The 55,376-nt window shown below is 71.6% G+C and carries 54 protein-coding genes and 1 tRNA gene (1 of these 55 cut by a window edge); 35 read left to right on the top strand and 20 right to left on the bottom strand.

Features of this window, described 5'->3' with window-relative positions; translation table 11 throughout:
• Window positions 1–114 precede the first annotated feature (114 nt).
• From ACWDR7_RS03560 to ACWDR7_RS03550, 3 genes are all read left to right on the top strand, one after another.
• Entirely contained in the window at window positions 115–639 is a 525-nt protein-coding gene (locus ACWDR7_RS03560; RefSeq protein WP_061683784.1) for a helix-turn-helix domain-containing protein, read from the top strand.
• Between the two features lie 25 nt (window positions 640–664).
• A complete protein-coding gene (locus ACWDR7_RS03555) occupies window positions 665–1,249 on the top strand; it encodes a PIN domain-containing protein (RefSeq protein ID WP_449853553.1) in 585 nt (194 codons plus the stop codon).
• A gap of 310 nt (window positions 1,250–1,559) precedes the next feature.
• Window positions 1,560–2,534 (top strand): hypothetical protein, encoded by a 975-nt coding sequence (locus tag ACWDR7_RS03550; protein WP_449853552.1) that lies wholly within the window; start codon window positions 1,560–1,562, stop codon window positions 2,532–2,534.
• Window positions 2,535–2,556: 22 nt separating this feature from the next.
• Here ACWDR7_RS03550 and ACWDR7_RS03545 read toward each other — a convergent pair whose 3' ends face one another.
• Both ACWDR7_RS03545 and ACWDR7_RS03540 read right to left on the bottom strand, forming a co-directional pair.
• Window positions 2,557–3,492 carry a methyltransferase family protein gene (locus ACWDR7_RS03545; RefSeq protein WP_449853551.1) on the bottom strand — a complete coding sequence of 312 codons (936 nt, stop codon included), beginning with the start codon at window positions 3,490–3,492 and terminating at the stop codon, window positions 2,557–2,559.
• Window positions 3,493–3,523: 31 nt separating this feature from the next.
• Complete coding sequence (locus ACWDR7_RS03540) at window positions 3,524–5,098, bottom strand: MinD/ParA family ATP-binding protein (protein ID WP_449853550.1); 1,575 nt, start codon at window positions 5,096–5,098, stop codon at window positions 3,524–3,526.
• A 258-nt stretch (window positions 5,099–5,356) separates the two neighbouring features.
• On the opposite strand from ACWDR7_RS03540, the gene ACWDR7_RS03535 reads away from it, so the two are divergent.
• The 3 genes from ACWDR7_RS03535 to ACWDR7_RS03525 all read left to right on the top strand — a co-directional run bounded on the left by ACWDR7_RS03535 (window position 5,357) and on the right by ACWDR7_RS03525 (window position 7,591).
• Window positions 5,357–6,790, top strand: a complete 1,434-nt coding sequence (locus ACWDR7_RS03535) for a glyceraldehyde-3-phosphate dehydrogenase (protein WP_449853573.1) — start codon at window positions 5,357–5,359, stop codon at window positions 6,788–6,790.
• Window positions 6,791–6,866: 76 nt separating this feature from the next.
• Entirely contained in the window at window positions 6,867–7,460 is a 594-nt protein-coding gene (locus ACWDR7_RS03530) for an asparagine synthase (protein WP_449853549.1), read from the top strand.
• 58 nt (window positions 7,461–7,518) lie between these two features.
• A tRNA-Arg gene (locus ACWDR7_RS03525) sits at window positions 7,519–7,591 on the top strand.
• 87 nt (window positions 7,592–7,678) lie between these two features.
• Here ACWDR7_RS03525 and ACWDR7_RS03520 read toward each other — a convergent pair.
• Window positions 7,679–8,110 (bottom strand): MarR family winged helix-turn-helix transcriptional regulator, encoded by a 432-nt coding sequence (locus ACWDR7_RS03520; RefSeq protein ID WP_449853548.1) that lies wholly within the window; start codon window positions 8,108–8,110, stop codon window positions 7,679–7,681.
• Between the two features lie 358 nt (window positions 8,111–8,468).
• On the opposite strand from ACWDR7_RS03520, the gene ACWDR7_RS03515 reads away from it, so the two are divergent.
• Window positions 8,469–9,434, top strand: coding sequence for a TIGR03885 family FMN-dependent LLM class oxidoreductase (locus tag ACWDR7_RS03515; RefSeq protein ID WP_449853547.1), 966 nt, complete (start codon window positions 8,469–8,471; stop codon window positions 9,432–9,434).
• Window positions 9,431–11,098, top strand: coding sequence for an alpha-amylase family protein (locus ACWDR7_RS03510; RefSeq protein WP_449853546.1), 1,668 nt, complete (start codon window positions 9,431–9,433; stop codon window positions 11,096–11,098). Before ACWDR7_RS03515 ends, ACWDR7_RS03510 begins: the two co-directional genes overlap by 4 nt.
• Before the next feature lie 16 nt (window positions 11,099–11,114).
• On the opposite strand, the gene ACWDR7_RS03505 is transcribed toward ACWDR7_RS03510, so the two are convergent.
• Window positions 11,115–11,705 (bottom strand): DnaJ family domain-containing protein, encoded by a 591-nt coding sequence (locus tag ACWDR7_RS03505; protein WP_449853545.1) that lies wholly within the window; start codon window positions 11,703–11,705, stop codon window positions 11,115–11,117.
• A gap of 34 nt (window positions 11,706–11,739) precedes the next feature.
• Between ACWDR7_RS03505 and ACWDR7_RS03500 the strand changes: the two genes are divergently transcribed.
• On the top strand, window positions 11,740–12,576 hold the full coding sequence (locus ACWDR7_RS03500) for an aldo/keto reductase (RefSeq protein WP_449853544.1): 837 nt from the start codon (window positions 11,740–11,742) through the stop codon (window positions 12,574–12,576).
• Window positions 12,577–12,588: 12 nt separating this feature from the next.
• Here the strand turns inward: ACWDR7_RS03500 and ACWDR7_RS03495 are convergent, their stop codons facing one another.
• Window positions 12,589–13,386 (bottom strand): siderophore-interacting protein, encoded by a 798-nt coding sequence (locus ACWDR7_RS03495; RefSeq protein WP_449853543.1) that lies wholly within the window; start codon window positions 13,384–13,386, stop codon window positions 12,589–12,591.
• A 120-nt stretch (window positions 13,387–13,506) separates the two neighbouring features.
• Here ACWDR7_RS03495 and ACWDR7_RS03490 point away from each other — a divergent pair, with 120 nt between their 5' ends.
• The 4 genes from ACWDR7_RS03490 to ACWDR7_RS03475 are packed head-to-tail and all read left to right on the top strand — an operon-like array spanning window position 13,507 to window position 17,341.
• The gene (locus ACWDR7_RS03490) at window positions 13,507–14,532 is read left to right on the top strand and encodes a siderophore ABC transporter substrate-binding protein (protein WP_449853542.1); all 1,026 of its coding nucleotides are present in this window, start codon (window positions 13,507–13,509) and stop codon (window positions 14,530–14,532) included.
• A 31-nt stretch (window positions 14,533–14,563) separates the two neighbouring features.
• Window positions 14,564–15,586, top strand: coding sequence for an ABC transporter permease (locus ACWDR7_RS03485; RefSeq protein WP_449853541.1), 1,023 nt, complete (start codon window positions 14,564–14,566; stop codon window positions 15,584–15,586).
• Window positions 15,576–16,589 carry an iron chelate uptake ABC transporter family permease subunit gene (locus ACWDR7_RS03480; protein WP_449853540.1) on the top strand — a complete coding sequence of 338 codons (1,014 nt, stop codon included), beginning with the start codon at window positions 15,576–15,578 and terminating at the stop codon, window positions 16,587–16,589. The genes ACWDR7_RS03485 and ACWDR7_RS03480 overlap by 11 nt, the downstream gene beginning before the upstream one ends.
• Window positions 16,586–17,341, top strand: coding sequence for an iron ABC transporter ATP-binding protein (locus ACWDR7_RS03475; RefSeq protein ID WP_449853539.1), 756 nt, complete (start codon window positions 16,586–16,588; stop codon window positions 17,339–17,341). Before ACWDR7_RS03480 ends, ACWDR7_RS03475 begins: the two co-directional genes overlap by 4 nt.
• 184 nt (window positions 17,342–17,525) lie before the next feature.
• On the opposite strand, the gene ACWDR7_RS03470 is transcribed toward ACWDR7_RS03475, so the two are convergent.
• Both ACWDR7_RS03470 and ACWDR7_RS03465 read right to left on the bottom strand, forming a co-directional pair.
• Entirely contained in the window at window positions 17,526–18,350 is an 825-nt protein-coding gene (locus ACWDR7_RS03470; RefSeq protein ID WP_449853538.1) for an aggregation-promoting factor C-terminal-like domain-containing protein, read from the bottom strand.
• A 360-nt stretch (window positions 18,351–18,710) separates the two neighbouring features.
• Window positions 18,711–18,905: a hypothetical protein gene (locus tag ACWDR7_RS03465; protein WP_449853537.1), complete on the bottom strand. Its 195-nt coding sequence runs from the start codon at window positions 18,903–18,905 to the stop codon at window positions 18,711–18,713.
• A gap of 298 nt (window positions 18,906–19,203) precedes the next feature.
• Here ACWDR7_RS03465 and ACWDR7_RS03460 point away from each other — a divergent pair, with 298 nt between their 5' ends.
• From ACWDR7_RS03460 to ACWDR7_RS03435, 6 genes are all read left to right on the top strand, one after another.
• Complete coding sequence (locus ACWDR7_RS03460; protein WP_449853536.1) at window positions 19,204–20,121, top strand: SIS domain-containing protein; 918 nt, start codon at window positions 19,204–19,206, stop codon at window positions 20,119–20,121.
• 19 nt (window positions 20,122–20,140) lie between these two features.
• Window positions 20,141–21,424, top strand: a complete 1,284-nt coding sequence (locus ACWDR7_RS03455) for an ABC transporter substrate-binding protein (RefSeq protein ID WP_449853535.1) — start codon at window positions 20,141–20,143, stop codon at window positions 21,422–21,424.
• Between the two features lie 82 nt (window positions 21,425–21,506).
• Entirely contained in the window at window positions 21,507–22,367 is an 861-nt protein-coding gene (locus tag ACWDR7_RS03450; RefSeq protein ID WP_449853534.1) for a carbohydrate ABC transporter permease, read from the top strand.
• Between the two features lie 2 nt (window positions 22,368–22,369).
• The gene (locus ACWDR7_RS03445) at window positions 22,370–23,212 is read left to right on the top strand and encodes a carbohydrate ABC transporter permease (protein ID WP_449853533.1); all 843 of its coding nucleotides are present in this window, start codon (window positions 22,370–22,372) and stop codon (window positions 23,210–23,212) included.
• A complete protein-coding gene (locus tag ACWDR7_RS03440; RefSeq protein WP_449853532.1) occupies window positions 23,209–24,126 on the top strand; it encodes a PfkB family carbohydrate kinase in 918 nt (305 codons plus the stop codon). The genes ACWDR7_RS03445 and ACWDR7_RS03440 overlap by 4 nt, the downstream gene beginning before the upstream one ends.
• 29 nt (window positions 24,127–24,155) lie before the next feature.
• On the top strand, window positions 24,156–24,881 hold the full coding sequence (locus tag ACWDR7_RS03435; protein ID WP_449853531.1) for a GntR family transcriptional regulator: 726 nt from the start codon (window positions 24,156–24,158) through the stop codon (window positions 24,879–24,881).
• Between the two features lie 87 nt (window positions 24,882–24,968).
• Here the strand turns inward: ACWDR7_RS03435 and ACWDR7_RS03430 are convergent, their stop codons facing one another.
• Both ACWDR7_RS03430 and ACWDR7_RS03425 read right to left on the bottom strand, forming a co-directional pair.
• Window positions 24,969–25,937 carry a DNA-3-methyladenine glycosylase family protein gene (locus ACWDR7_RS03430; protein ID WP_449853530.1) on the bottom strand — a complete coding sequence of 323 codons (969 nt, stop codon included), beginning with the start codon at window positions 25,935–25,937 and terminating at the stop codon, window positions 24,969–24,971.
• A 52-nt stretch (window positions 25,938–25,989) separates the two neighbouring features.
• Window positions 25,990–26,706, bottom strand: coding sequence for a winged helix-turn-helix domain-containing protein (locus ACWDR7_RS03425; RefSeq protein ID WP_449853529.1), 717 nt, complete (start codon window positions 26,704–26,706; stop codon window positions 25,990–25,992).
• A gap of 387 nt (window positions 26,707–27,093) precedes the next feature.
• On the opposite strand from ACWDR7_RS03425, the gene ACWDR7_RS03420 reads away from it, so the two are divergent.
• Window positions 27,094–27,384 (top strand): GNAT family N-acetyltransferase, encoded by a 291-nt coding sequence (locus tag ACWDR7_RS03420; protein ID WP_449853528.1) that lies wholly within the window; start codon window positions 27,094–27,096, stop codon window positions 27,382–27,384.
• A 41-nt stretch (window positions 27,385–27,425) separates the two neighbouring features.
• Window positions 27,426–28,142: an alpha/beta fold hydrolase gene (locus ACWDR7_RS03415; protein WP_449853527.1), complete on the top strand. Its 717-nt coding sequence runs from the start codon at window positions 27,426–27,428 to the stop codon at window positions 28,140–28,142.
• Window positions 28,143–28,205: 63 nt separating this feature from the next.
• On the opposite strand, the gene ACWDR7_RS03410 is transcribed toward ACWDR7_RS03415, so the two are convergent.
• Complete coding sequence (locus ACWDR7_RS03410) at window positions 28,206–28,991, bottom strand: SseB family protein (RefSeq protein ID WP_449853526.1); 786 nt, start codon at window positions 28,989–28,991, stop codon at window positions 28,206–28,208.
• Window positions 28,992–29,000: 9 nt separating this feature from the next.
• Window positions 29,001–29,780, bottom strand: a complete 780-nt coding sequence (locus ACWDR7_RS03405) for an alpha/beta fold hydrolase (protein ID WP_449853525.1) — start codon at window positions 29,778–29,780, stop codon at window positions 29,001–29,003.
• Window positions 29,781–29,831: 51 nt separating this feature from the next.
• On the opposite strand from ACWDR7_RS03405, the gene ACWDR7_RS03400 reads away from it, so the two are divergent.
• Window positions 29,832–30,221 (top strand): nitroreductase family deazaflavin-dependent oxidoreductase, encoded by a 390-nt coding sequence (locus ACWDR7_RS03400; protein WP_449853524.1) that lies wholly within the window; start codon window positions 29,832–29,834, stop codon window positions 30,219–30,221.
• Between the two features lie 118 nt (window positions 30,222–30,339).
• Here the strand turns inward: ACWDR7_RS03400 and ACWDR7_RS03395 are convergent, their stop codons facing one another.
• The 3 genes from ACWDR7_RS03395 to ACWDR7_RS03385 all read right to left on the bottom strand — a co-directional run bounded on the left by ACWDR7_RS03395 (window position 30,340) and on the right by ACWDR7_RS03385 (window position 34,171).
• Window positions 30,340–33,321 carry a DEAD/DEAH box helicase gene (locus ACWDR7_RS03395; RefSeq protein ID WP_449853523.1) on the bottom strand — a complete coding sequence of 994 codons (2,982 nt, stop codon included), beginning with the start codon at window positions 33,319–33,321 and terminating at the stop codon, window positions 30,340–30,342.
• Window positions 33,318–33,713: a (deoxy)nucleoside triphosphate pyrophosphohydrolase gene (locus ACWDR7_RS03390; RefSeq protein WP_449853522.1), complete on the bottom strand. Its 396-nt coding sequence runs from the start codon at window positions 33,711–33,713 to the stop codon at window positions 33,318–33,320. The genes ACWDR7_RS03395 and ACWDR7_RS03390 overlap by 4 nt, the downstream gene beginning before the upstream one ends.
• A 131-nt stretch (window positions 33,714–33,844) precedes the next feature.
• Complete coding sequence (locus ACWDR7_RS03385; protein ID WP_449853521.1) at window positions 33,845–34,171, bottom strand: hypothetical protein; 327 nt, start codon at window positions 34,169–34,171, stop codon at window positions 33,845–33,847.
• Between the two features lie 163 nt (window positions 34,172–34,334).
• Here ACWDR7_RS03385 and ACWDR7_RS03380 point away from each other — a divergent pair, with 163 nt between their 5' ends.
• Together ACWDR7_RS03380 and ACWDR7_RS03375 are read left to right on the top strand one after the other, a co-directional pair.
• The gene (locus ACWDR7_RS03380) at window positions 34,335–34,595 is read left to right on the top strand and encodes a type II toxin-antitoxin system prevent-host-death family antitoxin (RefSeq protein ID WP_449853520.1); all 261 of its coding nucleotides are present in this window, start codon (window positions 34,335–34,337) and stop codon (window positions 34,593–34,595) included.
• Window positions 34,596–34,600: 5 nt separating this feature from the next.
• Window positions 34,601–35,032, top strand: a complete 432-nt coding sequence (locus ACWDR7_RS03375) for a PIN domain-containing protein (protein ID WP_449853519.1) — start codon at window positions 34,601–34,603, stop codon at window positions 35,030–35,032.
• A gap of 4 nt (window positions 35,033–35,036) precedes the next feature.
• Here ACWDR7_RS03375 and ACWDR7_RS03370 read toward each other — a convergent pair whose 3' ends face one another.
• Window positions 35,037–35,339, bottom strand: coding sequence for a DUF1905 domain-containing protein (locus tag ACWDR7_RS03370; protein ID WP_449853518.1), 303 nt, complete (start codon window positions 35,337–35,339; stop codon window positions 35,037–35,039).
• Window positions 35,340–35,430: 91 nt separating this feature from the next.
• On the opposite strand from ACWDR7_RS03370, the gene ACWDR7_RS03365 reads away from it, so the two are divergent.
• From ACWDR7_RS03365 to ACWDR7_RS03350, 4 genes are read left to right on the top strand one after another with little or no spacing between them, the layout of a single operon-like run.
• The gene (locus ACWDR7_RS03365) at window positions 35,431–36,609 is read left to right on the top strand and encodes an exonuclease SbcCD subunit D (RefSeq protein WP_449853517.1); all 1,179 of its coding nucleotides are present in this window, start codon (window positions 35,431–35,433) and stop codon (window positions 36,607–36,609) included.
• Window positions 36,606–39,593 carry an AAA family ATPase gene (locus ACWDR7_RS03360; RefSeq protein ID WP_449853516.1) on the top strand — a complete coding sequence of 996 codons (2,988 nt, stop codon included), beginning with the start codon at window positions 36,606–36,608 and terminating at the stop codon, window positions 39,591–39,593. Before ACWDR7_RS03365 ends, ACWDR7_RS03360 begins: the two co-directional genes overlap by 4 nt.
• Before the next feature lie 26 nt (window positions 39,594–39,619).
• Window positions 39,620–39,799 carry a hypothetical protein gene (locus tag ACWDR7_RS03355; protein WP_449853515.1) on the top strand — a complete coding sequence of 60 codons (180 nt, stop codon included), beginning with the start codon at window positions 39,620–39,622 and terminating at the stop codon, window positions 39,797–39,799.
• 5 nt (window positions 39,800–39,804) lie between these two features.
• On the top strand, window positions 39,805–40,416 hold the full coding sequence (locus tag ACWDR7_RS03350) for a nucleoside deaminase (RefSeq protein ID WP_449853514.1): 612 nt from the start codon (window positions 39,805–39,807) through the stop codon (window positions 40,414–40,416).
• Window positions 40,417–40,463: 47 nt separating this feature from the next.
• Here the strand turns inward: ACWDR7_RS03350 and ACWDR7_RS03345 are convergent, their stop codons facing one another.
• The gene (locus ACWDR7_RS03345; protein ID WP_449853513.1) at window positions 40,464–41,138 is read right to left on the bottom strand and encodes a response regulator transcription factor; all 675 of its coding nucleotides are present in this window, start codon (window positions 41,136–41,138) and stop codon (window positions 40,464–40,466) included.
• Window positions 41,123–42,739 carry a sensor histidine kinase gene (locus tag ACWDR7_RS03340; protein WP_449853512.1) on the bottom strand — a complete coding sequence of 539 codons (1,617 nt, stop codon included), beginning with the start codon at window positions 42,737–42,739 and terminating at the stop codon, window positions 41,123–41,125. Before ACWDR7_RS03340 ends, ACWDR7_RS03345 begins: the two co-directional genes overlap by 16 nt.
• A 112-nt stretch (window positions 42,740–42,851) precedes the next feature.
• Between ACWDR7_RS03340 and ACWDR7_RS03335 the strand changes: the two genes are divergently transcribed.
• From ACWDR7_RS03335 to ACWDR7_RS03320, 4 genes are all read left to right on the top strand, one after another.
• Window positions 42,852–44,024: a phosphotransferase family protein gene (locus tag ACWDR7_RS03335; RefSeq protein ID WP_449853511.1), complete on the top strand. Its 1,173-nt coding sequence runs from the start codon at window positions 42,852–42,854 to the stop codon at window positions 44,022–44,024.
• 83 nt (window positions 44,025–44,107) lie between these two features.
• Window positions 44,108–44,536 (top strand): hypothetical protein, encoded by a 429-nt coding sequence (locus tag ACWDR7_RS03330; protein ID WP_449853510.1) that lies wholly within the window; start codon window positions 44,108–44,110, stop codon window positions 44,534–44,536.
• A gap of 412 nt (window positions 44,537–44,948) precedes the next feature.
• Window positions 44,949–45,494 carry a hypothetical protein gene (locus ACWDR7_RS03325; RefSeq protein ID WP_449853509.1) on the top strand — a complete coding sequence of 182 codons (546 nt, stop codon included), beginning with the start codon at window positions 44,949–44,951 and terminating at the stop codon, window positions 45,492–45,494.
• 122 nt (window positions 45,495–45,616) lie between these two features.
• The gene (locus ACWDR7_RS03320; RefSeq protein ID WP_449853508.1) at window positions 45,617–46,177 is read left to right on the top strand and encodes a hypothetical protein; all 561 of its coding nucleotides are present in this window, start codon (window positions 45,617–45,619) and stop codon (window positions 46,175–46,177) included.
• Between the two features lie 3 nt (window positions 46,178–46,180).
• On the opposite strand, the gene ACWDR7_RS03315 is transcribed toward ACWDR7_RS03320, so the two are convergent.
• Together ACWDR7_RS03315 and ACWDR7_RS03310 are read right to left on the bottom strand one after the other, a co-directional pair.
• A complete protein-coding gene (locus ACWDR7_RS03315) occupies window positions 46,181–47,635 on the bottom strand; it encodes a lipase maturation factor family protein (RefSeq protein WP_449853507.1) in 1,455 nt (484 codons plus the stop codon).
• Window positions 47,636–47,705: 70 nt separating this feature from the next.
• Complete coding sequence (locus ACWDR7_RS03310; protein ID WP_449853506.1) at window positions 47,706–49,769, bottom strand: NAD(+) synthase; 2,064 nt, start codon at window positions 49,767–49,769, stop codon at window positions 47,706–47,708.
• 69 nt (window positions 49,770–49,838) lie between these two features.
• Here ACWDR7_RS03310 and ACWDR7_RS03305 point away from each other — a divergent pair, with 69 nt between their 5' ends.
• Entirely contained in the window at window positions 49,839–53,357 is a 3,519-nt protein-coding gene (locus tag ACWDR7_RS03305) for a TM0106 family RecB-like putative nuclease (RefSeq protein ID WP_449853505.1), read from the top strand.
• A gap of 9 nt (window positions 53,358–53,366) precedes the next feature.
• Here ACWDR7_RS03305 and upp read toward each other — a convergent pair whose 3' ends face one another.
• Complete coding sequence (upp, locus tag ACWDR7_RS03300) at window positions 53,367–54,005, bottom strand: uracil phosphoribosyltransferase (protein ID WP_449853504.1); 639 nt, start codon at window positions 54,003–54,005, stop codon at window positions 53,367–53,369.
• A gap of 146 nt (window positions 54,006–54,151) precedes the next feature.
• Between upp and ACWDR7_RS03295 the strand changes: the two genes are divergently transcribed.
• Entirely contained in the window at window positions 54,152–55,195 is a 1,044-nt protein-coding gene (locus ACWDR7_RS03295) for an NAD(P)-dependent alcohol dehydrogenase (RefSeq protein ID WP_449853503.1), read from the top strand.
• Between the two features lie 41 nt (window positions 55,196–55,236).
• Window positions 55,237–55,376, top strand: partial view of a tRNA adenosine(34) deaminase TadA gene (gene tadA, locus ACWDR7_RS03290; RefSeq protein ID WP_449853502.1) — the 5' end (the start) only. The gene runs 322 nt beyond the window's last position; the window shows 140 of its 462 coding nt (coding positions 1–140); it begins with the start codon at window positions 55,237–55,239; its stop codon lies beyond the right edge, outside the window.

The raw sequence follows: 55,376 nt of genomic DNA, 5'->3' as shown, positions 1-55,376 counted from the left end.
TCTCGACGCAAAAGTCGAGCGATGTCGCCCTCCCTGCGACTGTGTCGACGGCGCGTGCTACTCTAATCGCAACAAACGCAATCTCCTGCGTTCACGTGTATTGGGGGGATTCCCGTGGCTCGCGCTGCCGTTATTGAAGAAACGTACCTCCCTAGTAGGGGCGACCAGCTCGCTCCTGTGCTGGACTTCCTCACCGCTCACGAGGCCGCCGGTCGAGCTCTTCCCGAACCGCGGTACTTCCTCGCGGGCGCACGCCCAGGAGACCAGGTGGAGCTTCCGGAAGAGGTCTACCTCGCGCTCCGCAAGATCGTGGACGCGATGCAGAGCGGGCTGGCGGTGTCCGTCGTGCCGCAGGCGACACGGCTCACCACCCAGCAGGCGGCGGATCTGCTGAACGTGAGCCGCCCGACAGTCGTGAAGCTGCTCGACGAAGGTGAGATCCCGTTCGAGAAGGCCGGCACGCACCGCCGCGTCATCCTCGCGGATCTCCTCGCGTACCGGGAGCGACGCCGCGCTCGCCAGTACGACATGCTCGCCGCCACGCGCGACACCCTCGACGAAGACAACATCGAGCAGACGCTCGAGGACCTCAAAGCGGCCCGGAAGGCAGTCGCAGCGAAGCGGGCCGTCCGAGCCTGAGATCGTCGCCTGACAGGATTGCGCTATGTTCACGGCCACTCTCGACACGAGCGTGCTGTGGCCGAGCCTGCAGCGCGACTTCCTTCTTTCCCTCGCCATCGAGGGCACCTACCGACCCACATGGAGTTCGGCGATTCTCGACGAACTCCAGTTCCACGAGGAAGCCAAGCTTGTGAAGCGTGGGATGCCTGTAGCGGAGGCTGCCCGCCGCGCCGCGACCCTCATTGCCGCGATGAGCCGAGAGTTCGCCGACGCAGAAGTTGATGGGTGGCAACCGCTCGAGGGTACTTTCGGGCTGCCCGATCCCGACGACGAGCATGTGCTCGCTGCGGCTGTCATCGCGGGAGCCGGCGCGATCGTCACCGAGAATCTCAAGGACTTCCCCGCCGACCGGATTCCACCGGGCATCCAGGTGCTCAGCGCCAGGGAGTTCGCGAAGAACACTGTCGCGCTCAACCCGCGGCTCGCGCTCGCCGCGGTGCACGAGATCGCGAGCCGGTCTGGCCGCTACGGCGCGACGCTCGCCGTCGGCGAGATTCTCGAGACTCTGCGAGACAGGTACGGAATGATCGAAGCCGTCGACATGATGACTGAAGCCGAGTCGGCGTAGGCTCAGATCGCGCGTTGAAGGCGGCCCGCGGCCACAGCAACGCCCGTCGATCACTGCCACGTTTCTGCCACGAATCGAACCGAACTGACCTGACCGAAGCGGATGCCGGCGAGGTCAGAACCCGCAGGATCACGCGGTTTCAGTTGACCTCGATTACCAACGGCGCGATTTCAAATCCCTCCGTCTCCGCCACGCGAGAAGGGCCCCCGGGATGGGGGCCCTTCTCGCGTTTCCGGGGGATGCTGCGGAGGTGTCGGAACGCGGGTCCGACACCGGGACATCCGTCGGGTTGTGTCATTGTGGAGGTGACATGGAACCCGACGTCGACGCCCGCCCGAGGCGCTCGCTCAGCGCGCGCCGGCGCCGGCGCCTCGCGCGCACGATCGTCATCGCCGTCGTCGCGGTCGTGCTCGGCTCGGGCGCGGTCGGGATCACGAACGCCCTGCTGGGTGACACGGGCGACGCGCCCAGCGCCGTCGCCGAGGTCGCGCCGGAGACCGCCGACGGGCTCGACCCGGCACTGATCGCCTGGCCGAAGCAGGGCACGGCGGCGGTGGCCGTGGGCGGCGGCGAGGTGCACGTCGCCGCGGATCAGCCCGTGCCGATGGCGAGCATCACGAAGCTGATCACCGCGCTCATGGTCCTGGAGGAGCGCCCCCTCGCGCCCGGCGAGCAGGGCGACGCCTACCACTTCATCTCGCGCTGGAACGCCTCGTACGAGGAGTACCTGACCAGGGGAGAGTCGGCGCTGCCCGTGCCGGCCGGCGGCACGCTCACGCAGTACCAGCTGCTGCAGGGCATGCTGATGGGATCGGCCTGCAACTACGCCGACATCCTCGTGACGGAGATCTGGGGCGACGACGCCGCGTTCGCGGCGGCCGCAGGCGCCTTCCTCGTCGAGAACGGACTGGACGGCATCGTCGTCGTCGAGCCGACCGGCATCGATCCGGCCGACACCGCGACGGCGGCCGCGCTCATCGGGCTCGGCCGGCTCGCCATGGCGGACCCCGTGATCGCCGAGATCGTCGCCACCCCTGCCGTGGAGCTGCCCGGCGCCGGGCTCGTCGAGAACACCAACGAGCTCCTCGCCGATCCCGGCGTCGTCGGCATCAAGACCGGCACCCTCGAGAAGAGCAACCTGCTCTCGGCCAAGGACATCGTCACCGCGCAGGGCACGGTGCGCGTGTACGTCGCCGCGCTCGGCCAGCCCGACGACGAGGCGCGCTTCGCGGTCTCGCGCGCGCTGTACCGCTCCGTCGAGGCGCAGCTCGGCGCTACCGGCTGACGCGCCCGCGCTCTGAGGTGTGTCACGCGATGCCCGCGCGCCCCCGGATCCGGGGCCACCAGCACCGCACCTCGGCGCGGTAGCGGCGGTATGCGTCGCCGAACCGCGCCTCGAGGTCGGCCTCCTCCCGCGGGCGCACGAGCACGTGCCAGAGCACGGCGCCGCACAGCGCGTACGCGATCGCGAGCCAAGACGACAGCAGGAGGCCCACGCTCACCCCCTGCAGGATGCCGGCGAGCGCCATGGGGTTCCGCACGAGACGATACGGGCCGGTCACGACGAGCCGGTTCGGCATCGCCGAGGGCAGCGGCGTGCCGTCGCCGCGCGTGGCGATCGCCCAGGCCGAGCACAGGCCCAGGCCGCTGGCCAGCACGAGCAGCGCGACTCCGGCCGTCGCTGTCGAGGGGGCGAACGCCGCGGGCAGGCCCCATCGGCGTTCGAGGATCGCCAGCACCGACGGGACCACGCCCAGGAAGACCGTCCAGAAGACCACCGTCTGCGCCGCCGTGGCGGCGACGTGTCTGCGCGCCCCGCGGCCCGGTGTCGCGGGGCGGAAGGCCAGGGGCCCGCGCAGCAGCAGGTCCATCGGCACGCGGCCCAGCGCGATCAGGCACAGCGCGAGCACGGAGCCGCCGGCCGCGAGCGCCATCACGAGCGTGCCCCATCCGGCCGCTGCGGTCGCGGTCGAGTACGCCGCCATGCCCGCCGCGACCAGGCACGTCCACACCGTCGCCACGACGGCGGACGCGCGCGAGCCGGCGGCCGCGCTGCCCGAGGCGATCACGAACAGGGGGATGTCGAACACGGCGAGGAGGAGCGGATCGAGGCCGCCGAGGGTCGCCTCGCGCAGCCACGGCAGCGTCGCCACACCGATCCACCAGGCCGCGCCGCCCGCCGCCTGCGCCGCGAAGTAGAGCCGCCCCAGGCGTCGGTGCTCGTGCCGCCGCGGGTGCCCCATCCCGACCGGCGGCTCCGCCGGCGCGGTCGTCTCAGCTCCCGAGGCCGTGCGCGATCGCGGCGGCGGCGCCGAGCCAGGCGCGCTGGGTCTCGGGGCGCAGCACGCGGTAGTGCAGCTGGGCGGCGCCCATGCCCGGGTCGAAGGGGATGCGCACGACCTCGCGCACGAGCTCGCGGTAGCCGTCCTCGATCCGGCGCAGCTCGGCGGCTGTGGCCTTCTCGTCCGACTGGCTCACGATCGCCACGGCGTTGCGCGAGAGGGCGGCCGAGCGCTCGTCGCGCTCCGCGAGCGCCTCGAGCAGCAGCGCGCCGGCTTCGGCGTGCTCGGCGCGCGACGACGTGGCGACGACGAGCTGATCGGTGTGGTCGATCATCCGAAGCCACATCGGGTCGGACTCGTCGTTGCCCGAGTCCATGACGATGAGGCGGTAGTACTTGGCGGCCACGGCGTGGATGCGGTCGACGTCCTCCGACGACACGCGCTGCTGGCTGGCGAGCACCATCGGCTGCGAGCGCAGCACGTCGTAGCGGTCGCGCGACTGGTGGTGCACGAAGCGCGCGAGCTCGGCGGACTGCGCGTCGGTGGACAGCAGCCGCTCGGTCTCGGGCAGCAGGTCGTGCAGCGTGGCGTCGTGCGGCCCCTGCTCGGTGCGCCAGCCCAGCGTGCCGCGCGTCTGGTTGTTGTCCCACGCCAGCACGCCGGCGCCGCCGTAGCGGGCGAAGACCGCCGAGAGCAGGATCGTGGTGGGCGTCTTGTTCGCGCCGCCCTTTCCGTTCACGACGGCGATCGTGCGCGGGCCGGGCCAGTGCTGCGAGACGGCGGCCTGGTCCTCGCGCTCGGCGCGCTCGGCCGCGCTCGGCGGCACCCGCATGCCGGCCCGCGCGAGCGCGCCGCGCAAGCCGCGCGTGGCGGGCTCCTCGAGGCGCTCGGGCGCGATGAACGACCGGCGCGTCTGCGGCGTGATCTGGCGAGCCACCGGCATGGCGGCGGGCGGGGTCGCGCCGGCCGGGGTCGGCAGCGGCAGGGGCGCGGGCGACGGCTGCGGGGCGACGACCGGGGCGTGGCCGTCGGCTGCCTGCGCCTCGTCGGCGGTGGTGGCGGCCGGCGCGGCGGCCGGGGCGGGCGCGGGGGCGGCGGGCTCGGGCGCCTGGGCCGCGGCGGAGGCCGGATCGACCGGCACGGCGGGGGCGTCGGCGTCCTGGATCGGCTCGGGCCCGAGCGGCGGCGCGGTGATCGGCGTGCCGGCCGTGTCGGCGGGCAGGTGGCTCGAGCGGCGCGGGCCGGCGAACGCCGAGCCGTCGGCCTCGCCCCGGCCCTGCTCGGGGGCGACGACGGGCGCCGGCTCGTCGGCGGGCTCCTCGGCCGCGTCGACCTTGCCGTCCGGGTGCACGATGAGGGGCCACGTCGCGTCGGGCTCCTCGACCGTGACGCGCACGGGGCGCTGGAGGCGCTGGGCGGTCTCGGCGCAGAAGCGCACGACCTCGCGGCGGGCGTTCTCGGCGGAGTCCGTGGCGATCGGGTGCTCGGTGTCGTTCATCGTGAGCACGCCGTTTCCGGTCGCGTCGATGCGCGCGGCGATGACCGGCCACGTGGGTACGTACTGCATGTGATCCCCCTCGGACGCGACCCGCGAGCGGGCCTTGCGATATTCCCCCTAAGCCTACGGCGTCGCTCCCCGGGCACCCGGATCCGATTCCCTTGCGTCCTGCGAAAGAACGTCGGTTCTTGCGCGCGCCGGCGGCGGCAAGACGGCGCCGGGCATTCCTAGGCTGGCAACGCAGATCGCCACAAGCGAAGGAGTGACGTGGGCGCGTACGAAGAACAGCAGTCGGCGTGGACCGCGCGGGAGGAGCTCGCGGAGCGGATGATCCCCGTGATCGGGCGCCTGCATCGCGACCACGGCGTCGTCCCCTCGATCCACGGCCGGCGCCTCGTCGGCGGCTCGCCCGTCGACATCCTGAAGGCGCATCGCTTCGCGCGGCAGACCGACGAGGAGGCGCTCGATCCGGCCAAGACCCTCGCGGTGCTCGAGACGCTCGAGAGCCTCGATCTCGGTGCCGCATCGATCGACATCGCGCGCCTCATCGCCCGGTTCGACGCGCAGGGCGGTTCGTACGAGCCCGCGGCCCTGGCCGACTTCCTGCGCGTCGAGCTGGCTGAGGTGGTCGGGGCCCAGGCGCCCGCGCCGACCGACGTGGTGCTCTACGGCTTCGGGCGCATCGGCCGCCTCATCGCGCGCATCCTCATCGCGCACGCCGGGCGCGCGTCCGGGCTGCGGCTGCGCGCGATCGTCGTGCGCGGGGGCGGCGACGGCGACCTGCGCAAGCGCGCGAGCCTCCTGCGCCGCGACTCGGTGCACGGCCCGTTCCAGGGGTCCATCGAGGTCGACGAGCGCAACAGCACGATCCTCGCCAACGGCACCCTCATCCAGGTGATCCACTCCGACGATCCGGCCGCCGTCGACTACGCGCGCTACGGGATCCGCGACGCGATCGTCGTCGACAACACGGGGCGCTGGCGCGACGAGGAGGGCCTGGCGCAGCACCTGCGGTCGAAGGGCGTGGCGCGCGTGCTGCTGACCGCGCCGGGCAAGGGCGCCGTCAAGAACATCGTCGCGGGCGTGAACGGCGACGACATCGAGCCCGGCGACGCGATCGTGTCGGCCGCCTCGTGCACGACGAACGCGATCACGCCCGTGCTCGCCGTGCTCGACGAGGCCTACGGCATCGAGCGCGGGCACGTCGAGACCGTGCACTCGTTCACGAACGACCAGAACCTCATCGACAACTTCCACAAGGGAGACCGGCGCGGCCGGGCCGCGACGCTCAACTTGGTCATCACCGAGACCGGGGCGGCGAAGGCCGTGGCGAAGGCGCTGCCGCAGCTGAAGGGCAGGCTCACGGGATCGGCGATCCGCGTGCCGACGCCCGACGTCTCGCTCGCGATCCTCAACCTGCGGCTGGGGCGCGCCGTCACCCGCGACGAGATCAACGCGCACCTGCGGCGCACCTCGCTCACCTCGCCGCTGCGCCCGCAGATCGACTACATCGAGTCGCCCGAGGTGGTCTCGAGCGACTTCGTGGGCAGCAGCAGGGCCGGCGTCGTCGACGGGCTCGCGACGATCGCCGACGGCGACGAGAACGTGGTGCTCTACGTCTGGTACGACAACGAGTTCGGCTACTCGTGCCAGGTGGTGCGCGTGCTCGAGCGGATGGCGGGGGCCCACCCCGTCGTGCTCCCCGAGCGCGATCCCGTGGCCGTGGAGGCCGTGCCCGACACGGTGTCGGCCGCCGTCTGAAGGGCCCGGCCCGGGGCGGTTCTCGGTGGGCGCGCGGACGCACTCCACTACCCTGGGAGGGGATAGGGGAGGGCTCGTGGGACGCAACGCCGATGCCATCGCGGAGGGTGTGGCGATCGCGCTCGCCGCGGCGCGGCTGCAGGTGAAGAACCGCATCCTCGTGAGCACGATCTCGCTCGGCGAGAGCTTCGATCCCGACCATTTCGCTCCCACCGCCCGCGAGGCGCTCGCGCAGCTGGCGAAGGAGCAGGAGGACGTCTCGGAGGCGATGACCGCGGCGCGCAAGCGCGCGTGGGGGAAGCACTCGCAGCCGCACGGCACGCACGACTACCGCGACCGCGACGTGCGCAACCTGCGGCGCCGCGCCCGGCAGGCCGCAGGCGTGGCCAAGCAGCTGCGCGAGCGGGCGGAGGCCCCCGACCAGGTGCGCGCGCTCGTCGAGGCCGCGCGCGACGCTGCGTGGCACGATGTGCAGCAGAACCTCGACAGTCGGCTGCGGATCGAGGGCATGCGCCCCGACCAGGACCCCGACTACGCCCGGATGCGCGACGCGCGCATGCAGGCGCTGCGCCTGGTCGATCTGCAGCGACTCTCGGCCGACGCCCGCGCGCGGCGGCGCGCCCGAGAGGACGCGGAGCCCGACGAGGAGGGCACGGCGGAGTCGGCCTGATTTCGCGAGGCGCCGACGCGTGATGTACTATGGACAGGTTGCTTCGGCAGCGGAAACTGCGCCCGTAGCTCAATGGATAGAGCATCTGACTACGGATCAGAAGGTTAGGGGTTCGAGTCCCTTCGGGCGCACACTGTGTTGAGACAGTAGACAAGGCCCGGTTCCCGAGGAGCCGGGCCTTCGTCGTCTCCCGGCTCGAAGCCGCACCTCCCCTGGATCTACAGGGAGTCGCGCAGCTTCTGCGTGAGGGATTTCAGCATTCTCAGCTCGTCGGTGCTGAGCGCGCTCATGCGGTCGGCGATGTGCTTGCCGTGGCGGGTCGCGATCGCGCGGAACGCCCGCTCGCCCGCCTCCGTGGCGGTGACGAGCGATCCGCGCCCGTCCTCGGGATCCGGGGTCTTCGTGACGAGGCCGCGCGTGACCATCCGGTCCACGAGGCGCGAGACGCTCGGCTGGCTGATGAGCATGTTGGCGGTCACCTCGCGCAGGCGCGCGGTGCGGTCGGGGGAGCGCACCACGGTGAGCAGCACGTCGTACTCGGGCTGGGTGAGAGCGGCGCCGTCGAAGTCGCCCTCGAGCAGCGCGAAGATCTCGTGCTGCGCGCGGAAGAGGTTCTCCCACGCCTCGACGGCGAGCCTGCGATCAGCCATGTATTCAACTGTATCCAACAAGGCCGCCTGCGGGCGGGTGCGCTCCGGCACGGGAAAGGGCCGGTCGGTGAGGATCCGACCGGCCCCTTGTCCCTTGCACCAAGAGTGTCCTGCAATCACATGCGGTCACCGCCACAGCAAACGGCTTCCGTGATGAGGACTCTATAACGGATAAGTAACGGAGGGAAGCTCCGGCGTTACTTTTCTGTGACATTCACCGGATGTTCATCGGAACCCGAAGGTCGGTGCAGCGGTTCCGATCGACGGATCGGCGTGCGTGCCGCCGCCCGTTAGCGCATCCCGACCGACGCGCGAAAGGGGGTTCCGCCACCGCTCGCGGCGCGGAATCATCGGGCCGATGGTGTTCATCGGATTCCACGCCTCGCACGAGCAGATCGCGCCCAGCGCTCTGCTCGACGACGTGGCCCGCGCCGAGGAGGTCGGGTTCGACGGCGCGATGTGCTCGGATCACCTCGCGCCCTGGAGCCCGCGGCAGGGGCAGTCCGGCTTCGCCTGGAGCTGGCTCGGCGCCGCGCTCGCGCAGACCCGGTTCCCGTTCGGCGTGGTGACGGCGCCCGGGCAGCGTTACCACCCCGTCGTGCTGGCGCACGCGATCGCGACGCTCGGCGAGATGTTCCCGGGCCGGTTCTGGGCGGCGCTCGGCAGCGGCGAGGCGATGAACGAGCACGTCACCGGCGACCCGTGGCCGCCGAAGGACGAGCGCAACGAGCGCCTGCGCGAGAGCGCCGACGTCATGCGCCGGCTGCTCGCGGGCGAGGAGGTCAGTCACGACGGCCGCGTCACCGTGCACCGCGCGCGGCTGTGGAGCCGGCCCGAGGTCGCGCCGCCGTTCCTCGTGGCCGCGACGAGCCCGGAGACCGCGGGCTGGGCGGCGCCGTGGGCCGACGGCCTGGCCACCGTCGCCCAGGCACCGGACGCCCTGCGCCGGGTCGTCGACGCGTACCGGTCGGCCGGGGGCTCCGGCCCCTGCGTGCTGCAGGTGCACGTGAGCTGGGCCGCGTCGGACGCCGACGCGCTCGCGATCGCGCGGGATCAGTGGCGAAACGGCCTCGTCTCGCCGCCGCGGTGCTGGGACATCGAGCAGCCCGAGGACTTCGACGCCGCCGTCGGCGAGGTCGACGAGCGGGCGCTGCGCGAGGCCGTGATGGTGGCGAGCGACGCGGGCGAGCTGGCCGAGCGCGTCGCCGAGCTCACGCGGATCGGATTCGACCGCGTGTATCTGCATCACGTCGGGCAGGACCAGTCGGACTTCCTCGCGGCCGCGCAGTCCGACATCCTGCCCCTGCTGAGGGAGCGGACATGAGGCTCACGGACACGAGCGACCTGTGGTGGAAGTCGGCGGTCATCTACTGCCTCGACGTGGAGAAGTTCGTCGACTCCGACGGCGACGGGGTGGGCGACCTGCAGGGGCTCGCCGCCCGCATCGACTACCTCGCCCAGATCGGCGTGACGTGCCTGTGGCTCATGCCGATCTACCCGAGCCCCCGCAAGGACGACGGCTACGACGTGACGGACTTCTACGGCATCGACCCGCGCCTGGGCAGCCACGGCGACTTCGTCGAGGTGGTGCGCACGGCGAAGGATCGCGGCATGCGGGTGATCGTCGACCTCGTGATCAACCACACGTCCGACAAGCACCCGTGGTTCGTCGCCGCGAAGCGCAGCGTGGACTCGCCGTATCGCGACTACTACGTGTGGCGCGACGATCCGCCGCCCGAGGGGCAGCAGAATCCCGTCTTCCCCGGCGAGGCCGACGGCGTCTGGACGAAGGACGAGAAGTCGGGGCAGTGGTACCTGCACAGCTTCTACGAGCACCAGCCCGACCTGAACGTGACCAACCCGCGCGTGCGCGACGAGATCGCCAAGACGGTCGGCTTCTGGCTGGAGCTGGGGGTGTCGGGCTTCCGCGTCGACGCCGTGCCGTTCCTGCTCGAGGTGCCCGAGGGCGCCGACATGGCCAATCCGCACGACTTCCTGCGCGACATCCGCCGCTTCCTGCAGCGGCGCTCGAGCGAGGCCGTGCTGCTGGGCGAGGTCAACCTGCCGTACGAGCAGCAGGTGGCGTACTTCGGCGCGAACGACGACGGCCAGGAGCTGACGATGCAGTTCGACTTCGCCGGCATGCAGAGGCTCTATCTCTCGCTCGTGCGGCAGGATCCCGCCCCGCTCGTCGAGACGCTGAGCTCCCGCCCCGAACTGCCCGTCGAGACGCAGTGGGCCAACTTCCTGCGCAACCACGACGAGCTGACGCTGGATCAGCTCGCCGAGGGCGAGCGCCAGGAGGTGTTCGAGGCGCTCGCGCCGGATGAGGGGCAGCGCGTGTACGGCCGCGGCATCGTGCGCCGGCTGCCGCCGATGCTGCAGGGCGACCCGCGCCGCATCCGGATGGCGTACAGCCTGCTGTTCACGCTGCCGGGCACGCCCGTGCTGTTCTACGGCGAGGAGATCGGCATGGGCGAGAACCCCGACCTGCCGGGCCGGCACGCGGTGCGCACGCCCATGCAGTGGTCGCCCGAGCGGGGCGGCGGGTTCTCCAGCGCGCCGCCGCGGCGGCTTGTGTCGCGCCCCCCGGAGGGCGGGTACGGGCCGCAGCACGTGAACGTGGCCGACCAGCTGGAGGATCCGGGCTCGCTGCTGCACTTCTTCCGCGACCTCGTCTCGCGCTACCGCCTGTCGCCCGAGCTCGGGTGGGGCCACTTCGAGGTGATCGAGCAGGACGCGCCCGCCGTGCTCGTGCACTCGCTGACGGCGGATCTGGGCCGCATGATCGCGGTGCACAACTTCGCCGACGAGCCCGCCGTCACGCGGTTCCGCCTCGAGGGGGAGCCCGACGGCGTCTCGCTCGTCGACCTGCTGGGCGCCGAGCGGCTCGAGGTGGGCGAGCAGGGCGAGGTCGAGCTGGAGCTGCCCGCCTACGGCTACCGCTGGCTGCGCGTCTCGCGGCCCGGCGACGGCCGGCTCACGTAGCCAGGGATCGGGCCCGTCAGCGCCGCCGCCACCAGCGGCGTCGCGGCGGCTCCTGCGCGCGCGCACGGGCGGCGGCGCGGGCGCGTTCGGCGCGCCGCTCGCGCCACGCGGTGAGCTCGGCCTCCACGTCGTGCTCGGGGGTGACCACGGGTGGGCCGCCCAGCAGCTGCAGCCGCGCCTCGCGCACCCGGTGGTTGAAGTCCTCGACGTACTCGCGCACGTCGCGCTCGTGCGTGAGCGCGTCGAGGCGCTCGGCGAACTCCGCGTGCTCCACGCGCAGCGCCAGGGCCGGCGGGCCGAGGCCCGTGAGCTGCTCGCGCTCGATCTTGCGGCGCACCCACCAGTCCGGATCGTGGCGCTCGCCGAGCCCCTCGATCGGCTTGCCCGCGCCGGGCAGGTCGTCGAACTCGCCGCGCCGGATCGCCTGCTGGATCGCCTGCTCGACGACCGCCGCGCGCTCCTCGGCCGTCGACCACTGGGGGCCGGATCGGCGCGGCTCGGGCTCGTCCTCGCGGGGAATGACGCCGTCGCGCTCGAGCCGGTAGCGCAGGGCGGCCAGACGGGGGTCCTCCGCCTCGCCCGTGGCGTCGTCGTCTCGCGCGGCCATGCCTCCACGGTACGACGAGGCGTAGGGTCGGGGCATGGCCATCGACATCCCTCGCATCGCGCTCAACGACGGACGGCCCTTCGCACAGATCGGCCTCGGCACCTACAAGCTCACCGGAGACGACGGCATCGCCGCGATCGAATCCGGCATCGCGGGCGGCTATCGCCTGCTCGACACCGCCGTGAACTACGGCAACGAGCGCGAGGTCGGCGAGGCCGTGCGACGCAGCGGCATCGACCGCGACGAGATCATCGTCACGACGAAGGTGCCCGGCCGCCACCACGGCTACGACGAGGCGATCGCCAGCGGGCGGGCCTCCAGCGAGACGCTCGGCCTCGGCCGCATCGACCTGCTGCTCATCCACTGGCCCAACCCGCGGGTGGACAAGTACGTCGACACGTTCCGCGGCATGATCGCGCTGCGTGACGAGGGCGTGGTCGCGTCGGTGGGCGTGTCGAACTTCACGATCCCGATGCTCCGGCGCCTCATCGACGAGACCGGCGTGGTGCCGGCCGTCAACCAGGTGGAGCTGCACCCCTACTTCCCGCAGGCCGAGCTGCGCGCCTTCCACGCCGAGCACGGCATCCGCACCGAGAGCTGGAGCCCCCTGGGCCGCCGCAGCGAGCTGCTCGCCGAGCCGGTGCTGCACGACATCGCCGCGGCGCACGGCGTCGGCCCCACCCAGGTGGTCGTCCGCTGGCACGTGCAGCTGGGCGCCACGCCGATCCCCAAGTCGTCCGATCCGACGCGGCAGATCGAGAACGCCGACGTGTTCGGCTTCGAGCTGACGGATGACGAGGTCGACGCCATCTCGGCGCTCGAGCGCGGGCGCATCTGGGACGGCGACCCCGACACGCACGAGGAGATGTAGCGCCGGATCGGCTCAGTGGGGCGCGTGGTAGCCGGCGTCGCCGCGCTTCCAGTAGCCCTTCACGACGATCTGCTCGGGGCCGAGGCCCCACCGGTCGCACAGCAGGGCGCGGCCGGGCTTGACGATGGACTGCTCGGCGGCGACGAAGCCGAACACCGAGCCGGCCGGGCGCTGCTCGGCCGTGACGGCATCGAGCGCGGCGGCGAGGGCCCGGCCCTCCGCCGCGCCGTCGCGGTGCACGTACTCCACGCGCACGGGGGCGTCGATCGGGATCTCGTGCGCGGCATCCGCGACCTCGACGAGGATGCGGGCGTCCGCGCCCTCGGGGATGAGGGCGGCGTAGCGGCGGATCTGCGGCACGGCCGTCTCGTCGCCCGCGAGCAGCCATCCGTCGGGCGTGCCCGCGACGCGCATCGAGCCGCGGGGGCCGCCGACGCCGGCGATCGCGCCGAGCGGGGCGGTCGCCGCCCACACGCCCGCGACGCCCTCGTCGCCGTGCACGGCGAACTCGAGGTCGAGCCAGTCGTCGCCCCAGGCCAGCGGCGTGAACTCGCGGCTGGGCAGCGCGCGCAGCTCCTCGACGGTGCCGAACGGGGCGTCGGCGGTCTCGGGGCCGCCGAAGAAGACGCGGATGTGGTCGTCGTGTCCGGCGGGGCCGAAGCCGACGAGGTCGTCGCCCTGCAGCCGGATGCGGAGGTAGTGCGGCGTGATCACCTCGCGCGAGACGAGGCGCGTCGCGCGGAACCGCAGCTCCTGCGGCTCCCGCTCGAGGGCGAAGGCGGACGCGGGGGCGGTGTTCGACAGCGGCATATGGTTAGGTTAGCCTAACCAGCAGGCGGTCGGGCCGGAGTGCCGGAATCCCGAACCGCCGATCCCCCTCACCGACGGAGCCGCGGCTGATACCGCGCACCTCCCGATAGGAGCATGCCCATGAAGACCACCCGCCCGCTCGCGACGCTCTCGATCGTCGCCGCGTCCGCCCTCGCGCTCGCCGGCTGCGCGGCCGCCGACGCCTCCGCACCCCAGGGCACGCCCGAGCCCGGCACCGCCGAGCCGCTCGTGTGGGACTTCGCGTTCAACACCGCGGGCGAGGACGAGGAGCCGGCGTACGAGGACGTGAGCGTGGAGGTGCCGCGCGACCCCGAGAAGGTCGTCATCTTCGACATGGCGTCGTTCGACACCTGGACGAGCCTGGGCGGCGAGGTCGCCGGCGCGCCGCTCGATTCCGTGCCCGACTACCTCGAGGACGGCCTGGCGGACGACGCGTTCAACGCCGGCACGCTCTTCGAGGCCGACGTGCTCGCGATCGCCGAGCGGGAGCCGGATCTCATCATCCTGGGTGGCCGCTCGGCGGCGCTCTACGACGAGCTGAAGGACATCGCCCCGACCATCGACATGTCGTCGCAGGGCTCCTTCGAGGAGACCCTCGAGCGCAACGTCACGTTCCTCGGCGAGGTGCTGGGGGCCCAGGACGAGGCCGCCGCGGCGATCGAGGAGCTCGAGGCGGGCATCGAGGAGGCCAAGGCCGTCACGGCCGAGGCCGGCACGGGCCTCGGCGTCATGGTCTCGGGCGACGGCATCTCGGCGCTCAAGCCCTCGCTGGGCGACTACTCCGGCCGCAACCTGCGCGGCGGGCTGATCTACGACGTGTTCGGCGTGCAGCCGGTGATGGACGACATCGAGGCTGCCACCCACGGCGAGCCGATCTCGTTCGAGTTCCTGCTCGAGGCCGACCCCGACTACCTCTGGGTGATCGACCGCAACACGGCCACGGGCGGCGACAGCGGATCGAGCGAGTCGGCCGCCGCGATCCTCGACAACGACATCGTGAACCAGACGACGGCCGCGCAGGAGGGCCACATCGTGTATCTCGACCCGGTGGCCTGGTACATCGTGTTCGGCGGCATCGAGACGACGAAGATCATGACCGACGACGTCATGCAGATCGCCGAGTAAGGCGCCGCCGGCAACTCATGCGGTTCCTGTGATGGCCGTCGCCCCGGCCACCTCGCTGACGAGCGCCCCCGCCCCCGCACGCCGATCCCGGCGCACGTGGGTGGGGGTGCTCATCGGCGTGCTCCTCGTCGCCCTCTCGGCGCTGAGCCTGTTCATCGGCGCCTCGAGCGACGTCTCGCTCACCGGCGGCGTGAACGCCGACGGCCACGGCGTGTTCCTGCTGCTGGCCAGCCGCGTCCCGCGCACCGTGGCCCTCGTCCTGGTCGGCGCCTCGCTCGGCATCGCGGGCCTCATCATGCAGATGCTCGTGCGCAACAAGTTCGTCGAGCCGTCGACGACGGGCGTGACGGAGTTCGGCTCGCTGGGCATGCTGCTGATCCTGCTGCTGTGGCCCGGCATGCCCGTCATGCTGCAGATGGTGGTCGTGTCGGCCTTCGCCCTCGCCGGCACGTGGGTGTTCCTGCGCGTCATCCGCCGCGTGCCCGTGCGGCACCTCGTGCTCGTGCCGCTCGTCGGGATCATGCTCGGTGGCGTCGTGGGCGCCGTCACGACCTTCTTCGCGTACAGCCAGGATCTGCTGCAGTCGCTCGGGCAGTGGGCGCAGGGCAGCTTCGCGAGCGTGATGACGGGGCGCTACGAGCTCGTCTGGTTCGCGGCGGCCATGGTGGTCGTCGCCTGGTTCGCCGCCGATCGCTTCAGCGTCATCGGCATGGGCGAGGAGTTCGCGACGAACCTCGGGCTGAACTACCGCCGCGTCGTGGCGATCGGCATGCTCGTCACGGCCGTCATCACCGCCGCGGTGCTCGTCACCGCCGGCATGCTCCCGTTCCTCGGCCTCGTCGTGCCGAATGTCGTGAGCCTCATCATCGGCGACAACGTGCGCCGCTCGATCCCGTGGGTCGCGGGCCTGGGCGCCGTCTTCATCGTCGCGTGCGACATCCTGGCCCGCACTCTGCGGCATCCGTACGAGATCCCGCTGTCGGTGATCGTGGGCGTCATCGGCGCCGCGCTGTTCCTGTGGCTGCTGCTGAGGAGGCGTTCGCGTGCTCACTGAGACCCCCGCCGCCGTCTCCGCCCCGGCGCGCGCGCCGCTGGCCGCCCTGTGGGCCCGCCCGGCCGTGCGCCTCGGCGTGCTCGCTGCCGCCGTGGCGGCCGTGATCGCGTTCTACCTGCTGTGGGATCTGCCGCCGAGCGTGCTGCTGCTGGGCCTGCAGATCCGCGGGCTGTCGGTGCTGACCATGATCGTCGTCGCGGCGGCCGTGGGCGTCTCGACGGTCGTGTTCCACACGATCACGCAGAACCGCATCCTCACGCCGTCGATCATGGGGTTCGATGCGTTCTTCGGCCTCATCGTCACGCTCACGGTGTTCCTGTTCGGGTCCGTGGGCTTCCTGCGCGCCGACACCTGGGTGATGTGGCTCATTCAGGTCGCCGTGATGGTCGGCTTCAGCGTGTTCCTGTTCACGTGGATGTTCGGCGGCAAGCGGCGCTCGATCCATCTCATGCTGCTCGTGGGGATCGTGCTCGGCACGTTCTTCCGCAGCTTCACCGAGTGGATGCAGCGCATGCTCGATCCGCTCGACTTCGACGTGGTCGCCGACGCGATGTTCGCGTCGCTCACCAAGCCCGACCCGACGCTGCTGCTGTTCACGGCGGTGCTCGTGACGGGCGGTGTCGCCGCGCTGCTGCCGATGATGCGCACGCTCGACGTGCTCACGCTCGGCGAGCAGGCCGCCGTCGGGCTGGGGGTGAATCACCGGCGCACGGTGATGATCCTCTTCCTCGTCGTGTCGGTCATGGTCGCCGCCTCGACGGCGCTCGTGGGGCCGATCCTCTTCTTCGGGCTCATCGTCGCGAACCTCGCGTACGCGTATGCGGGATCGTTCCGCCACGTGTGGACCCTGCCGGCGGCCGTGCTGCTGGGCGTGCTGTGCCTCGTGGGCGGTCAGCTGCTGCTGGAGCAGGTGCTGGACTTCGGCGCCACGCTGTCGACGATCATCGAGTTCGTCGGCGGCCTGTTCTTCCTCTTCCTCGTGCTGCGAAAGGGGGCGCGATGATCGCGCTCGACGGTGCCACCAAGCGCTACGGACACACGACCGTGCTGGATGACGTGACGGTCTCGTTCGGCGAGGCGGGCGTGACCGCGCTGATCGGGCCGAACGGCGCCGGCAAGTCGACGCTGTTCGGACTGGTCGGCCGACTGATCCGCCCCGATGCGGGCACGGTGACGGTCGACGGCCGGGACGTGACGAAGGCGGATTCGCGTGAGCTCGCCCGCACGATCGCGGTGCTGCGGCAGGACAACCACGTGTCCGCGCGGCTCACGGTGGAGGATCTCGTCGAGTTCGGGCGCTTCCCGCACTCGGGCGGGCGCCTCACGGTCGACGACCGCGCGCACATCGAGCGCGCGATCGACGACCTCGACCTGCAGCCCTACCGCCATCGCTTCCTCGACGAGCTCTCGGGCGGGCAGCGTCAGCGCGCGTTCGTGGCGATGGCCCTCGCGCAGGACACGGAGTACGTGCTGCTGGACGAGCCGCTCAACAACCTCGACCCCAAGCACGCCGTGGCGCTCATGAAGCTCATCGCCGACCTGGCCGACGACCGCGGGCTGAAGATCGTCGTCGTGATGCACGACATCAACATCGCGGCGCAGTTCGCCGACACGATCATCGCGATGCGCGACGGCCGCGTCCTGCACCACGGCCCCGTGGAGGATGTCGTGACGGTGCCGAAGCTCGTGGAGCTCTACGAGACCCCCGTGCGCGTGGAGCAGCTCAACGGGCGCCGCGTCGTCCTCTGGGACTGACGGGCGGTCAGCCGACTGACGGCCGGCCGACGAGCCCATCGGTTCCTGAACGGAGCGGCGAACCCATCGGTTCCTGAACGGAGCGGCGAAGCCGCGGAGATGAAGGGACCAGTCGAACCCGCCTGCTCGGGCAGATCCGTGGTCACCCCACCTCCGCGGCTCGACGGCCGCTCGCCGGACGGGCTCAGTACCAGTTGACCGACTGCGAGTGGCCCCAGGCGGCGCACGGGGTGCCGTAGGCGCGCGAGATGTAGTCGAGGCCCCAGCGGATCTGCGTGACGGGGTTGGTCTGCCAGTCGGCGCCGACCGTGGCCATCTTCGATCCCGGCAGCGACTGCGGGATGCCGTACGCGCCGCTGGACGGGTTCATGGCCTGGTGGTTCCAGCCCGACTCCTTCATCCAGAGGTTGTAGAGGCAGCCGAACTGGTCGGCGCCCCAACCGTACTGCGACGCGGCGATGTCGCGCGCGGCGGCCTGGGCGCCCTCGGGGGTGCTGGCGACGGCGGCGGCCTGCGCGGCGGCGGCCTCGGCCGCGGCCTGCTCCTCGGCGGCGCGCTGAGCCTCGGCGGCCTCGCGGGCGGCGTCGGCCTTGACCTGCGCGGTCTGGGCGACGACCTCCTGCGCCTCCTGCGAGGCGGCGTCGACGAGGCCGGTGACCGTGACCTGGGGCATCTGGTCGTAGTTGCTGAGCTTGTGCACGTAATCGCGCAGCTCGCCGGTGTCGACGCCGTCGACCGCGGTCTCGAGCACGGCGTTCGCCTCGGCGAGCGTCGACTCGGCCTCGTCGGCGACGCGGGCCGGGATCGACAGCTCGGGGGCGTCGGGAGCGGGCGTCGCGGCGGCGGCCTCGGCCTGCACGGCCTGCGTCTGGGCCTGCGCGGTGAGGGCGGTGCCGGTGACGAGGAGCGCGGCGCCGAGCGCGGCGGTGGCGAGGAAGCGGCCGCGGTGCGAGCGCCGGGGGTGCTTGGGGGCGGTGATGGGCGTGGCGTGGGGAAGCGTGTGAAGCATCGGGTCCGTGTCGTGTTCAGGGCACCCGCGTCGAGGGCCCTGGCGGGTTCGGGTCCCGCCAGGACGGTGGCCGCTCTTCGGTTCGGCGGCCCCGCGCATCGGGAGGCGCGGGCGATCGGGTACGACCGGACGACCCTGCCAGCCGTAACCTGAGCGCTACCCGGCGTTTACCTGGACGTGGCGTGAGAGCGTAACTCCTGGTCCGACGGCGATTCGCCCCGGCCGCGATCCGCCGAATCGCCCCCGATCCGCGTCAGCATGCGGATCGGGCCCGATCCGGTATCTTGCGTAACGAACGGATAACAGGACGCCTGACCGGTGACCTCCGAGTTCCCTGAGAGGCCCGATCAGGGGCGGATTTCAGAGCTCGATGCCCTTGTCCTCGTCGTTCACGCCGGCGTTGCGGCCGCGGCGGCTCTCGAACGCGAGGAAGATCGCGAGGGCGCCCAGGAGCCCCAGCAGCGCCCCGAGCAGCACGTTCTGCAGGATGACGCCGATGACGACGCCGAGGGCCAGCACGCCGAGCGCGAGCAGCAGGGTGCGTGAGCGGGTCATGCCCCCCAGGCTACGGGCTCGGCGCGGCGGCGGTCGATGGTCTGTCGCGGGGCCGAGGTCGCCGGCAGGCCGACGATGTCGCCAGCAGGCTGACGATGCTGGTGAGCGCTCGCGTCAAGAAAAACGTTGACACTTCGTCGAGGGTGGGGCATAGTCAGTCATCACATAACGTCATATGACGACGCATGACGTATCAAACGAAGGGTACATTTTGACTGCCTCTGCTCCGTTCATCGACTCCGCGACCATCGAGAGCCAGCTCACCGCCGCTCGAGCCGCCATCGCCTCTCGTGACTCCGTGTCTCGCGTCGTGCTCACCGCCTGCGGCGGCTCCTACGCGAACATGCTGCCCAACGAGTACGTCCTCGGCACCCTCGCCAAGAACCTCGAAGCCACTGCGCTCAACGCCGCCGAGTTCACGTCGCGCGACTCGTCTCGCGTCGACGCCGACACCGTCGTCATCCTGTGCTCCCACTCCGGCACGACTCCGGAGACCGTCGCGGCGGCGAAGCACGCCCGCGAGCGTGGCGCCCTGACCATCGCGTTCACCTTCGACCCGACCTCGCCGCTCGCCACGGAGTCGGAGATCGTCATCGCCTACCAGCACGGCGAGGGCAAGAGCGAGGCATATGTCGGGGGAGCGCTCATCCTGCGCCTCGTCGCGGCGCTGCTCGAGGAGCGCGACGGCGTGCACATCGCGGATGCCGTCGACTCCGCCGTCGCGCAACTGCCGACGCTCGTGCCTGCCGCGCGGGAGTCGTACGCGGCATCCGCGAACGAGTGGGCCTTCGCCTCCCGCCGCGAGACGTTGATCTACACCATGGGCTCCGGATCGAACTACGGCACCGCCTACTCGTTCGCGATCTGCCTCCTTCAGGAAATGCAGTGGGTGCACTCGGCTGCGATCCACGCGGGCGAGTACTTCCACGGTCCGTTCGAAGTGACAGATGTCGACGTGCCGTTCATCGCCCTCGTCGGCCTCGATGAGACCCGTCCCGTGGAGCAGCGTGCCGTGGACTTCCTCACGCAGCACTCCGACAAGGCGCTCGTCATCGATGCGAAGGATTTCGGTCTCGACGTCGTGGCACCCGAGGTGCGCGGCATCCTCGCGCACCTCCTTTTCAATGTCGTCCTGCGCGTGCACGCCGACGCGCTCGCCGACCACCGTGGACACCCCCTCTCCGTGCGCCGCTACATGTGGCGCATGGAGTACTGAGAACTCAGGGAGCACGTGAATGCGCACATCCATTCGACTCGCCACCGCCGTCGCTGTCGGCGCGCTCGTCCTGCCGCTCGCCGCCTGCGGAGGGTCGGACACCGAACCGGCCGCCGAAGGGCAGGTGACGATCGACTTCTTCCACCGATGGCCGAACGAGCCGAAGAACTCGTACTTCGCCGATCTCGTCGAGCGTTTCGAGGAGGAGAACCCCGACATCAAGGTCAACGTCGAGAGCGTTCTCAACGATGCCTACAAGGACAAGGTGAAGGTCGTAGCGGGCTCCGCGAACGCGCCGGACGTCATGTTCTCGTGGAGTGGCTCTTTCCTCGCGGAGCTCGCCAAGGGCGACGCGCTGATGGACCTCGGTCCGTGGCTCGCCGACAACCCGGAGGTGGCCGACAGCTTCTACGAGAGCCAGCTCCAGCCGTTCACGGTCGACGACGTGCAGTACGGGTTGCCGATCGGTATGCACTCGAAGCTGTTCTTCTACAACGCCGACGTCTTCGATGAGCTCGGGCTCGAGGCTCCGACGACATGGGACGAGTTCATCGACGTGCTCGACGCGCTGCAGGACGAGGGGCTCACCCCGATCGAATACGGCGCCCAGGACCAATGGACCATCGCCCACTACGTCGGCACGCTGAACCAGCGGATGCTCGATCCTGAGGTCTTCCTCGCGGACCAGGATCCGACGACCGGCGAGTTCACCGACGACGGGTACGTCGAGGCGCTCGAGCGTTTCCAGGAGCTCTCGACCTACATGAACGAGGACATGACAGCCGTCACCCACGAGGTCGCGCGCAACGCGTGGATCGCGGGCGATGCACCGATCATGTACATGCAGAGTTCCGAGGTCGGCTACTTCGGCGACGCGCAGTTCGAGTACGCGACGTTCAACATGCCGAGCGTCGCCGGGGGCAAGGGCGACCCGGAGCAGTTGACCGGCGCACCCGAGGGCTTCGTCATCTCGAAGACGACCGAGCACCCTGAGGAGGCGCAGCGGTTCGTCGAGTTCATGTTGAGCGAGTCGAACGGCGTGAAGTACTCCGAGGACACCGGCGAGCTGAGCGCGGTGCAGGGCGCTGTCGAAAAGGCGGACGTTCCCGAGATCTCGAAGGAGCTCGCGGAGGGCATCGTCGACGCCTCGGCCATGACGACTTGGCTCGACAACGCCTACGACCCCCAGATCGTGCAGACGTACCTGACGGAGACGCAGCTGATGCTCGGCGGTCAGCAGACGCCGGAGGGAGTCATGAAGGCGGTCCAGGATGCCGCATCGCGGGTGCGCGACGCGTCCTGAACCATCCACGGGGGTGCCGGGGCAGTCCGCCGGCACCCCCTTCCAGGAAAGGAGAAGCGCCATGAAATCTTGGACTCGCGCCTTGGGCAATACCCTCTACGTGCTGCCCGCGCTCGCGTTGCTCGCGATCTTCGTCTACTACCCCCTCATCGCGAACATCGTCTACGGCTTCTTCTCTTTCAGTGCCGGGGCGGGCGACATGACGGCCGTGGGCACGAACAACTTCGAGCGTCTCTTCACGGACCCGATCATCCGCACCGCGCTCACCAACAACGTCATCTACGCGCTCGTGTCAGTGGTCTTCCAGGTGGGCGGCGCGCTCGTGATCGCGGCCTGGCTCACGCGCCTGGTCGGGCCGCGGATGGGGACGTTCCTGCGGTCGGTGTACTTCCTCCCGGCCGTGATCTCGATGACCGTGATCGCCCTGCTGTTCACGTTCGTCTACAACTCGCGCGGCGGGCTGCTCAACGAGCTGCTCGCCCTCGTCGGGCTCGAGCATCTGCAGACGGCTTGGCTCGCCGACGTGGACACCGCCCTCGGTTCGGTGATTGCCGTGTCTCAGTGGCAGAGCATCGGCTACGTCTGCATGCTCTACGTCGTCGCTCTTCAGCAGATCCCGCAGGAGTACTACGAGGCGGCGTCGCTCGACGGCGCCGGCCGCATCCGCCAGTTCTTCAGCATCACGGTGCCGCAGGCGAAGGAGATGATCTTCGTCGCCATGATCCTCACAGTGTCGGGCGCATTCACCGTCTTCAATGAGCCCTACATCCTCACCAAGGGAGGGCCCGGCAACACGACCCAGGTGCTCGCCACCTACATGTACAACCAGGGGTTCTTCCAGAACCAGATGGGTTACGCCTCGGCTATCGCCAGCCTGATCTTCGTGATCACGCTGGTGCTGTCCATCATCCAGATGCTCTCGTTCCGAAGCGGAAAGGACTGACCGTGAGTGCTCCCCACCTCCGGCCGCTGGAGCGCATCCGGCAACTCCCCGTCTACGCCCTGCTGCTCATCTACGCCATCGTCATTGCATATCCGCTGCTGTGGATGGTGGTGTCGTCGTTCAAGTCGTCCACCGAGATATTCGCAGACCCGTGGGGGCTGCCTTCCACCTGGCTTGTGCAGAACTATGCGCAGGCGTGGGACAAGGGGATCTCGGACTACTTCCTGAACTCGGTGATCGTCACGCTCGCCTCGACGATCGGCACCGTCGTGATCGCCGCCCTGTGCGCGTATGGCATGGTGCGCATGTCGAGTCGCCTCGCCGACGTGGTGCTCGTGCTCGCAATGGGCGGGCTCGTGGTCGCCCCCCAGGTGAGCCTGATCCCGCTGTACCGCCTGCTCGATTCGATGGGGCTGCTCAACACCTCCTGGGCGATGATTCTGCCGTACGTGGCGTTCCGCCTCCCCATGGCGATCCTGCTCATCCGCTCGGTGTTCCTCGGCGTCCCGCGCGAACTGGTCGACGCGGCGACGATCGACGGATGCCGTTCCGGCGGCGTTCTCCGGCACGTCTACATCCCGCTGAGCAAGTCGGTGCTGATGACGTCCGCCGTGCTCACCGGGTATTTCGCCTGGAATGAGTTCCTCTTCGCGATCGTGTTCATCGACCAGGACTCGCTGCGCACCATCCCCGCGGGCCTGATGTCGTTCCGCGACGCGCTCTCGACAGAATGGGGAGTGCTGCTGGCCGGACTGACGATCGCCGCGCTCCCGATCGTGGTGGTGTTCATCTTGCTGCAGCGGTACTTCGTCGCGGGCGTCGCGGCGGGGAGTGTGAAGGGATGACGATGCACTCGTCCGAAGAACTGCGCGGCATCCTCAGTGCTGTGCCCGCGTCCTCGCTCGTCGGAGTCGGCGACAACGTGCTCGACTGCTACGTGCACGAAGACCTCGCGTACCCGGGTGGCAACGCCCTGAACGTCGCGGTCTACAGCCGGCTCTTCTTCGGAGCGGATGCCGGATTCGTGGGCATCATGGGCGACGACCGCTTCGCTGCGCACCTGCAGGGAGTGCTCGATGAGATCGGCGTCGATCGGTCCCGTGTCCGGCACGCCCACGGCGCCAACGGTATGGCGTTCGTCGAACTGGACGACGATGGCGACCGGGTCTTCGTCGGCTCCAACCGCGGCGGTGTGCAGGCCGAGTTGCGGTTGCGGATGACGGACGCCGATGCGGAGTACCTCGCCGGATACTCGCGCGTGCACACCTCCGTGTACTCGTCGATCGAGGCGGATCTCCCGGTGATCGCTGAACGGGGCACCGCCGTCTCATTCGACTACTCCAACGATGCCGCGGGCGACATCGTCCGCGCCACCGCGCGCCACGTCGATGTCGGCTTCTTCTCCGGCGGTGCGCTGACCGACGCGGAGGTCGACGCACTGGCCGCATTCGCGCTCGAGTGCGGCATGGCATCCGTCGTCATCACCCTCGGCTCTCGGGGAGCCCGGGCGTTCGAGGCCGGTACCACGCACACCGGGAGGGTCGTTCCCGTCGATGCCGTGGATGCACTGGGGGCGGGGGACGCCTTCATCACCGGGTTCCTGGCGGCCCGCGCGTCCGGAGCCGACATCGCTCGGAGCCTAGAAGTCGCCTCGACCACGGGCGCGCTCGCCTGCACGCTGCGAGGAGCGTTCGGTTACCCTGTCAACGGTGGGGACGACGCGCGAGCGCAGCTTCTACGCCGCTACCGGAAGGCGTGACGTGAACGCCGCGCCAAGGGGAGATCAGGGTGCAGAACGCGAACTCCACGCCGCTGCATGAGCAGATCCGCGCGCTCCTCATGCACGAGATCGAGGGCGGCGCGTACGCGGAGAGCGGCAAGCTGCCCCCAGAGCCCGAGTTGTGCGCGCGCTTCGGCGTGAGCCGCATCACTGTGCGGCGTGCCGTCGCCGATCTGGAGGGGATCGGACTCGTGCAGCGGCAGCAGGGACGCGGCACGTTCGTCTCGCCCGCGCGGGACGTGCTCGGCACCATGTCGGTCGGGGGCTTTGCCGACAAGGTGGTGGGCGATGGGGTCAAATCGCGCCGGATCATGAAGGCTGAGGTCCTCGCCGCCGACGAGCGCCGCGCAGCACGCCTCGAGGTGCCGGTGGGCTCACCCACCTTCCGCCTGGTGCGCGTGTTCGCCCTCAACGGCGTCCCGCTCTCGATCGACGTGAGCCGGTACTCGCTGCTGCGCTTCCCCGGCTTCGACCGCAAGATCATCGACGACGTCTCGACCTACCAGGTGCTGCGTGACGACTACGGCGTCGAGTTCGCCGAGATGCACCGCGAGATCGGCGTCGGCTTCACGAACAAACAGACGGCCGAGTGGCTGCAACGACCCGAGCGCGACCCCCTCATCGTGATCCGCAAGCGCGCGATCGACCAGGATGGTGGGCTGGTGCACACCTCGCGCGTGCGCGTGGTTCCGAGCCGGATGCGCCTCAACGTGGTCTCGCGCACAGCGGACTGAGACGCGCGCGCCGAGCGAGTTCGCTTCTCGTCGGGCGTTCGACAGCACCGCCGAATACTCGTGAGAACCGCACTCCAGCGACTCGCGTCAGCGATCCCGGTGGTCCTCCATGTGCAGCCGCGGGCCGCGCCGGGGCTCGGCCCGGCCGGCGGCGTAGATGAGGCGGATGACGCGCTGCCGGTGCCCGCGCCAGGGCTCGAGCAGCTCGATCATGCCGGCGTCGTCGGTGCGCGCGCCGGTGAGGGCGTAGCCCACGTGATGCGCGAGGTGGAAGTCGCCCACGCTCACGGCGTCCGGATCGCCGAGGGCCCGGATCCGCGTCTCGGCGATCGTCCACGGTCCGATGCCGCGCAGACTGCCGAGCGCGGCGTCGAGCCGGCCGGCGGACGCGGCGCGCTCGAGCGAGGCCGCCCGCGCGGCGGCCTCGGCGATCGTGCGGGCCTGCGGCGGCTCGAGCCCCGCGCGGTGCCACGCCCACGAGGGCACGCGCCGCCAGCCCTCGGGGGAGGGCGGTGCGAACATCGGCACCGGCGTGGGCCCGGGGGCGCGCTCGCCGCACCAGGTGACGATCCGCCGCCATGCGCCGAACGCCTGCCGCAGCGTGACCTTCTGCTCGGTGATCGCCTGCGCGAGCGCGTCGAAGAGCAGCTCGGTGCGCGCCATCCGCAGCCCGGGGTGGCGGCGGTGCGCCTCGGCGATCCAGGGCAGGCGCGGCTCGAAGGACGAGGGATCGTCGCCCGCGCCGCACAGCGCCGGGGCCTGTGCGATGGCCCACTCGCGCCCGGGCCCCCAGGCCGCCAGCCGCACCGATCCGTCGGCCGCCTGCCGCAGCGCGAGCGTCGCGACGCCCTCGGGAGTGCGGGTCGCGCGCCAGAGCACGGGCCCGTCGATGGTCTGCGTCGGATCGCCCGGTCCGCGCTGCAGCGCGGCCACGGTGGCGACGAGGTCGAGCTCGCCGCGGGGCCGGTACTCGCCCTCCAGCCGTGGACCCGGATCGGGCCGGGGGTCGCGCGTGCGCGTCGCGTGACGCGGGGCGAGCGCGGCGGCCGGGATCATGCCCCCACGCTACGCCGGGCCGCCGACATGCGCGGTGTGAGGGCGTGCGCGATCAGAAGCGGTCGGGGGAGGGCGTGCCGGTGCCGTAGCGGATGGCGACGTCGGCGTGGCGGTCGAAGCGGTAGCCGACGCCGCGCACCGTGCGCACGATCTCCTCGTAGCGGCCGAGCTTGGCGCGCAGGCGGCGCACGTGCACGTCGATCGTGCGCTCGCCGGGCGCGTTCGCGTCGGCGGCGTCCCACAGCGACTCGACGAGCTCGCCGCGCGCGATCGTGCGGCCCTCGCGCAGCACGAGGTACTGCAGCAGCTCGAACTCCTTGAAGGTGAGCGGCGCGGTCTCGCCGTCGATGACGATGCGCTTGCGCGACAGATCCACGACCACGCCCGTGCCCGTCTCGGGCTTCGGCGCCTCCTGCTTGGCGCGCGCGGCGGCGCCCGGCTCCTTGAGTGCGAGGCGCACGACGTCCACGTCGCGCCCGCCGGCCGACTGCGGTGCGAGGGCCACGGCGGCGTAGGTCTCGGCGCTCGGCGCGAGCTCGGCGAGCGTGCGGCGCAGCGCCTCGACGAGCGTGGGCAGGCTGACGCCGTCGATGGCGGCCTTCACCTCGTCGATCCCCACGTACAGCGCGAAGCCGCGGGGCGAGGTGCCGGCGGGCAGGGTGGCGGCGGAGGAGCGGATCGGGGAGCCGGCGGGGGCTGCCGTGTCGGCGGCGGCCTGGGTCGAGGTCTGGGTGGCAGCGGGGCGGTCGAGGAAGGCGGTGTTCGACATGAGGAGGTCCTTGGAATCACCCGATACGGGTGTGCGTCGATGCGGCATCGGGATGCGATGCAGCGGGGCCGCGTGATCCGGGAGGATGCGGCGGGGAGGGCTCCGCGGGGAGCTCGGGCTCAGCGCCCGTCAGAGCGGCGCGAGCGGTGCAGCGAGGAACGGATTCGACTCAGCGGCACATTCGACAGCACATGCCAACGCGACCGGGCATCATCATCCCGGCAACTCCATTCGCCTCCTGGGCGGACAGAATCGTGGCGTTGGCAGACATGCCGCCGATTATTGCCCGGTGTGATGCCGCGTGTCAAACCGCGTCGCCGCGTGACGAAACATGACGTCATCGGACGCTGCGGCGCCGGTGTCGCCGCACGCGCGTAGCCTGTTCGGGTGACCGATCTCACGTTCGCGAACGACACCGCGGCCTCCCGCTACACGCTGCATCGCGGCGACGACCTGGTGAGCGTGCTGGACTACCGCGACAACGGCCGCACCGTGGCGCTCACGCGCGCGTTCACGGTGCCGTCGTTCCGCGGGCACGGCTATGCCGGCGAGATCACCGAACGCGCCGTCGCCGACATCGAGGCGCGCGGCGACCGCGAGGTGCTGCCCGTGTGCTGGTACGTGGCCGACTGGTTCGCCGCCCATCCCGAGCGCGCCGGGGTGCTCGCCGCGCGCTGACGGGCGTTTCGGATGTCGGTGGCCCGGTCTAGCGTCGGGGCATGGACATCATTCTCATCGCCGGCTTCTGGCTGGACGGATCGTCGTGGTCGGCGCAGGTGCCGGCCCTCGAGGCCGCGGGGCACCGCGTGCACACGCCCACGCTGCCGGGCCTCGCGCCCGGCGACAGCACCGACGTGGGGCTGCAGGATCAGATCGACGCGGTCGTCGCGCTGATCGACGGCATCGACGGGCCGGTCGTCCTCGCCGGGCACTCGGGCGGCGGCAACGTGGCGTGGGGCGCGGCCGACGCGCGGCCGGATCGCGTGGCGCACGTCGTGTTCGTCGACTCGTTCCCGCCGCCGGACGGCCTCGTCGTCAACGACGAGCTGCCCGTCGTCGACGGGGTCATCCCGTTCCCCGAGGACCGCGCGGCGTACTTCGAGGACGCGGAGTTCGCCGACTTCACCGAGCAGCAGCTCGCGGAGTTCGTCGCGAACGCCATCCCCGAGCCGGCCCGCGTGGCGACGGAGCCGATCCGCCTGCGCGACGAGGCACGCCACCGCATCCCCGTGACGGTGTTCGCCACGGCGTTCCCGAAGGAGCAGATCGAGCAGCTGATCGAGGCGGGGCATCCGATGACCACCGAGCTCGACGCGCTGCACGAGCTCACGATCATCGGGCTGCCCACGAGCCACTGGCCGCAGCTGACCAGGCCCGCCGAGACCGCTCAGGTGCTCGTGGAGGCGGCGAACCGGGCGGCCGAAGAGCGGGAGTAGCCGGGGGAGGGCGCCGGGCCGGGCGCGTTCTGTGCCCGGCCCGGTGTCGCTCCGCGCCCGGTGTCACTCCGCGCGGTCGAACCAGGCCAGCTCGAGCTCGGCGCTCGGGCCGACGGGGTTCACGACGAGACCGGCCATGCCGTCGTCGCGGGCGCTCTCGACGATCCGGTCGATCGTCGTCGGCTGCGCCATGGCGTCGGGCGTCCACGCCCACAGCTCGGCCGGGCTGGAGAAGACGGCGTGCAGCACGCCGCCGTCCGCGCGCGTGGCGGTCGCGATCCGGTAGCCCGTGACCTCGCGGTCCTCGCCCGCGACGGGGATGCCGCCCACGTAGACGACGGCGTCGCGCAGCAGGCCCAGGAACTCGTCGAGCGGCACCCCGCCGTCCACCGTCGCCGAGGCGAGTCGGGCGGCGTCGGCGGGGTTGGCACCGAAGGCGCGCGAGATCTCGTCGGCGTACGCGATGAACGCGCCGTCCGTGCCGGCGTCGATCGCGATGCCCTCGTGCTGCGCGATGGCGTGCTCGAGCGTCGCCGCGCCCGACTGGGCGAGGGAGCGCGGCTCCTCGGCAGTGGTGAACGCGCGCAGGCGATCGTTGTCGGTGAAGGCCAGCAGCAGGTCCTTGCCGTCGGCGTCGCGCACGGAGGCCACGGCGAGCGTGTCGCCCTGCTGCATGGGGTTGTCGGGATCGGCGAACGTCGACGCGCTGATGTCGAGCAGCAGCTGGCCCGACATGGCCCGCCGCAGCGCGTCGCTGTGCGTCTGCGCGTCCTTCCGCTCAGCCCAGGCGTCGAGCGCCTGCTGGAGTCGGGCGTGCTGCACGAGCGATGGCTGCTGGGGGTCTGTCATCCCGCCACGCTACGCGGACGGATCGGCATCCGCGACCCCGCGCTCGCCGGTCTCGGCGAGCCACGCGACGATCCGATCCGCCGCCGGATCGGGATTGCGGATCATCGCCTCGTGCCCGCTGTCGGGGATCTCGCGCAGCTGCCCGAGGGGGAGGGCGTCGGCGACGGCGCGGCACCAGTCGTGCGGGGCGACGAGGTCCTTCTCGCCGCGCAGCACGAGCGCGGGCTCGGCCACGCGCGGGAACGCCCGCTCGGGCGCGTGGGTGAGCATGGCGCGCATCTTCAGGCGCAGGTGCGGGCCGGCGCGCACGTACTCGCGCGCGCCGATGAGCAGCACCTTGGGGCTCTCGTCGAGCAGGTCGGTGGCGAGGCGCCGCAGCTGCGTGAACGCGCGGCGCTTTCCGATCTCGACGGTCGGCCCGATGAGCACCGGGCGGGCCTTGAGGGCGGGGTGCCGTGCGGCGACCTCGACGGCGACCTGCGCGCCCATCGAGTGGCCGACAAGCACCGGCGCCTCGATCCGGTGCGCGCGCAGGAACGCGGCGACCATGTCGGCCATCCGCTCCACCGTCGGCACGCGCGGCGGCTCGGGCGCCTCGCCGTAGCCGGGCAGGTCGATCGCGATCGCCCGACCGTGGGCGCTCAGCCGCTCGCCGAGGCCGCCGAACACGCTGCGGCCCATCCCGATCCCGTGGATGAGCACGAACGTCACGTCGCCCGATCCGCGCTCCTCCCACACGAGCGTGGCGCCGTCGTGCGTGAACGGACGGGCCGGCGGTTCGAGGCGCATGGATCGAACCTACCCGGGCGGCGCGGGCCGGAACGGAGCAGACTGTGCCGCATGGGCGCCTTCAAGCAGCGATACGTCGCACTGCTTAACCGCACGCTCAACCCGCTCACCCTGCGCGCGGCCCGGCGCGGCCGCGGCCCGTTCTCGCTCGTGGAGCACGTGGGCCGCAAGTCGGGGCGCACATACGAGGCGCCGCTGATCCTCGCCCGCGTTCCCGAGGGCCTCGTCGCCGAGCTCACCTATGGCGACGGCGTCAACTGGTACCGCAACGTGCTCGCCGGCGGCGGGCGGGTGCTGCACCGCGGCCGGTGGTACCGGCTCACCGCCGTCGAGCCGTACGGCGTGCGGGAGGGGCTGCGAGCGTTCGGGCCCCCGGCGTCGTGGGTGCTGCGCCTGCTGCGGCGGCGGGAGTTTCGGTTGCTGCGGGTGGTGGGGGAGTAGAGCGCACCGGGGCGGGGCGCCTCAGCGCCGCCCGTCACACGACCCGTCGGCTCCGGCCCGCGCCGGGACCGATCCATCCGCCGGATGCCGGGCTGCCGCCCTCGCTTCCCCTGGGGCACTAGTCCAACGACGGGTGAAAGTAGGCGTAGAGAGCGTGCGGCATGGGCGACTCGAGTCGAAGATTCATGTGGACGACGTCGAGCGGTGAGCCGTCCTTGTCAGGCATTGTCGTCTGCATGGGGTTGGACGCGTGTGCCTGCCCGAGGTAGTAGAAGTCGGCGCCCTCAGCATCGTCCTTCTTGACGAACACGTGCACGTCGACTTCGCCCTGAATGATCGAACGCACCTCGGGTGTCGCGAGCGTCCGACGGCTTCTTGTGAACCAATGGACGTTCGATGCATCGAGAAGCTCATCGTCGTACGCCGTACTCGCCGAGACGTCCTCGTCCTTGTGAAGGGTGATGAAGATCGGGCACGTGGAGGTCGCGCGGTGAACCTTGTAGCCGAAGATTGCGCCCATCTCGTTGTTGTCCCAGCCGAGAAGGCGGCAGGCATCCTTGCGTGTGTACTGCATGCCGGGCTTCAGCGGGCGGTCGGCGGCGTATCGGGCTTCGATGAGCGCCAGACCTGTTTGTATAGCGTCATCTACAGCCTCAGCGAACCGTGCGTCCGCTGCGTACGAGCGGGTGAAATCCTCGCTCAGCGCAATCCCGCTACTACGCCGCACAATGATCGGGGCGCCATAACGAGCGACCTCTTGCTGAATCTGGAACTCGAGCGTGAGCACCCGAATGAGGGCGTCGAGCGCACGGGCCGAGGTCGAGGCGCCCCGGAGGGCAAGAGCTGCAGCAAGGTCGTCGCGATCCAGAACGCCGCCACTCTCCAAAAGGGCGCGAAGCGCCACGAGCTCATGCGGGCGTTTGGCGACGAGCAGCTCGTGGGTAATGAACTGCAGTGCCTTACTCTCCGTATCCGTGAGCGGCAGCGCGTTCCCCAGCGCTGACGCGACGAGGGCAGGGAAGTGTTCGCGGTGGGTCGCAAGAACGACCGGGTCAGTGGACTCGAAGCGCCAGAAGTCCCAGAGCAAGGGCTCGCGCCCAAGGCGGTTGAACATCGACTTCACCGCGCGTCGCAAGCTCGCGGCGCTGGTGAGCTTCGCGGACTGGATAGCAGCGAGCACCCGTTCCTTCGAGATCTGATCGAAGGAGATGCTGGAAAGGCCCGGAAGGACGCCCCTATCCGTGACTAGGTCCTTGCGTAGGGACTCCTTGTTGAGGGTCTCATCCCCGTAGAGCGCGATCGGGATCATAAAGTTGTTCGCGTAGTTGCCGATGAAGTCGATGACGACGAGATATTCCTTACCGGCAGCCTTGCGCAGCCCCCGACCGAGCTGCTGGACGAACACGATCGGCGACTGCGTCTGACGCAGCATGATGACTTGATTCACCGACGGGATGTCGACACCCTCGTTGAAAATGTCGACAGTAAGGATGTAGTCGAGTTCGCCGCGCTCAAGGCTTCCCACGGCGGCTTCACGTACGTCCATGCTGTCGGATCCCGTGAGAGCAATGGTGCGGAGCGGCTTGCCGTGCAGAGTTCGCTCGTTCAGCGCCGAGGACAGTGCATGTGCCTCTGTCTGCCGACTGCAGAAGATGAGCCCGCGCGGCGCGACGCCTGCCTGACCGTAGAGCTCAATGGCCTTAATCACATGATCGATACGTTCCGGGTTAATGAGCGCTGACAGGTCGGATTCGGCGTTGATGGTCGTGCCGTCCGAGAGCGTCACATCGGCAACGCCGTAGTAGTGGAAGGGTGCGAGCATCCCCTCTTCGAGAGCGTGCTGTAGCCGAATCTCGTACGGCACGACGTAGTTGAACAGCTCGAACACGTTGAATGCATCGGTGCGCTCGGGCGTAGCCGTCATACCCAGCATGAACTTCGGTGTGAAGTGCGTGAGCACCCGGAGATGCCCCTCCGCGCCGGCGCGATGAGCTTCATCGATCACCACATAGTCGAACTCATCGGGACGGAACTGGTCGAGCGCTCGCGACAGCGTCTGCACGGTAGAGAAGACATAACGGCGGTCCTGCTGCTTCACGTTGCCCGTGAACTTGCCGTAGTCCGCGAGAGATCCGCCAAGCACGCGGTGATATTCGGCGATGCTGCGATCGAGGATCTGCTCGCGGTGAACCACAAACAGGAGCCTCTTGGGCGCGCATGCGTGCACGTCGAACGCCGAGAGGATGGTCTTGCCTGTGCCTGTCGCCGACACCACGATCGCCCGGTTGGCGCCTTCCGCACGCACCCGTGCCAGCTCGTGGAGCGCGTCCTGTTGCATGCGATTCGGGCACAGCGTCTCGGGCTCGGTGGTATCCGGTCGCGCCGGTGCGAGCCGGACGCGTTCGGGGCGGGGGTCTGCGTCGTCGGCGACGGGTTCGTCCGCGATCGAGTCGGGCGCATCGGAGAAGTCGGGGCGATCCGTCGGCGTTGAGCGGGCCGTCGGAGGCACGTACCGCTTGCGGTACTGCTCGATCCAATCGCGAGTGAGCGGCTTCGAATCCTCGATCTGCCGCGTAACGAGGCGCGAGATCTGGTCGGCGAGATCGCTTCCCCGGGACGCGGTGACCTTGAGGTTCCACTCGTGGTTCGACGCGATCGCGGTGTGGGTGAGGTTGGAGCTCCCCATCATGGCGGTGATGGAACGGGCCGATTCGAAGATGTAACCCTTGGGGTGGAACGCCCGCGAATCGTGAAGCCGGACCTCGATGCCGAGCTGATCCCCAAGATTCAGCAGTTCGTCGAATGCGGTTGGTGCATTGAAGCCGAGGTAATCCGACGTGATAATCCGCCCTTTACCAGCGAAGTTCGCGAACTCCTGCTTGAGCAGCTGGATCGCGCGTGACGACACGAACGCGACCGAGAACGTGAATGTGTCGCAACGGCGGATTTCCTCGGCGAGCGTGTGCAGGACCTTTATGTCCTCGGTGTTGAGTACGACTCTCGGGTTGAACTGCCGCGGCGCGTCGGTGTCCTTGCTGAGATAGCCAAAGTCGATGTCGAGCTGGAGTTCGTCGCTCCGCGTGAAGTCGGGATTGCTCACGCCGCGAGCTTATCCTGCAGAATCTCCACGGCGGGGACATCGGCGGGTGCCCATTCGAGGTCGGATAGCGAATACGGCGGGAGCCAACGAACCTCCGCATGCTCGGTGAGCTCCGGCGTGCCATCGACGAGTTCACACAGGAAGGTCGTAAGCGTTACGATGCCGAACTCGTATTCATGTGTCGTGGTCGTCACTTCCTCGCCGACCTCGACAGTGCAATGAAGCTCCTCGTCGATCTCCCGGAGAAGGGCTTCACGGGGTGTCTCGCCTTGCTCGATCTTGCCGCCAGGGAACTCCCACATTCCCGCCAGGCTGCCGGGCCCACGCTGCGCGCAGAGGATCAGGGCGTCCTTGACGATGACCGCGCCGACAACATTGATCTGCTTCTTCACGATGGTCCCTTGGGTGGTGAGGTGGGCGTTGGTTGCCACGTTATCGGCTGCGACCGACACGAGCGGACTCACGGCTTTGACGCGCGGGACATCGCGCCGCACCCACTCTGCCTGTTCGCCCGGCGCGCCGATCAGTACGAGTAGTTGCGGTAGTAGTGCGCTTTGCCGACGGTCACCGGCACGCCGCCGTGGGTCCAGCCTCTCGCGGTGAGCGTCACCCTGATCTCGCGCGCGTCCTCCTGGCGCATGCTCAGCAGCTCGCTCGGGGTGTACGTGTGGCGCCAGACCGGGAAAGGGCCGTCGAAGTGTGAAGGCTCGTGTCCCGTCGAGGTGTCTACCTCGGCGAGTGGAGTCATCCAGAAGGTGTTGCCCGTCTCGCTCACTCGCGTGATGACGTAGGGGTATCGGTCCTGGGGGTAGTGGGCGGTCGCACCCGTTCCTGGGGTTGGGCTGGTCATCTGATGCCTCCTCGAGTGGCGTCCCGATCTGGGCGACATCCTGCCGTGAGGCACCGACACCCTGTGCGGACGCGGTCTGCACAAGCTGACAGCCTCGGGCCGTTGCCCGGAGCGGAACCGCGCCATAAAATAACTACCTACCTACCCACATGCGGGGGTGAACATGTCAAGGGTCACGGCAACCCAGTTCAATCAGCGCCCGCGCGAGGTCAAGGCGATGGCCGAGGCGGAGCCCGTGTTCATCACCGAACGTGGCCGCACGACGGCCGTGCTGCTCTCGGCGGCTGACTACACGAGGCTGTTCGACCCACGCCGTGGACGCCGCACCCTCCTCGACGTGCTCGGTGCGCGGAGCAGTGGCGATGACGACCTCGAGATCGAGCCGGATCGGTCCCTTGCCGTCATTCCGGATCTTGCGGACTGAACACGATGTTCCTCCTCGACACGAATGTCGTCTCCGAGGCGCGAAGGTCTCCCGAACGACGTGATCCCCACGTCACCACCTGGCTGAGCGACGTCGATGTGCTCGACACCTACCTCTCGGTGATCACCGTGGGGGAGATCCAGCGTGGCATCCTCCAGAAGAAGCGGACGGACCCGACGAGCGGCAATCGCCTCGAGGCCTGGTTCGAAGACGAGGTGCTTCCGCTCTTCAGCGGCCGAGTCCTGCCGGTGACGTACGAGATCGCGTACCGCGACGCCGAACTGCACGTCCCGAACCCGCGGCCGATTCGCGATGGACTCATCGCCGCGACGGCGCTGGTGCACGGCCTGATCGTCGCCACGCGCAACGTGGCCGACTTCGCCCCGACCGGCGTGAAGATCGTGAACCCCTGGGAGCCTCTCGCGAGCGAGGGCTGAGGACTCAGCCCTCCACCCGCAGCTCCACGCGCACGTCGTCGCCCGGGCCGATGCCCTCGGCGGTGCGGACGGACTTCTTGATCGGCAGGACGTGGGTCTTCTGCTCGTTGCTGGGGAAGACGCTCGTGCGCCAGGTCGTGGCGCCCACCGTCACCTCGACGGGCACGCTGCCGAAGCCCGCGCCGGGCATCGCGTGGCCCTCGACGGCGTCGGCCACCTCGAAGGGCAGGCTCACGAACCACCAGCCGCCGGCCTCGGTGCGCGCGGACCACTTCCACAGCGGGGTCGTGAAGGTGTACGTCGGCATGGATCCATCATCCCGCGGCGATCGGCTGGGGATCGGCGCAACCGCGGCGGTGTTCCGCGGGAATGTCGGAGGCCGTCCTTACCGTGGGGGTATGCGGATCCTGCACACCTCTGACTGGCACATCGGGCGGTCGTTCCATGGGAACTCGACTCTCGATGCGCTGCGCGGTGTGCTGGGGGCGCTCACGGATCAGGTGCGCGAGCACCGCGTCGACGTCGTCGTGATCGCGGGCGACGTGTTCGACTCGGCGACGCCCGCGGCCGCCTGCTACACGCTGCTGACCGACGCCCTGCGCGGCATCAGCGACGCGGGCGCGCAGATCGTGCTCACGAGCGGCAACCACGACAACGCGGCACGGCTCGGGTTCATGGCGCCGCTGCTGCGCGACGGGATCCACGTCGTCACCGATCCCGCGGGCGTCGGCACGCCCGTCACGCTGGCCGACGAGCACGGACCGGTGCACTTCTACGGCATCCCGTACCTCGAGCCGATCATCGTGCGCGGCATCTGGCCGGGCACCGCCACCCGCACCCAGGAGCAGGCGATCGCGCACGCGATGTCGCTCGTGAACGCGGATCGCGCCGCGCGCGGCGGCCGATCGGTCGTGGCGTCGCACTGCTTCACCGCCGGCGTCGAGGCGAGTCCGGGTGTCGAGCGCGAGATCCGCACCGACCTGCGGCAGGGGTCGCTCGACGTCGTGCCGCTCGCGGCCTTCGACGGCCCCGACTACGTCGCGCTCGGGCACATCCACGGCCGCTCGCGGCTCGCCGAGCACATCCGCTACAGCGGCGCGCCCCTGCACTACAGCTTCAGCGAGGCCGGCAAGCCGCGCGGCTCGTGGCTCGTCGACCTCGACGCCGACGGGCTCGCGGGCGTCGAGTGGCTGGAGCTGCCCGTGCCGCGCCCGCTCGTCACCCTGCGCGGCACGCTCGACGAGCTGCTGTCCGACGTCGCGCACGATGTGCACGCCGACGCCTGGGTGTGCGCGGTCCTCACCGACGCGACGCCGCAGCCCGAGCCGATGCGCCGCCTGCAGCAGCGCTTCCCGCACTGCGCCACCATCCAGCTCGACCCGCAGAACCGCGCGGAGGACGACGGCCTCAGCTACCGCGCCCGCGTCGTGGCCGCGCGCAGCGACGGCGAGCTCATCGACACGTTCCTCACCCACGTGCGCGAGGGCGAGGGGGCCACGGCCGACGAGCACGAGCTGCTCGCCGACGTCATCGCCGCGCGCACCGCGGCCGACCGCGAGGCGACGGTGCCGGCATGAGGATCCACCGCATCGAGATCGAGGGGTTCGGGCCGTTCCGCGCCCGCCAGACCGTGGATCTCGACGCGTATGCCGCGGACGGCATCTTCCTGATCGGCGGACGCACGGGCGCCGGCAAGTCGAGCATCCTCGACGCCGTCTGCTTCGCGCTGTACGGATCGGTGCCCCGCTACGAGGACGGCGACAAGCGCCTGCGCAGCGATCACGCGCGACCGGACGACCCCACAGAGGTCGCGCTCGAGTTCACCACCGGCGGGCGCACCTGGCGCATCGAGCGCTCGCCCGACTACCTGCGGCCGAAGAAGCGCGGCGACGGCAGCACGAAGCAGCCCGCCGAGGCGCGCATGTACGAGCGCGTGGGCGAGGAGTGGATCGGCCGCGCGGCGCGCCCCGTCGACGTGGCGCAGCTGGTCGACGAGGTCATCGGCCTCAACCAGCAGCAGTTCCTGCAGGTGATCCTGCTGGCCCAGGGCCGCTTCGCACGGTTCCTCCTCGCCAGGAACGACGAGCGGCAGGCGCTCCTGCGCACGCTGTTCGGCACCAAGCGCTTCGAGGACTACGAGCGCGCGCTCGAGGAGCGCCGCAAGGACGCCGTCGCGCGCGTCGAGGGCGAGAGCCAGGCCCTCACGGCGCGGCTCGAGCACGCCGAGGCGACGGCCGGCGACATCCTCGAGCCGCTCGGGGGAGAGCCCGGGCTCGACGAGCGCATCGCCTGGATCGGCAGCGCCGCGCTGCGGGCGCGGCACCTGGCCGAGGAAGCCGACGCCGCCCAGCAGCAGGTGACCGGGCAGCTCGCCGCGGCCGAGGCCGCGCACACCGAGCGCACCGCCCAGCGCGACAAGCAGCGGCGCCGCGACGCCGCCCGCGAGTCCCTCGCCGCACTCGAGGCTCGTGCCGACGAGATTGCCGCGCTGCGCGCCGAGCGCGACGCCGCCCAGCGCGCCGAGCCCGTGCGCGCCGCGAAGGACGCCGCCGCCCGCGCGCTCGCCGCGGTCGAGGTCGCGGGCGCCGTGCTCGACGACGCCCGCGCGGAGTGGGACGACGCCCGCGCAGGCCACGAGGCCGGCGCCGACCCCGACGCGCTCTACGAGCTCGTCGCGACGGCGCAGCAGCGCATCGGATCGTGGCGCCCCCTGCGCGACATCGAGGCCCGGCTCGACGCCGACGAGCAGGCGCTGGGCGATCTGCGCGCCCGCGCCGCCGACGCCGCCGAGCGCGCGGGCGCCCTCGCCGAGCGCACGCGCGCGCTGCCCGCCGAGCGCGAGCGGATCCAGGCCGCGCTCGGCCGCACGGAGGTCGCCGCCGCGACCATCGACGCGCTGCGCCAGGCGGTCGCCGCCCTCGAGACCCGGCTCGCCGCAGCACGCTCGCTCGCGGCGCTTGCCGACGCCCAGCGCGCCGCCTTCGAGGCACTGCAGCAGGTCAAGAGGCGCAAGGACGAGGCCGAGGCGCACCTCGCCGACCTGCAGGCGCGGCGCTTCGCCGGCATGGCGGGGGAGCTGGCCGCCGAGCTCGTCGACGGCGAGCCCTGCGCGGTCTGCGGATCGACCAGCCACCCCGCACCCGCCGCGCGCGGCGACGACCCCGTCACCGTCGACGACATCGAGCGCGCCGACGCCGCCCGCCGCGACGCGACCGCCGCGTACGAGACCGCCAACGCCGCCCTCGCCGAGGCCGACCGCGCCCACGCCGACGCGCAGAAGGATGCCGCCGGCGGCACGGCCGACGAGCTCGAGGCCGCGCTCGCCGCGAAGCAGCAGGAGCTCTCCGCCGCCGAGGCCGCGGCCGCCGAGAAGGAGCGCCTCGTCGCCGAGCGCGACGCGCTCGAGGCCGAGGCGCAGCGGGCCGACGCCGAGCAGGCGGCGATCATCGCCGAGCGCAGCGACCTCGACGCGCGCATCGAGGCGGCCGAGGCCGCGCTCGCGCAGAACCGCGCCGCCGTCGCGGAGGTGCGGGGATCGGCCGAATCCGTGGCCGCCCGCATCGACGCGGAGCAGCGCCTGGTTGCCGCCGCGACCGCCTACGCCGAGGCGCAGCGCGAGTCCGCGCGCGCCGAGAAGGCCGCCGCCGACGCCGCGGCCGCGCTGCAGACCGCGGTCGACGAGGCCGGCTTCCCCGACCCCGCCGAGGCGCTCACCGCGCTGCGCGACGCGGCGCAGCGCGAGGGCCTCGACGCGCGCATCCACGAGCACGACACGGCCCTCGCCGCCACGCGTTCGACCCTGCTCGAGCTCGAGCTCGAGGCGCTGCCCGAGGAGCCCGTCGACACGACCGCGAGCGCCGCCGCGGTGGCCGCCGCCAAGGAGGCGTGGGCAGCCGCCGTGAAGGCGCACACCGCCGCCGCCGAGCGCGCCCGCACCCTGGAGGGCGCCGTCGAGCGCATCGCCGCCGCGCACGCGCAGATCGCCGGCCTCGCGGCCGAGGCCGCCGCGATCCGGCGCCTCGCCGACACCGTCGCGGGCCGCGCGCCGAACGCGAGGCGCATGAAGCTCGAGACCTTCGTCCTCGCCGCCGAGCTCGAAGAGATCGTCGCGGCCGCGAACACCCGGCTCGCCGAGATGTCGGGCGACCGCTACCGCCTCCAGCACAGCGACGCCCTCGCCGCGCGCGGCGCCGCGAGCGGGCTCGGCCTCGAGGTGATGGACCGATTCACCGGGCGCGCCCGCCCGCCGCACTCGCTCTCGGGCGGCGAGACGTTCCTCGCCTCCCTCGCCCTCGCGCTGGGCCTGGCGGAGGTCGTCACGAGTCGGGCCGGCGGCATCCGCCTCGACACGCTCTTCATCGACGAGGGCTTCGGATCCCTCGACGCCGAGACCCTCGACGTCGCCATGCGCACCCTCGACGAGCTGCGCCAGGGCGGCCGCACGGTCGGCGTCATCAGCCACGTCGAGGCGATGAAGGAGCAGATCCCCGCCCAGCTGCGCGTCGAGCAGACCCCGCAGGGCTGGAGCGTGATCCACCAGGACGCGCCCGCCTTCGCGTGATCCGCACCGGGGCCTAGGCTGGAAGCGTGAACAAGAGCACCCTGTGGACCTGGATCGGCGTCATCGTCGCCGTCGTCATCGCGTGGTTCGTCATCGAGCTGCTCTTCTCGCTGATGTGGTTCATCGCCAAGCTCGTGGCCGTCGCCGTCGTGGCGGTCCTCGTCTTCGCCGCGCTGCGCCTCGTCTTCAGCCGCAGCGAAGAGTGAGCTCCGTGGACACGTCGCCGCTCGCCGAGAGCTTCACCATCGCGCTGCCCGCCTGGGTGCGCGACGAGCTCGCCGCCCTGCCCGACGAGATCCCCGCCGTCGAGGACCGCATGGCCCTCGCCCACCGCCTGGCCGACCGCAACTGGCGCGAGGGCAGCGGCGGGCCGTTCGCCGCGATCGTGTCGGAGCGCGCAACCGGCCGGATCGTGTCGGTCGGCGTCAACGCCGTGCTCGGCAGTGGCGTCTCGTCCGCGCACGCCGAGGTCGTCGCGCTCGGCCTCGCGCAGGCGCACCTGGGCGCGTGGGATCTCGGCGGCGAGGGCCTGCCCGAGCACGAGATCGTCGTCAACGCACGGCCGTGCGTGCAGTGCTACGGCGCCGTGCTGTGGTCGGGCGTGCGCTCGCTCGTCATCGGCGTCGACGGCCCCGAGGTCGAGCAGATCACGACCTTCGACGAGGGCCCCATGGTCGCCGACTGGGCCGAGCAGTTCGAGGCGCGCGGCATCCGCGTGGCCCAGGGCGTGCTGCACGACGAGGGCGTCGCCGTGCTGCGCGCCTACCGCGCGGGGGTCGACGCCGGCGACGTCACCGTCTACAACGCCCGCTCCGGCGCGTAGGCCCGAGGTCGCCCCGATCGGTTGCTGAACGGAGCGCCCGCAGCGCGTCACGCCATGCGGTAGCCGGCGCCGCGGACCGTCTCGATCCGATCCGCGCCGAGCTTCTGGCGCAGGTAGCCGATGTACACGTCGGCCACGTTCGATCCCGGGTCGAAGTCGAATCCCCACACGCGGCTGAGCAGCTGTTCGCGGCTGAGCACCTGGCCCGCGTGCCGCACGAGCTCCTCGGCCAGCGCGAACTCCCGCGCCGACAGATCCACCCTCGTGCCGTCGTCGAGCACCGCCCGCCGCGAGCGCACGTCGAGCACGAGGTCGCGATGCCGCAGCTCGCCCGAGGCGCCGCCCGCGCCCGCGCCCTCCTCGGCCGCGCGCATGCGCAGCCGGATGCGCGCCAGCAGCTCGTCGAAGCGGAACGGCTTGCCGAGATAGTCGTCGGCGCCGCCCTCCAGGCCCGCCACCGTGTCGTTCAGGTCGGTGCGCGCGGTGAGCATGATGACCGGCATGCGCGAGCCCGAACCGCGCAGCTGGTCGAGCACCGCGAAGCCGTCCATCCGCGGCATGTTCACATCGAGCACGAGCAGGTCGAACTCGCCCGTCAGGGCCAGGTCCAGGGCCTCGGCCCCGTCGGGCGCGACGCGCGTGGCGAAGCCCGCGGCACGCAGCCCCTTCTCGATGAACCCGGCGATGCGGGCCTCGTCGTCGGCGATCAGGATCGAGGCCACGGCGTCTCCTTCGCGGTCGGGGAATCGGGGGAGGGATCGGAACCGGACGGATCGGCACCCGGATCGGCAGACGGATCCGATCGCGGACCGCCGTCCGCACCGCGATCCGCCGCCGGCAGCGGAGGCCGCGGCGGGATGTCCGCATCGGCCGGCACCCCCGCCGCGTCCCGCTCGTCCGGAGCGCCGTGCGGCAGCGGGAACGAGAGGACGAACACCGCGCCCGGGCCGTCGTAGGGGTCGATCACGCGGGCGGAGCCGCCGTGGGCGCGCGCGATCACCTGCACGATGTTGAGGCCCAGCCCGCTGCCGCGCCCGGTGGCGTCCTCGCGGTGGAAGCGCTCGAACACCCGCTCGCGCGCCTCGACGGGGACGCCGGGACCGAAGTCGCGCACCCAGATCTCCAGCGCGCCGTCGGCGATGCGGCTGCCGATCACGAGCCGGCCGCCGCCGTGGGTCACGCCGTTCTGCGTCAGCTGCAGCACGGCCTGCGTGACCCGGCCGGGGTCCAGGGGTACGACGGCCGAGACGACCGGCCCCTCGGTCACCGACGCGCCCTCGATCGCCCGCGCCTTGCGGACGATCTGCGAGAGCAGATCCGGCACGTCCGTCGGCTCCACCCGCACGGGAGACGCGCCGTGCAGCGACGCCGCCTCCGAGAGGTCCTGCACGAGCGTGCTCATGCGGTCCAGCTCGTCGATCGCGAGCTCCTGCGTCTCGCGCACGTCGGCCGGATCGGCGGGATCCATCAGCTCGAGATGGCCGCGCACGATCGTGATCGGCGTGCGCAGCTCGTGGCGCACGTCGCTCAGCAGCTGCCGCTGCGAGTCGAGCGCCTGGTCGAGGCGGTCGAGCATGTCGTTCATCGTGCGGGCGAGCTCCGACACGTCGTCGCGGCCCTCGATGGGCAGGCGCTCGGTGAGCGACTGGCCCGACACGCGCTCGGCCGTCTCGCGCATCTGGCGCAGCGGCCGCAGCAGCCGGCCCGCGGCCAGCGCGCCCGCCGCCACGATGAGGACGATCATGATCCCCGAGGCGACGAGGTACGCCCGGGCCGGCTCGTTGATCTCCGCGAGCTCTGCGTTGAGGTCGTACGCCATGACGAAGAGCACCTCGTCGTCGCCGGTGTCGCCCTCGAGCACGATCGGCGTCGCCAGGTACTGCCAGGCGGAGTCTGCGTCGACGTAGCGGCCGAGCATCGCGTTGCGCTGATCCGCCTCGCGCACCACGTGCTCGACGAAGCCGGCGTTGTCCTCCAGATCGAGGTCCAGCGGCACGCCGGGCTTGAGCTCGGCGGCGCCGTTCACGATGCCGAGCACGCCCATGTTGTCGTCGGGGCTGATGCGCTCCACCACCACGCGCAGCGCGTCGCGGGCCGTGGCGCCGGGCTGATCGGCCACGACGTTCTGCACGAACTGCTGCGCCGAGCCGAGGTTGTCGAGCAACAGGTCCTCCACCGACGCGAGGATCCGCTCGCGCTCGACGAGGTACACCGCGCCGCCCACGCCCGCCAGGCCCACGACGGCCACCGCCGTGATCACCGCCATGAGGCGCGCACGCACCGAGAGCACGCGGCGCCGCGGCGCGGCCTGGGGCGAATCCATGCGTTCAGTATTCCGTGCGCGCCGGAGGGGAAACGGCCGGACAGCGCGAATATAAGAGCACTCTCACCCCGCGGGCGGTGCGCGTCTGAGACGGCGGTGGTGGGATCGGATCATGCAGGAGACCGAGGTGCCCGCGGCCGCGCGGATCGACGAGGCGGCGCTGCTGGCCGAGGCGTTCGAGACCGACCCCGCCGCGCTGCGGCTGATCAGCCGCGAGCCGCTGGGGCGCGGCGGATCCGTCGCCGGGTTCGAGGTCGCGCACGACGGGGGAGCGACCTCCCTCGCGTACGTCGACACCTCGGGCCTGCCCGTGCCCGCCGAGACGGGCCTCGTGCTCGAAGGGGTCGCGCGGGTGTGGACGCACCCCGCCGATCCGCACCTCCCCGCGCTCGTGCCCGTCGCCTTCGGCGGAGCGCTGGAGGTGCTGCTGCGCCGGCTCGGCATCGCGGCGGAGGGCGCGCCCGAGATGGTCGGGTACCGGCCCGGCCGGCGCGCGGTGCTGCGCGTGCCGGCCGACGGCGGCAGCGCCTGGATCAAGGTGGTGCGGCCGAGCCGCATCGAGCGCGTCGTCGACGCGCACCGCGCCCTGCGCGAGGCCGGGCTGCCCGTGCCCGCAGTGCGGGGCTGGTCGCCCGACGGGGTGCTCGTGATCGACCAGGCCGAGGGCGTCGCGGCGACCGAGGTGGAGTGGCACCCCGACGCGCTGCTCGCGGAGGCCGACCGCCTGCGCTCGGCCGTGGCGGCGGCGACGGCGCCGTGGGAGGCGCGCACGGGCGTGCCGGCGCGGCTGCCCTGGTACGCCGTCCGGTTGCGAGGCGCGCTGCCGGGCGAGCGGCGCCGCGTGGACGCGCTGAGCGCCGCCGCCGCGCGGGAGCTCGCCGCCGACGCCGCCCCGCGCGTCGTCGTGCACGGCGACCTGCACCTCGGGCAGCTGTTCCTGCAGGGCACGGGAAGCGACATCCGGATCAGCGGGATCATCGACGCCGATACGGCGGGGCTCGGCGACGCGGCCGAGGACGCCGCCGCGTTCGTCTCGCACGCGACCGCCAGCGCGCTGCTGACGGAGGGGATGAGCGGGCTCGACCGGATCTGGGCGCTCGCCGAGGGCGCGCGCGAGCGGTGGCGCTCGCCTCGCGTGGGCGCGCTCGCCGTCGTGCACCTGCTCGGCCACGCGCTCGCCGCGGCCGAGCGCGCCGATGCTCCTCGCGCCCGGCGGCTGCTGGCGCTCGCCGAGGCGATCCGCGACGACGCGCCCCTGCGCTCCGCGGCCGACGCGGGCGCCTAAGAGCCTTCTCATGAACGGCTTCCGAGCCGTTTAGCGCGCCTCGCGAGACTGAGAGCGCCCGGAACGCACACGCAGGAGGACGCATGGACAGGAAGTGGATCGCCTACGGAGTCACCGGTGCGCTCGGCGTGGCCGTGATCGGCGGCGGCGCCTTCGCCGCGGCCTCGGCCATGGAGCTGCGCACGGGCACCGGCCAGGTCATCGCGCAGGGCACGATCACGGGCGCCGAGACCGAGCTGTCGCGCCAGGCGGTGGCTCGCGGGACGCTCGCGATCAGCGCGGCGACGCCCGGCGAGACCGCGACGGCGGCCACCCCCGCCTCGACCGCCGGGCCGAGCACCGCCTCGGCCGCGACGCCGGGCGAGGTCGCATCCGCGCCGTCCGCTCCCGCACCGGAGCCCGCCCCCGCTCCGGCGCCTGCGCCCGCCCCGGCCCCGGCTCCCGCGCCCGAGCCGGTCTCGCCTCCGTCGCCGGTGAGCGCCGCCTCCGTCGCGTCCGCCGAGAGCGACTGAGCTCCCGACGCCAAGCCTCGCCGCTCACCCGAGCGGCGGGGCTTTCTTGTGGAGTTGCGGTTTCGCTTCATCTCCGGCGCTTCGCGCCTCCGTTCAGCAACCGATCCCTTCCGGACCATCGGTTGCTGAACGGAGCGGCGCAGCCGCGTAGATGAAGTGACCACCGCAAGCCGGCGCGCATCCTCCGCCTGCGCCGCCGCGGCGGATCCATCGCATGAGGGATCGCGCTCGAGCCGCCGCGGAATCGCGCGGATCCCGGGCGAATCGAAGAACCGCGCGGGCTTCCTAAGAACGGGCTCACCGCCGCTTCCCGGCGCCTTTAGGAGGGGTCGCGAGAGTGGTCACATCGCCGGAACGACCGGCATCGGATCGCACACCGACACCGCCGCGGCGGAGAGAAGAGACGAAGATCATGGAGAAGAAGCGCCTGAACAAGAAGTGGATCGCCTACGGCGTCACGGGCGTCGTGGGCGTCGGCATCCTCGCCGGCGGCGCCGCCGCGACGGCCGCGTCGATGGACCTGCGCGGCGACGCGAACGAGAGCGTGCCCGCCGGGAACGGCGGCAAGGTCGCGGTCGGGGAGGACGGGACGATCCAGCTGCGGATGTCCGAGAACGGCACCTCGTTCTCGATCGTCACGCCCGAGACGGCGGCCTCGGCCCTGACGGCGAACACCGCGACCACGGGCGTCTCGCCCACGTCCGCACCGACCGCGGCCTCGCCCGCCACGGCGCCCTCGGCCCCGACCGCTCCCTCCCCGGCGACGCCCGCCTCGCCGGCGACCGTCGCCTCGGCGCCGTCGCCTGCGGCCGCGCCGGCACCTGCTCCGGCTCCCGCCCCGGCTCCGGCTCCCGCCCCGGCTCCGGCTCCCGCTCCGGCGCCCGGCTCGCCCGCGTCGGCGGTGTCGGCCGCGTCCGCGCCCAGCGCGGCGTCGATCGGCTCCGCGGCGTCGGACTGACGCCCTGCCGCCCGATCGCAGCGCCCCGGACGGGCCGTCCGGGGCGCTGCCTCGTGCACCGGCGGCCTCGGAGCCGCGCGAGGGTCTTGCCAAGCGCCCGGAGGATCGCCATACAGTGGGGCATGGAGAACACGACAGGAACCATCGTGGCCGTCGTCGGATCCGCCTCCGATGAGGCCCTCGCGAACCTCGACGGGATCGACGGCGTCGAGACGCTCTCGCTGCGCGACACCGAGCCGGCCCTCGCCGCCCGCCGCATCACCGCCACCAGCCGCCCGTGGATCGTGCACGACGCCGATCCGCTCGAGCACGTCGCCGCCGCCTGGGTGGAGCTGTTCGAGGAGCGCGCCACGCTCGGCGCGCTCGAGGTCGAGGTCGAGCAGGCCCTCGCCCACTTCGAGCGCGGCGCGCTCATGCCCGACTACTACATCGTGCTCGAGCCCGAGGCGGCACCCGACACGTGGCGGCACTGGTGGTGCGGCGCGCTCGGGCACCGCGCCCCGCGTCGCATCCTCCCCGCGTCCGGCTCCGAGAACCCGCGCGAGGCCGACATCCGGCACCTGCTGCGCGCGCTGCCCGCGTCGCGGCCGTGGCCGAAGCCGTCGAGCTGGCTCCCGGGACTGGCGATGGAGATCCCCGATCGCGTGGGCCTGCGCGACCGCGTGGAGGCCGACCGGGACTGACGCTCACGCGAGGTCGGCGAGCGCCATCGGCCGCACCATGCGGTACTGCTCCTCGCGCACCCACCGCGCGCCCGTGCGGCGGTGCTCCTCGCGCGTGGCGAACCGGTAGCGGTACATCGTGGCGCGGATCCAGCGCGGCCGGCGGCCCTCGAACGGATCGCGGCGCAGCAGGCGCAGCGTCGCGCGATCGGCCTCGAGCAGCCGCACGAGGAACACCTCGAACCACTCCTCCACGCGGCCGAGGGCGAGGAACCACATCAGCCAGTCCAGCCGCAGGTGGTACGGCGCCACCTGCGGCGGGATGCGCCGCACGTCACCCGGCTTGCCCCTGAACGCGTACTCCACCCAGCGGGCCGTGTGCGGATCCTCGTCCTCGGTCGCCTCGACGACCACCTCGTCGCGCACGCGCGTGACCGTGCCGAACGCGCCGTACGTGTTGCCGAGGTTCCACCGGTTGAAGCTCGCGTTCATCAGCTGCCCGCGCGAGGCGAGGTTGCGCGCGGCCGGCCAGCTGAGCGCGGCGTAGCCGACCGCGACGACGCTCGTCACGACGATCCACCACGGCGGGATCTCCGCCGACGGCGACGGCGCCCACGGCACCGCGATCGCCGAGGCGGCCAGCACGATCGCCGACCAGTTCAGCCACGCGAAGTTGCCCGTGGCCACGAGCCACAGCTGGGTCAGGATCATCACGGCCGCCGCCGCCGCGCCGATCGCCTGCGGGATCGCGTCGGGCACGAGCAGCCCGAGTGCGGGGGCGAACAGCAGCCACGGCGCCGGCAGCTGCGCGATGTGGTTGCCGATCACCTCGAACCGGTGGAACCACCGCGGCAGCAGGTGCGCCTGCCTGCTGAGCGGCCCGGGCATCGGCTGCGTCTCGTGGTGATAGGTCATCGCCGTGAGGTCGCGCCACTCGCGGCCGCCGCGGATCTTGATCATGCCGGCGCCGAACTCCAGCCGGAACGCCAGCCACCAGAACATCACGAGGATCGCGGTGGCCGGCGGCTGGCCGTTCGAGCCGAGGAACGCGGCGAGGAAGCCCATCTCGAGCAGCAGCATCTCCCAGCCGAAGGCGTAGAACGTCTGCCCGATCGAGACGATCGACATGTAGCCGAACCAGATCGCGAGGAAGCAGAGCATCGGCACCCACGGCCCCCCGAGCTGCGGCAGCCCCGCCACGAGCAGCGCCGAGACGACGATCCCTGCCACGCAGAGCGCGACGAGCCGGCGATCCGTGTACCGGATCCACCGGAACAGCGTGGGCCGCAGCATCCGGCCGGCGCGGTCGGACGAGCGCGCCCACGCGAGCAGCTCGGGTGCGGGCAGCAGCCCGCGCTCGCCGAGCAGGGGCCGGAACTGGTTCAGGCTCGAGAGGAAGGCGATGAGGTACAGCGCCGCGACGCCGCGCTGCAGCACCTGCCGCGCGAGCTCGAAGTCGACCGCCGCGAAGCCGTCCATGCGTCACACGATAGGCGGCGCGGGCCGGTCACTCCACGGCGCGCGACCGTCACTCCACGGCGCGCGACCGTCACTCCACGAGGTCGGGGAGCGCCCGCTTCAGCTCCGCGAGCCACGCTCGGGCATTGCCGTCCGACGGGGCGCGCCAGTCGCCGCGCGGCGAGAGCGAGCCGGTGGGCGAGACCTTGGGGCCGTTCGGGATCGCCGACCGCTTGAACTGCGCGAAGCCGAAGAAGCGCTTCAGGAACACCTGCAGCCACTTCGCGATCGTCGGCAGGTCGTAGCCGAAGCGATCCTCCTCCGGGAAGCCCGGGGGCCACGCGCCGGACTGCGGATCGGCCCACGCATGCTGGGCGAGGAAGGCGATCTTCGACGGCCGCATGCCGTACCGCAGGATGTGATGCAGCGCGAAGTCGTGCAGCGCGTAGGGGCCGATGGTCGACTCGGTCGACTGCACCGCGCCGTCCTGGCCGGCGGGGACGAGCTCGGGGCTGATCTCCGTGTCGAGCACGGCCTGCAGCACGGTCGCCTCCTCGGTCGTCACGCCCTGCTCGTCGACGTGCGCGATCACCCAGCGGATGAGGTGCTGGATGAGCGTCTTCGGCACGCCCGAGTTCACGCCGTAGTGGCTCATCTGGTCGCCCACGCCGTAGGTCGACCAGCCGAGCGCGATCTCCGAGAGGTCACCCGTGCCCACGACCATGCCGCCGTGGTGGTTGGCGAGGCGGAACAGGTAGTCGGTGCGCAGGCCCGCCTGCACGTTCTCGAAGGTCACGTCGTACACCGGCTCGCCCGCGCCGAACGGGTGGCCCATCTGCCGCAGCATCTCGGTGGCGGCGGGCCGGATGTCGATCGTCTCGATCGTCGCGCCCACCGACTCGGCCAGCGCGATCGCGTTGGACTTCGTGTGCTCGCTCGTCGCGAAGCCCGGCATCGTGTACGCGAGGATGTCGCTGCGCGGGCGGCCCATCCGATCCATCGCCCGCGCGATGACGAGCAGCGCGTGTGTGGAGTCGAGCCCGCCGCTCACGCCGATCACGGGCTTCGGGTCGCCGATCGAGCGCATGCGCTGCACGAGGCCCGAAACCTGGATGTTGAAGGCCTCGTAGCAGTCCTGCGCGAGGCGGTCCGGGTCGTCCGGCACGAACGGGAAGCGGTCGAGCGTGCGCCGCAGGCCCACGTCGCCGGTCGGCGGATCGAGGCGGAAGCGCACGGTGCGGAACGCCATGCGGTCGGCGAAGGCGCGGCGGTTGTCGTCGAACGTGCCCTGGCGGATGCGGTCCTGGCGCAGGCGGTCGAGGTCGATGTCCGCCACGGCGTGGCGCGGACCGTCGGGGAAGCGCTCCGTCTCGGCCAGCAGCGTGCCGGCCTCGTAGATCATCGTCTGCCCGTCCCACGAGACGTCGTTCGTCGACTCGCCCATGCCGGCGGCGGCATACGCATAGGCGGACAGGTGCCGCGACGAGGCGGACTGCGCGAGCAGCCTCCGGTCGTCCGCGCGGGCGATCGTGATGGGGCTGCCCGAGAGGTTCAGCTGCACGGTCGCGCCGGCCAGCGCCGCGAGCGCCGACGGCGGGATCGGCACCCAGAAGTCCTCGCACACCTCGGCGTGGACGACGAGGCCCGGCACGTCCTCGGCCTCGAAGAGCAGGTCGGGGCCGAAGGGCACGGCCGCGCCGCCCAGCTCGATCTCGCCGCGCGCGTCGTCGCCCGGCGCGTACCAGCGGCGCTCGTAGAACTCGCGGTACGTGGGCAGATAGGACTTCGGCGCGACGCCGAGCACCGCGCCGCGGTGGATGACGACGGCGCAGTTGTAGAGGCGATTGCCGCGCGCGAGCGGCGCGCCGACGACGAGCATCGGCATCAGGTCGGCCGAGGCCGCCGCGATCCGCTCGATCGCCTCGCGGACGGCATCGAGCAGCGCGTCCTGCATCACGAGGTCGTCGATCGCGTAGCCCGACAGGCACAGCTCGGGGAACACGGCCACGGCGACGGCCTCGTCGTGCAGCTCGCGCGCGCTCGCGAGCACGGCCTCGGCGTTGGCGGCGGGATCGGCGATGGCGAGCGGGATCGTGCAGGCCGCCACCCGCGCGAAGCCGTGCCCGTACGCGCTTTCGAATGCGAAGTCGCTCACGGGGTTCAGTCTGTCACGGGAGGGCCGCCGCGGTCCGGCGATGTCGGACCCCGCGGATAGCCTCGAGGGGTGAGATACATCCCGTCCGAGCAGCGCGTCGTGTGGAGCGCGAGCGACCTCAAGGCCGCCGCCGAGTGCGAGTTCGCGTGGCTGCGCGCGCTCGACGCCCGGCTCGGTCGCGTGCCGGAGGTCGAGGAGCCCGAGGACGAGATGCTCGAGCGGGCCGCCCGCCTCGGCGACGCGCACGAGGAGCGCGTGCTGGCCCGGTACCGCGAGCGGTTCGGCGGCGCGGTCGTCGAGATCGAGCGGCAGCGCTCGAGCGACGAGGCCGGCATGGCGCGCGCCGTCGAGGAGACGATGGCGGCGCTGACGGCGCCGCACGCGCGCGTCGTGTTCCAGGCCGCGTTCTCGACAGCGGAGTTCGTCGGGTTCGCCGACTTCCTGCTGCGCGAGCCCGACGGATCCTGGCGCGTGCAGGACTCCAAGCTCGCGCGCCGGGCCAAGGTGACGGCGCTCATGCAGCTGGCGGCGTACGTCGACCAGCTCGACCGGCTCGGCATCCCGCACTCCGACGAGGTCGACCTGCTGCTGGGCGACGGATCGACGAGCACCCACCGGGTCGACGACCTGCTGCCGCTGTTCCGCGTGCGCCGCCGACGGATCCGCGACCTCATCGCCGACCGCCGGCTCGAGCTCGGCGCGGCGGGCGAGCCCCTCGCGTGGGGCGACCCGCGCGGCGAGCTCGGCGTCGTGGCGTGCGGGCGGTGCGCCACGTGCGAGCAGGAGGTGATCGCGCAGCGCGACGTGCTGCTCGTGGCCGGCATGCGGCCCGTGCAGCGCGAGCGGCTGCGCGCCGCGGGCATCGCCACGGTCGACGAGCTGGCCGCCGCGCGCGCGGCCCCGCGCGGCATGAACCCCGACGTGTTCGCGGGGCTGCGCACGCAGGCGCGCCTGCAGCTCGCGAGCCCGGCCGGCGTGCCCGCGCCCGACGCCCCGGTCGAGGAGCACCCCGTCCCGTCGTACGAGGTCGTGATGCCGGAGGCACTCGCGACCATGCCGCGACCGGACGAGGGCGACATCTTCTTCGACTTCGAGGGCGACCCGCTCTACAGCGAGGGCGACGGCGACGGTCACGAGGAGTGGGGCATCGACTACCTCTTCGGCTGGGTCGACATGCAGGAGCGCTACACGCCGCTGTGGGCGCACGACCTGGCGGCCGAGCGCGAGGCGCTCGAGCGGTTCTGCGACTTCGTCGCCGCGCGCCGGGCCGCGCACCCCGGCATGCACATCTACCACTACGCGCCCTACGAGCCCACGCACCTGGCCGCCATGGCGGCCCGGCACGGCGTGCGCGAGGGCGACGTCGACCGCATGCTGCGCGACGAGCTGTTCGTCGACCTCTACCCGATCGTGCGCCGCGCGGTGCGGGTGGGCTCGCGGTCGTACTCCATCAAGAAGCTCGAGCCGCTCTACATGGGCGACGAGGTGCGCACGCAGGATGTGCAGCAGGGCGGCGACTCGATCCTGCGCTATGTCGAGGCGCGCGAGCTCCTGGCCGCCGGGCGCGCGGACGAGGCTCGGGCGATCCTCGACGACCTCGCCGCGTACAACGCCTACGACTGCGTCTCGACGCGGCGCCTGCGCGACTGGCTCGTCGACCGCGCCCGCGAGACCGGCGTACGGCCGGCGCCGCCCGACCACAACGAGGCGATCACGTACGAGCCGTCGCCGCTCGCCGAGGCGCTGCGGCTGCGCGCCGACGCGGCCGAACCGGACGGCGCGGATGCGGCGGCCCTGCGCCTGGGCGCCGCGGCGATCGACTACTACCCGCGCGAGGCGAAGAGCTACTGGCAGGGGCACTTCCAGCGCCTGCGTGAGCCGCTGTCACTGTGGGCCGACACGCGCGACGTCGTCGCGGTCGACGCATCGCGCAGCCGCATGGTCGAGGACTGGCACGTGCCGCAGGAGGGGCGCCGCGCCGAACGCCGCGTCGTCGCCCTGCGCGGCGACGTCGCGCCCGGCACGCGCATCCGCGAGGGTGCGGAGCCGTTCGTGCTCTATGCGCGCCCCGCGCCGTTCGCGGCCGAGGTGTCGTCGCGGTGGATCCACGTGCCGCGCGGCGTGCGGGTGATCGAGGAGCTCGACGACGGCATCGTGGTCGAGGAGACCGCGATCGGCGGCATGACCTGGAGCGAGCTGCCCGTGGCCGTCGCGCCGGCCCCGCCGCCGCGCGCCGGCAACCAGCAGAAGGCGATCGAGGCCTGGGCCGAGTCGGTCCTGTCGGCCGCGGAGTCGGGTGGCTTCCCCGCCGACGCCGCCACCGACCTGCTGCGCCGCGTCCCGCCGCGCGTGCCCGGCGGGCTCGCGCCCAGCGCGGGCGACGACGTCGCGGCGATCACCGCCTCGCTGCTCGCCCTCGAGCGCGGCTACCTGGCGGTGCAGGGCCCGCCCGGCACGGGCAAGACGTACGTCGGCTCGCACGTGATCGCGCGTCTCGTCGCCGAGCACGGCTTCAAGGTCGGCGTGGTCGCACAGTCGCACGCGGTCGTCGAGCACATGCTCGACCGCGTGATCGCCGCGGGCCTGGCGCCCGCGCGCGTCGCCAAGGCGCCGAAGGACGGCGGCGCGGAGGCGGCGTTCACCGTCATCCCGAAGAACGGCGTCGCCGCGTTCGCCGCCGAGCACCCGGACGGCTACGTCATCGGCGGCACCGCGTGGGACTTCGCGCACGAGCAGCGCGTGCCGCGCGGCAGCCTCGACCTGCTCGTGATCGACGAGGCCGGGCAGTTCTCGCTCGCCTCGACGATCGCCGTCTCGCTGGCCGCGCACCGCCTGCTGCTGCTCGGCGATCCGCAGCAGCTGCCGCAGGTGAGCCAGGGCACGCACCCGGAGCCCGTCGACACGTCGGCGCTCGGCTGGGTGATGGCCGGCGAGCAGGTGATCCCGTCGACGCACGGCTACTTCCTGGCCCGCTCGGTGCGGATGCACCCCGCCGTCGCCCGGGTCGTGTCCGACCTGTCGTACGCCGGCCGCCTCGCCTCGCGCGCCGGCGCCGAGCTGCGGGCCGTCGAGGGCCTCGAGCCGGGCCTGCACGTCGTGCCCGTGCGTCACCACGGCAACGCCACGGAGTCGCCGGAGGAGGCGGCGGAAGTCGTGCGGATCGCGCGCGGGCTCATCGGCCGCTCGTTCACCGACATCCGGATCGAGGACGACGGCACCGCGACGCCGTGCGATGCCCGCCCGCTCGCGCCCGCCGACGTCATCGTCGTCGCGCCCTACAACGCCCAGGTGCTGTGCGTCGAGCGCGCGCTGGCCGAGGCCGGCCTCGGCGCCGTGCGGGTCGGCACCGTCGACCGGTTCCAGGGACAGGAGGCGGCCGTTTCGATCGTGACGCTCGCGGCCTCCTCGGGCCGCGACGCCCCGCGCGGCAGCGACTTCCTGCTGCTGCAGAACCGCCTCAACGTGGCGGTCTCGCGCGCGATGGTCGCGTCGTACCTCGTGCACTCGCCCGCGCTGCTCGACGATCTGCCGCACACGGCGGACGGCGTCGCGCGGATGAGCGCGTTCGCCCGCCTGGTCGGCGCGTAGAGCCGGGGCTCAGTAGCCGGCGGAGCCGTACAGGCGGTCGCCCGCGTCGCCCAGGCCCGGCACGATGTAGCCGCGCTCGTCGAGCTTCTCGTCGAGGGCGCCGAGCACGAGCGTGACGTCCTTGCCGTCGACCTGGCGCTCGATCGCGGCCACGCCCTCGGGCGCGCCGAGCAGGCAGATCGCGGTGACGTCCTGCGCCCCGCGGTCGAAGAGGAAGTCGATCGCCGCGCCCAGCGATCCGCCGGTCGCGAGCATCGGGTCGAGCACGAAGCACTGGCGGTCGCTGAGGTCGTCGGGCAGACGCTCGGCATACGTCGTGGGCTCGAGGGTCTCGTGGTCGCGCACCATGCCGAGGAAGCCGACCTCGGCCGTCGGCACGAGCTTGACCATGCCGTCGAGCATGCCGAGTCCCGCGCGCAGGATCGGCACGACGAGCGGCTTCGGCTCGCTGATCTCCACGCCCATCGTCGTCGTCACCGGGGTCTGGATCTCGCGCGGCGAGACGCGCACGTTGCGGGTCGCCTCGTAGGCCAGCAGCGTCACGAGCTCCTCGGTGAGCTGGCGGAACACGGGGGAGGGCGTCTTCTCGTTGCGGAGGACGGTCAGCTTGTGGGTGATGAGCGGGTGGTCCGCAACGTGCAGGCGCATAAGACCAAGGTAGTCGCGGCGCCTGGGACCCAGCCAGTCGGGCGGCCGCCGAGGCGCGCCCGGGCGCGGCGGGCTTCCCCCGCGGCCGCGCACGCGAGAGAGTGGGGGTGGAGGACGCCGCCCGGCGCCCCGGAGAGGAGCTCATCATGAAGGCACTGCAGTACGTCGAGGTCGGCAAGCCGCCGGTGGTCGTCGAGGTCCCGACTCCCGAGCCCGGTCCCGGGCAGGTGCGCCTCAAGGTCACCGCCGCCGGTGCGTGCCACTCCGACTCGTTCGTGATGGGGCTGAGCGAGGAGGAGTACGCCCAGTTCGGCTACCCGCTGCCCATGACGCTCGGTCACGAGGGCGTCGGCGTCGTCGACAAGCTCGGCGAGGGCGTGGCGAGCGTGGCCGTGGGCGATGCCGTCGCGGTGTACGGGCCGTGGGGCTGCGGCACCTGCTACCCCTGCTCGCAGGGCAAGGAGAACTACTGCGAGCGCGCGGCGGAGCTCGGGATCACGCCTCCCGGGCTGGGCCACGACGGATCGATGGCCGAGTACATGATCATCGACGATCCGCGCCACCTCGTGCCGCTGGGCGACCTCGATCCCGTCGAGAACGTGGCGCTCACCGACGCGGGCCTCACGCCGTACCACGCGATCAAGGGCTCGCTCGGCAAGCTCGGTCCCGGCAGCACGGCCGTGGTCATCGGCACCGGCGGCCTCGGCCACGTGGCCATCCAGATCCTGCGCGCCCTCACTCCCGCCACGGTCATCGCCCTCGACGTGAACGACGAGAAGCTCGCGCTCGCGAAGGACGTCGGCGCGCACCACGCGTTCCTGTCGAACGACGACGCGCCCGCCGCGATCGAGAAGGCCACGGGGCGCCGCACCGTCACGGCGATCTTCGACTTCGTCGCGATCCAGCCGACCGTCGACCTCGGCGGCGCGCTCTCGGGCATCGAGACCGATCAGGTGCTCGTGGGCGTCGGCGCGACGAAGGCCGACGTGGGCATGCTCGCCAAGCCGTACGACTCGAGCATCCGCTCGCCGTACTGGGGCTCGCGCTCCGAGCTCATCGAGGTGCTGAACCTGGCCCGCGCGGGCCTCGTCCACGTCGAGACCGAGCGGTTCTCGCTCGACGACGCGCCGGAGGCGTACGACCGCCTGCACGAGGGCACGCTCCGCGGCCGCGCGGTCATCACGCCCTGACGCGCGGCGGACGCGCCCCGGTCGCGGCGTACGCTCGAGGCATGACGCCCGATCCCGCCGACGCCGCGGCCATGGCGCGCGCGCTCGCGCTCGCCGAGGAGGCGGCGGCCGCGGGCGAGATCCCCGTCGGGGCCGTCGTCCTCGATGTCGACGGCAGCGTGATCGGCGAGGGGCGCAACCG

The organism is Microbacterium sp. NPDC003461, from assembly GCF_053588335.1.
This window is presented reverse-complemented; position numbering and strand designations above follow the sequence as displayed.

Bases quoted from the DNA above. Each gene is read 5' to 3' on its own strand.
- ACWDR7_RS03470 (WP_449853538.1), bottom strand. From the start codon at position 18,350: ATGCTTCACACGCTTCCCCACGCCACGCCCATCACCGCCCCCAAGCAC.
- upp (WP_449853504.1), bottom strand. From the start codon at position 54,005: ATGCGCCTGCACGTTGCGGACCACCCGCTCATCACCCACAAGCTGACC.
- ACWDR7_RS03520 (WP_449853548.1), bottom strand. From the start codon at position 8,110: ATGGCTGATCGCAGGCTCGCCGTCGAGGCGTGGGAGAACCTCTTCCGC.
- ACWDR7_RS03465 (WP_449853537.1), bottom strand. From the start codon at position 18,905: ATGACCCGCTCACGCACCCTGCTGCTCGCGCTCGGCGTGCTGGCCCTC.
- ACWDR7_RS03495 (WP_449853543.1), bottom strand. From the start codon at position 13,386: ATGCCGCTGTCGAACACCGCCCCCGCGTCCGCCTTCGCCCTCGAGCGG.
- ACWDR7_RS03485 (WP_449853541.1), top strand. From the start codon at position 14,564: ATGGCCGTCGCCCCGGCCACCTCGCTGACGAGCGCCCCCGCCCCCGCA.
- ACWDR7_RS03410 (WP_449853526.1), bottom strand. From the start codon at position 28,991: ATGACAGACCCCCAGCAGCCATCGCTCGTGCAGCACGCCCGACTCCAG.
- ACWDR7_RS03555 (WP_449853553.1), top strand. From the start codon at position 665: ATGTTCACGGCCACTCTCGACACGAGCGTGCTGTGGCCGAGCCTGCAG.
- ACWDR7_RS03430 (WP_449853530.1), bottom strand. From the start codon at position 25,937: ATGATCCCGGCCGCCGCGCTCGCCCCGCGTCACGCGACGCGCACGCGC.
- ACWDR7_RS03405 (WP_449853525.1), bottom strand. From the start codon at position 29,780: ATGCGCCTCGAACCGCCGGCCCGTCCGTTCACGCACGACGGCGCCACG.
- ACWDR7_RS03490 (WP_449853542.1), top strand. From the start codon at position 13,507: ATGAAGACCACCCGCCCGCTCGCGACGCTCTCGATCGTCGCCGCGTCC.
- ACWDR7_RS03510 (WP_449853546.1), top strand. From the start codon at position 9,431: ATGAGGCTCACGGACACGAGCGACCTGTGGTGGAAGTCGGCGGTCATC.
- ACWDR7_RS03540 (WP_449853550.1), bottom strand. From the start codon at position 5,098: ATGCAGTACGTACCCACGTGGCCGGTCATCGCCGCGCGCATCGACGCG.
- ACWDR7_RS03330 (WP_449853510.1), top strand. From the start codon at position 44,108: ATGGACAGGAAGTGGATCGCCTACGGAGTCACCGGTGCGCTCGGCGTG.
- ACWDR7_RS03370 (WP_449853518.1), bottom strand. From the start codon at position 35,339: ATGCCGACGTACACCTTCACGACCCCGCTGTGGAAGTGGTCCGCGCGC.
- ACWDR7_RS03380 (WP_449853520.1), top strand. From the start codon at position 34,335: ATGTCAAGGGTCACGGCAACCCAGTTCAATCAGCGCCCGCGCGAGGTC.
- ACWDR7_RS03375 (WP_449853519.1), top strand. From the start codon at position 34,601: ATGTTCCTCCTCGACACGAATGTCGTCTCCGAGGCGCGAAGGTCTCCC.
- ACWDR7_RS03425 (WP_449853529.1), bottom strand. From the start codon at position 26,706: ATGTCGAACACCGCCTTCCTCGACCGCCCCGCTGCCACCCAGACCTCG.
- ACWDR7_RS03455 (WP_449853535.1), top strand. From the start codon at position 20,141: ATGCGCACATCCATTCGACTCGCCACCGCCGTCGCTGTCGGCGCGCTC.
- ACWDR7_RS03335 (WP_449853511.1), top strand. From the start codon at position 42,852: ATGCAGGAGACCGAGGTGCCCGCGGCCGCGCGGATCGACGAGGCGGCG.
- ACWDR7_RS03475 (WP_449853539.1), top strand. From the start codon at position 16,586: ATGATCGCGCTCGACGGTGCCACCAAGCGCTACGGACACACGACCGTG.
- ACWDR7_RS03365 (WP_449853517.1), top strand. From the start codon at position 35,431: ATGCGGATCCTGCACACCTCTGACTGGCACATCGGGCGGTCGTTCCAT.
- ACWDR7_RS03500 (WP_449853544.1), top strand. From the start codon at position 11,740: ATGGCCATCGACATCCCTCGCATCGCGCTCAACGACGGACGGCCCTTC.
- ACWDR7_RS03545 (WP_449853551.1), bottom strand. From the start codon at position 3,492: ATGGGGCACCCGCGGCGGCACGAGCACCGACGCCTGGGGCGGCTCTAC.
- ACWDR7_RS03515 (WP_449853547.1), top strand. From the start codon at position 8,469: ATGGTGTTCATCGGATTCCACGCCTCGCACGAGCAGATCGCGCCCAGC.
- ACWDR7_RS03385 (WP_449853521.1), bottom strand. From the start codon at position 34,171: ATGACCAGCCCAACCCCAGGAACGGGTGCGACCGCCCACTACCCCCAG.
- ACWDR7_RS03325 (WP_449853509.1), top strand. From the start codon at position 44,949: ATGGAGAAGAAGCGCCTGAACAAGAAGTGGATCGCCTACGGCGTCACG.
- ACWDR7_RS03550 (WP_449853552.1), top strand. From the start codon at position 1,560: ATGGAACCCGACGTCGACGCCCGCCCGAGGCGCTCGCTCAGCGCGCGC.
- ACWDR7_RS03340 (WP_449853512.1), bottom strand. From the start codon at position 42,739: ATGGATTCGCCCCAGGCCGCGCCGCGGCGCCGCGTGCTCTCGGTGCGT.
- ACWDR7_RS03505 (WP_449853545.1), bottom strand. From the start codon at position 11,705: ATGGCCGCGCGAGACGACGACGCCACGGGCGAGGCGGAGGACCCCCGT.
- ACWDR7_RS03440 (WP_449853532.1), top strand. From the start codon at position 23,209: ATGACGATGCACTCGTCCGAAGAACTGCGCGGCATCCTCAGTGCTGTG.
- ACWDR7_RS03320 (WP_449853508.1), top strand. From the start codon at position 45,617: ATGGAGAACACGACAGGAACCATCGTGGCCGTCGTCGGATCCGCCTCC.
- ACWDR7_RS03535 (WP_449853573.1), top strand. From the start codon at position 5,357: ATGATCCCCGTGATCGGGCGCCTGCATCGCGACCACGGCGTCGTCCCC.
- ACWDR7_RS03415 (WP_449853527.1), top strand. From the start codon at position 27,426: ATGGACATCATTCTCATCGCCGGCTTCTGGCTGGACGGATCGTCGTGG.
- ACWDR7_RS03295 (WP_449853503.1), top strand. From the start codon at position 54,152: ATGAAGGCACTGCAGTACGTCGAGGTCGGCAAGCCGCCGGTGGTCGTC.
- ACWDR7_RS03315 (WP_449853507.1), bottom strand. From the start codon at position 47,635: ATGGACGGCTTCGCGGCGGTCGACTTCGAGCTCGCGCGGCAGGTGCTG.
- ACWDR7_RS03400 (WP_449853524.1), top strand. From the start codon at position 29,832: ATGGGCGCCTTCAAGCAGCGATACGTCGCACTGCTTAACCGCACGCTC.
- ACWDR7_RS03360 (WP_449853516.1), top strand. From the start codon at position 36,606: ATGAGGATCCACCGCATCGAGATCGAGGGGTTCGGGCCGTTCCGCGCC.